This is a genomic window from Bacillus sp. FJAT-26390 (assembly GCF_001682865.1).
GTDB lineage: Bacteria > Bacillota > Bacilli > Paenibacillales > Paenibacillaceae > Pristimantibacillus.
In genome coordinates, this window is sequence record NZ_MAQX01000032.1 from 659572 (window position 1) to 717242 (window position 57671).

48 protein-coding genes and 1 riboswitch (1 of these 49 running past the window's edge) are annotated in these 57671 nt (G+C 49.3%); of the genes, 10 read left to right on the top strand and 38 right to left on the bottom strand.

The features are described 5' to 3' along the window. The 3 genes in view from A7975_RS23740 to A7975_RS23750 are tightly spaced (at most 24 nt apart) and all read right to left on the bottom strand, a layout consistent with a single transcriptional unit that may run on beyond the window. Positions 1 to 2429, bottom strand: the 5' portion of a protein-coding gene (locus A7975_RS23740; RefSeq protein WP_065386740.1) for a FecR family protein. It extends 73 nt beyond the left edge of the window; 2429 of the gene's 2502 nt are visible here — the first part of the coding sequence; it begins with the start codon at positions 2427 to 2429; its stop codon lies beyond the left edge, outside the window. Next, entirely contained in the window at positions 2426 to 4189 is a 1764-nt protein-coding gene (locus A7975_RS23745) for a CHASE2 domain-containing protein (protein WP_065386741.1), read from the bottom strand. The genes A7975_RS23740 and A7975_RS23745 overlap by 4 nt, the downstream gene beginning before the upstream one ends. Positions 4190 to 4213: 24 nt before the next feature. Then, positions 4214 to 6832: an SLC13 family permease gene (locus A7975_RS23750; protein ID WP_065386742.1), complete on the bottom strand. Its 2619-nt coding sequence runs from the start codon at positions 6830 to 6832 to the stop codon at positions 4214 to 4216. Positions 6833 to 7321: 489 nt separating this feature from the next. On the opposite strand from A7975_RS23750, the gene A7975_RS23755 reads away from it, so the two are divergent. Next, a complete protein-coding gene (locus tag A7975_RS23755) occupies positions 7322 to 7744 on the top strand; it encodes a DUF4395 domain-containing protein (RefSeq protein ID WP_065386743.1) in 423 nt (140 codons plus the stop codon). 67 nt (positions 7745 to 7811) lie between these two features. Here the strand turns inward: A7975_RS23755 and A7975_RS23760 are convergent, their stop codons facing one another. From A7975_RS23760 to A7975_RS23815, 12 genes are all read right to left on the bottom strand, one after another. Beyond that, on the bottom strand, positions 7812 to 8057 hold the full coding sequence (locus tag A7975_RS23760; protein ID WP_065386744.1) for a hypothetical protein: 246 nt from the start codon (positions 8055 to 8057) through the stop codon (positions 7812 to 7814). Positions 8058 to 8076: 19 nt separating this feature from the next. Next, positions 8077 to 9063: an oxidoreductase gene (locus A7975_RS23765; RefSeq protein ID WP_065386745.1), complete on the bottom strand. Its 987-nt coding sequence runs from the start codon at positions 9061 to 9063 to the stop codon at positions 8077 to 8079. 566 nt (positions 9064 to 9629) lie between these two features. Then, positions 9630 to 10928 carry a 6-phospho-beta-glucosidase gene (locus tag A7975_RS23770; RefSeq protein ID WP_065386746.1) on the bottom strand — a complete coding sequence of 433 codons (1299 nt, stop codon included), beginning with the start codon at positions 10926 to 10928 and terminating at the stop codon, positions 9630 to 9632. Further along, positions 10913 to 11908, bottom strand: a complete 996-nt coding sequence (locus A7975_RS23775) for an N-acetylglucosamine kinase (RefSeq protein WP_065386747.1) — start codon at positions 11906 to 11908, stop codon at positions 10913 to 10915. The genes A7975_RS23770 and A7975_RS23775 overlap by 16 nt, the downstream gene beginning before the upstream one ends. Before the next feature lie 123 nt (positions 11909 to 12031). Continuing rightward, a complete protein-coding gene (locus A7975_RS23780; protein WP_065386748.1) occupies positions 12032 to 13681 on the bottom strand; it encodes an extracellular solute-binding protein in 1650 nt (549 codons plus the stop codon). A 59-nt stretch (positions 13682 to 13740) separates the two neighbouring features. Then, positions 13741 to 14634 carry a carbohydrate ABC transporter permease gene (locus A7975_RS23785; RefSeq protein WP_053373089.1) on the bottom strand — a complete coding sequence of 298 codons (894 nt, stop codon included), beginning with the start codon at positions 14632 to 14634 and terminating at the stop codon, positions 13741 to 13743. Between the two features lie 21 nt (positions 14635 to 14655). Further along, entirely contained in the window at positions 14656 to 15609 is a 954-nt protein-coding gene (locus tag A7975_RS23790; protein ID WP_053373090.1) for an ABC transporter permease, read from the bottom strand. Between the two features lie 120 nt (positions 15610 to 15729). Next, positions 15730 to 16620: an AraC family transcriptional regulator gene (locus A7975_RS23795; RefSeq protein WP_065386749.1), complete on the bottom strand. Its 891-nt coding sequence runs from the start codon at positions 16618 to 16620 to the stop codon at positions 15730 to 15732. Positions 16621 to 16851: 231 nt separating this feature from the next. After that, positions 16852 to 19044: an MMPL family transporter gene (locus A7975_RS23800; RefSeq protein WP_065386750.1), complete on the bottom strand. Its 2193-nt coding sequence runs from the start codon at positions 19042 to 19044 to the stop codon at positions 16852 to 16854. A 71-nt stretch (positions 19045 to 19115) separates the two neighbouring features. Further along, positions 19116 to 20492, bottom strand: a complete 1377-nt coding sequence (locus A7975_RS23805) for a sensor histidine kinase (RefSeq protein WP_065386751.1) — start codon at positions 20490 to 20492, stop codon at positions 19116 to 19118. Further along, positions 20489 to 21169, bottom strand: coding sequence for a response regulator transcription factor (locus A7975_RS23810; RefSeq protein WP_065386752.1), 681 nt, complete (start codon positions 21167 to 21169; stop codon positions 20489 to 20491). Before A7975_RS23810 ends, A7975_RS23805 begins: the two co-directional genes overlap by 4 nt. A gap of 116 nt (positions 21170 to 21285) precedes the next feature. Beyond that, positions 21286 to 22104 (bottom strand): protein-glutamine gamma-glutamyltransferase, encoded by an 819-nt coding sequence (locus A7975_RS23815; RefSeq protein WP_065386753.1) that lies wholly within the window; start codon positions 22102 to 22104, stop codon positions 21286 to 21288. Between the two features lie 197 nt (positions 22105 to 22301). Between A7975_RS23815 and A7975_RS23820 the strand changes: the two genes are divergently transcribed. Then, a complete protein-coding gene (locus A7975_RS23820; protein ID WP_065386754.1) occupies positions 22302 to 24461 on the top strand; it encodes an ABC transporter transmembrane domain-containing protein in 2160 nt (719 codons plus the stop codon). Between the two features lie 283 nt (positions 24462 to 24744). On the opposite strand, the gene A7975_RS23825 is transcribed toward A7975_RS23820, so the two are convergent. The 7 genes from A7975_RS23825 to A7975_RS23855 all read right to left on the bottom strand — a co-directional run bounded on the left by A7975_RS23825 (position 24745) and on the right by A7975_RS23855 (position 32698). Beyond that, positions 24745 to 25128 carry a GNAT family N-acetyltransferase gene (locus tag A7975_RS23825; RefSeq protein ID WP_065386755.1) on the bottom strand — a complete coding sequence of 128 codons (384 nt, stop codon included), beginning with the start codon at positions 25126 to 25128 and terminating at the stop codon, positions 24745 to 24747. Between the two features lie 130 nt (positions 25129 to 25258). Beyond that, on the bottom strand, positions 25259 to 27007 hold the full coding sequence (locus tag A7975_RS23830) for a methyl-accepting chemotaxis protein (protein WP_065386756.1): 1749 nt from the start codon (positions 27005 to 27007) through the stop codon (positions 25259 to 25261). Beyond that, positions 26988 to 28676 carry a pyridoxal phosphate-dependent decarboxylase family protein gene (locus A7975_RS23835; protein ID WP_065386757.1) on the bottom strand — a complete coding sequence of 563 codons (1689 nt, stop codon included), beginning with the start codon at positions 28674 to 28676 and terminating at the stop codon, positions 26988 to 26990. Before A7975_RS23835 ends, A7975_RS23830 begins: the two co-directional genes overlap by 20 nt. A 117-nt stretch (positions 28677 to 28793) precedes the next feature. Further along, positions 28794 to 28880: riboswitch (cyclic di-GMP riboswitch) on the bottom strand. Between the two features lie 288 nt (positions 28881 to 29168). Then, positions 29169 to 30398, bottom strand: coding sequence for an ABC transporter permease (locus A7975_RS23840; protein ID WP_065386758.1), 1230 nt, complete (start codon positions 30396 to 30398; stop codon positions 29169 to 29171). 14 nt (positions 30399 to 30412) lie between these two features. After that, a complete protein-coding gene (locus A7975_RS23845) occupies positions 30413 to 31135 on the bottom strand; it encodes an ABC transporter ATP-binding protein (RefSeq protein ID WP_065386759.1) in 723 nt (240 codons plus the stop codon). A gap of 163 nt (positions 31136 to 31298) precedes the next feature. After that, positions 31299 to 32078 carry a Cof-type HAD-IIB family hydrolase gene (locus A7975_RS23850; RefSeq protein WP_065386760.1) on the bottom strand — a complete coding sequence of 260 codons (780 nt, stop codon included), beginning with the start codon at positions 32076 to 32078 and terminating at the stop codon, positions 31299 to 31301. Between the two features lie 170 nt (positions 32079 to 32248). Next, positions 32249 to 32698 (bottom strand): SRPBCC family protein, encoded by a 450-nt coding sequence (locus A7975_RS23855; RefSeq protein WP_065386761.1) that lies wholly within the window; start codon positions 32696 to 32698, stop codon positions 32249 to 32251. A 134-nt stretch (positions 32699 to 32832) separates the two neighbouring features. Here A7975_RS23855 and A7975_RS23860 point away from each other — a divergent pair, with 134 nt between their 5' ends. Further along, positions 32833 to 33639, top strand: a complete 807-nt coding sequence (locus tag A7975_RS23860) for a helix-turn-helix domain-containing protein (RefSeq protein ID WP_065386762.1) — start codon at positions 32833 to 32835, stop codon at positions 33637 to 33639. A 170-nt stretch (positions 33640 to 33809) separates the two neighbouring features. Continuing rightward, a complete protein-coding gene (locus A7975_RS23865) occupies positions 33810 to 34640 on the top strand; it encodes a hypothetical protein (protein WP_065386763.1) in 831 nt (276 codons plus the stop codon). A 56-nt stretch (positions 34641 to 34696) separates the two neighbouring features. Here the strand turns inward: A7975_RS23865 and A7975_RS23870 are convergent, their stop codons facing one another. The 4 genes from A7975_RS23870 to A7975_RS23885 form a co-directional block, all read right to left on the bottom strand. Beyond that, positions 34697 to 36277 (bottom strand): ATP-binding protein, encoded by a 1581-nt coding sequence (locus A7975_RS23870; protein ID WP_053373106.1) that lies wholly within the window; start codon positions 36275 to 36277, stop codon positions 34697 to 34699. 248 nt (positions 36278 to 36525) lie between these two features. After that, the gene (locus A7975_RS23875; protein ID WP_065386764.1) at positions 36526 to 37653 is read right to left on the bottom strand and encodes a copper amine oxidase N-terminal domain-containing protein; all 1128 of its coding nucleotides are present in this window, start codon (positions 37651 to 37653) and stop codon (positions 36526 to 36528) included. 111 nt (positions 37654 to 37764) lie between these two features. Then, entirely contained in the window at positions 37765 to 38901 is a 1137-nt protein-coding gene (locus tag A7975_RS23880; RefSeq protein ID WP_065386891.1) for a bifunctional cystathionine gamma-lyase/homocysteine desulfhydrase, read from the bottom strand. Between the two features lies 1 nt (position 38902). Further along, positions 38903 to 39823: a PLP-dependent cysteine synthase family protein gene (locus tag A7975_RS23885; RefSeq protein WP_065386765.1), complete on the bottom strand. Its 921-nt coding sequence runs from the start codon at positions 39821 to 39823 to the stop codon at positions 38903 to 38905. Positions 39824 to 40089: 266 nt separating this feature from the next. On the opposite strand from A7975_RS23885, the gene A7975_RS23890 reads away from it, so the two are divergent. After that, the gene (locus tag A7975_RS23890) at positions 40090 to 41550 is read left to right on the top strand and encodes a DHA2 family efflux MFS transporter permease subunit (protein WP_065386766.1); all 1461 of its coding nucleotides are present in this window, start codon (positions 40090 to 40092) and stop codon (positions 41548 to 41550) included. Between the two features lie 95 nt (positions 41551 to 41645). Here A7975_RS23890 and A7975_RS23895 read toward each other — a convergent pair whose 3' ends face one another. The 5 genes from A7975_RS23895 to A7975_RS23915 form a co-directional block, all read right to left on the bottom strand. Then, on the bottom strand, positions 41646 to 42320 hold the full coding sequence (locus A7975_RS23895) for a methionine ABC transporter permease (protein ID WP_065386767.1): 675 nt from the start codon (positions 42318 to 42320) through the stop codon (positions 41646 to 41648). Next, complete coding sequence (locus tag A7975_RS23900) at positions 42310 to 43338, bottom strand: methionine ABC transporter ATP-binding protein (protein ID WP_065386768.1); 1029 nt, start codon at positions 43336 to 43338, stop codon at positions 42310 to 42312. Before A7975_RS23900 ends, A7975_RS23895 begins: the two co-directional genes overlap by 11 nt. A 72-nt stretch (positions 43339 to 43410) precedes the next feature. Continuing rightward, positions 43411 to 44241, bottom strand: coding sequence for a MetQ/NlpA family ABC transporter substrate-binding protein (locus tag A7975_RS23905; protein WP_065386769.1), 831 nt, complete (start codon positions 44239 to 44241; stop codon positions 43411 to 43413). Positions 44242 to 45102: 861 nt separating this feature from the next. Next, positions 45103 to 47016 (bottom strand): threonine--tRNA ligase, encoded by a 1914-nt coding sequence (gene thrS, locus A7975_RS23910; protein ID WP_053373113.1) that lies wholly within the window; start codon positions 47014 to 47016, stop codon positions 45103 to 45105. A gap of 388 nt (positions 47017 to 47404) precedes the next feature. After that, positions 47405 to 48187, bottom strand: coding sequence for a helix-turn-helix domain-containing protein (locus A7975_RS23915; protein WP_053373114.1), 783 nt, complete (start codon positions 48185 to 48187; stop codon positions 47405 to 47407). A gap of 105 nt (positions 48188 to 48292) precedes the next feature. Here A7975_RS23915 and pyk point away from each other — a divergent pair, with 105 nt between their 5' ends. The 3 genes from pyk to A7975_RS23930 all read left to right on the top strand — a co-directional run bounded on the left by pyk (position 48293) and on the right by A7975_RS23930 (position 50794). Then, a complete protein-coding gene (gene pyk / locus A7975_RS23920; protein ID WP_065386770.1) occupies positions 48293 to 49708 on the top strand; it encodes a pyruvate kinase in 1416 nt (471 codons plus the stop codon). Between the two features lie 161 nt (positions 49709 to 49869). Next, positions 49870 to 50166 (top strand): hypothetical protein, encoded by a 297-nt coding sequence (locus A7975_RS23925; protein ID WP_065386771.1) that lies wholly within the window; start codon positions 49870 to 49872, stop codon positions 50164 to 50166. Positions 50167 to 50419: 253 nt separating this feature from the next. Further along, positions 50420 to 50794, top strand: a complete 375-nt coding sequence (locus tag A7975_RS23930) for a hypothetical protein (RefSeq protein ID WP_141680394.1) — start codon at positions 50420 to 50422, stop codon at positions 50792 to 50794. A gap of 48 nt (positions 50795 to 50842) precedes the next feature. Here A7975_RS23930 and A7975_RS23935 read toward each other — a convergent pair whose 3' ends face one another. The 5 genes from A7975_RS23935 to A7975_RS23955 form a co-directional block, all read right to left on the bottom strand. Next, positions 50843 to 52261: a DHA2 family efflux MFS transporter permease subunit gene (locus tag A7975_RS23935; protein WP_483295928.1), complete on the bottom strand. Its 1419-nt coding sequence runs from the start codon at positions 52259 to 52261 to the stop codon at positions 50843 to 50845. A 10-nt stretch (positions 52262 to 52271) separates the two neighbouring features. Further along, the gene (locus tag A7975_RS23940) at positions 52272 to 52697 is read right to left on the bottom strand and encodes a MerR family transcriptional regulator (RefSeq protein WP_065386772.1); all 426 of its coding nucleotides are present in this window, start codon (positions 52695 to 52697) and stop codon (positions 52272 to 52274) included. 117 nt (positions 52698 to 52814) lie between these two features. Beyond that, positions 52815 to 53282 (bottom strand): CcdC family protein, encoded by a 468-nt coding sequence (locus tag A7975_RS23945; RefSeq protein ID WP_053373120.1) that lies wholly within the window; start codon positions 53280 to 53282, stop codon positions 52815 to 52817. Between the two features lie 110 nt (positions 53283 to 53392). Next, the gene (locus A7975_RS23950; RefSeq protein ID WP_065386773.1) at positions 53393 to 53782 is read right to left on the bottom strand and encodes a hypothetical protein; all 390 of its coding nucleotides are present in this window, start codon (positions 53780 to 53782) and stop codon (positions 53393 to 53395) included. A 128-nt stretch (positions 53783 to 53910) separates the two neighbouring features. Then, the gene (locus A7975_RS23955) at positions 53911 to 54210 is read right to left on the bottom strand and encodes a hypothetical protein (protein ID WP_053373122.1); all 300 of its coding nucleotides are present in this window, start codon (positions 54208 to 54210) and stop codon (positions 53911 to 53913) included. A 230-nt stretch (positions 54211 to 54440) separates the two neighbouring features. Here A7975_RS23955 and A7975_RS23960 point away from each other — a divergent pair, with 230 nt between their 5' ends. Both A7975_RS23960 and A7975_RS23965 read left to right on the top strand, forming a co-directional pair. After that, positions 54441 to 55418, top strand: coding sequence for a phosphodiester glycosidase family protein (locus tag A7975_RS23960; protein ID WP_255314488.1), 978 nt, complete (start codon positions 54441 to 54443; stop codon positions 55416 to 55418). 30 nt (positions 55419 to 55448) lie between these two features. After that, the gene (locus A7975_RS23965; protein ID WP_053373123.1) at positions 55449 to 56459 is read left to right on the top strand and encodes a bifunctional glycosyltransferase family 2/GtrA family protein; all 1011 of its coding nucleotides are present in this window, start codon (positions 55449 to 55451) and stop codon (positions 56457 to 56459) included. 45 nt (positions 56460 to 56504) lie between these two features. On the opposite strand, the gene A7975_RS23970 is transcribed toward A7975_RS23965, so the two are convergent. Both A7975_RS23970 and A7975_RS23975 read right to left on the bottom strand, forming a co-directional pair. Continuing rightward, entirely contained in the window at positions 56505 to 57161 is a 657-nt protein-coding gene (locus tag A7975_RS23970) for a polysaccharide deacetylase family protein (RefSeq protein WP_065386774.1), read from the bottom strand. Positions 57162 to 57336: 175 nt separating this feature from the next. Next, positions 57337 to 57477, bottom strand: a complete 141-nt coding sequence (locus A7975_RS23975; RefSeq protein WP_255314489.1) for a hypothetical protein — start codon at positions 57475 to 57477, stop codon at positions 57337 to 57339. Positions 57478 to 57671: the final 194 nt, after the last annotated feature.

The following is a 57671-nucleotide window of genomic DNA, read 5'->3' on the forward strand; positions in this document are numbered from 1 at the left end:
TCGTACATTCCCATTGGCACGTCTTTGAAATAGTTCGCCTTAAGGACGAGAGTCCGGTTAATGCCGGTCCCCGTCAGCTCGTAAGCTTGCCCTTCCATTTTATAAGGGGCTTTGAATCCATTACAGCCCTCATCATTCTCGCCGCAAAACTTAGAGAGGCTTAACCGCCCAACGTCAAATCCAGACGCATTCAATGTCAGCGCCACGTCAGCCATTTCTTCGTCCGTTTTTTTAAATACGACGAAATGGTCTGATATTTGAGCCAGATAGGAATAGAAAACAACTTGCGCCCTGTCCTGCACCACGTGGGTTTCTGCGTTTTCCCAGCTGTTCGGTTGAACAATGACACCTACTGTAGAGCCGTATGGAACAGCATCCAACAGCGTAACGATTAGCTCCTTCGGATGACCCTCATCAATGACCACGCTCGCTACTCTCGCGATGTTAAGCGGCGGCAAACTCGTCTCTCCGCCTTCTCCGACTATCGGATTATACGGCCCCTCAGATTCGCCGGGATAAACGCTGACCACCATGGTGTCGACTGGATCGGTATAGTTAGAAGTCATTTGAAGACTGCTGCTAAAAGGCAAGATTAATGTATAAGCATCTGTCATATATGTTTGGTCGCTAAGAATTATTGGTGCCGTTGATTCCGCTACATTCACATAAATGTCAGCATGGACTTCTTCATCATCTGTAAATGTGATTCGTAATTGGTACATGCCCGGATCTACATAATCCGCGTTAAAATACGATGCTTTCAGCGTAACGGACACGATGCCATTATCGACTCTCATGTGGATGACATCATTCAAATTATATTCAAGGAACGGGTTGCATTCAGGCCTTTCATCCAAACCAAACGGCAACCCTTCCTCATCCCCATTGCCCGGACAAACGCTTCTTAATGTAATGTCAAGGTCTTCGGCTGAATAGTAACCGAGCGCAGAAAACGTCACGATTCGGCTAGGTTCTTCCGAAGCCGCCGCGTGCCTGTAAATAATCGGCTCACTTACATCCTCAAGTTTGAAAACAAACCCTTGTCCAGGCTCCCTATCCGTTATTTGTTCATCCGATTGGATATCACCGGTTTCTGCGTTTTTCAGCTGGTCTTCCAGTACCGAGATTCGAATTTCAGAACCATATGGAATAGGCTCGGATAAGGCAACAATCAATCGATTGGAATGTACCGGATCGATGCGGACTGATTCAACGGCATCTATCATTTCACTTAATTCCGTTTCCGTTTCCGTTTCAAATCGTTCGATTTTCACGACGCCTGATCCTTTTGCAGGGAACTCCGAATGAGGACCGTTATAGGCCAGTGCTGTCGTAAACGGCAAAATAAACGTTTTATTATCTATCATGTAGGAGTAAAGATCACTGTAAAAAGCATTCGTATCGAATACCGGCGGTTCTGGAACAGGCGTCGGTGACGCGGTTGGCGTCGGTGACGCGGTTGGCGCCGGTGACGCGGTTGGCGTCGGTGACGCGGTTGGCGTCGGCGACGCGGTTGGCGCCGGTGACGCGGTTGGCGTCGGTGACGCGGTCGACGTCGGTGACGCGGTCGGCGTCGGTGACGCGGTTGGCGTCGGTGACGCGGTTGGCGTCACTCCACCCCCGCCACCACCGCTCGATTGTCCCGACTTATCCTCGTAGACAATCGTACTGTTGGATGAAGCGCCTCCAGCAGGCTTGGAGGCCTCGGCTGCTTCCTCCTGCTTCTTCACAGCCATCCATTGCTTTACTTCATTAATCAATGTTTTATCCGCTTTAGCGTCCTTCTCAAGCAGCTGAAGGTAATGCTCCAAGCCCACTAACGGAAGATCGCGATAATCCAGCTTCTCTTTTTCTCCTGCGCCCTCTCCGTCTAGCGGCAGCTGCTCATTCGGATTAACGATTGTCTCATCCTTAAGCGCATCGCCATGCCTCGTTTTTACTGCGCCCTCGAATACGCCGACGTAGCTTGCGTCATCCTCGTATTCAACCGTAAACTGCGTGCCCATTACGCCCATAATCGCGGTAGGCGTCTCGATCTCGAACCTGGAGTCTCCTTCAAGCTTCTTCTTAATCGAAACAAGCACCTTTCCCTTCAGCAGGCTGAGGCTTGTCTTGCCGCCCAGCGCCTTGGCGCTCTTAACCAGCTCACTGATAACCAGTGTTGTATTGGTGCCGATCGTTACCACTTTATCGCTATCCAAATCCATCGTCACTTTGCCGTCACTGCCGGTCGTAATGGTGTCGCCTTTCGTTATGGCCATCCCCTTAAAAGCATTAAACTTTTTGGAGCCGCCGCCCTTTTTCACTTCCGCTTTGCCGTCGACAAGCGTAATTTTGCCCGCCTTATCCGTATCCTTCGCAAAGACGGAAGCCGGCAAAATAAGACCCATGACGAGCAAGGTCACGACAAACAGCTTGAAAGTCTTCATTTTAACCCCTCCAATTCATAGATTAATATACCTTGCTCTTTCCCTTTGACCTTGATTTCGCCAAGCGACCGAGCCTCCGCCCGATCCTTAACGGCCTGATATACCGCATCGCTCAAAATAATCTGCCCAGGCTTTGCGTTGCTCTCCAGCCTTGCCGCCGTATTGACGGTGTCGCCTATTGCGGTATAGTCCATCCGGCTCCTCGAGCCAATGTTGCCAAAGACGGCTGGGCCCGTATGAATGCCAAGGCCAAACTTAACGCCAAACCCAAACCGTTCGACCAGCTTGCGCTCTAGCTCAGCCGAGCCTTCCTTCATCGCCCAGGCCGCTTCCACAGCCCGCATCGGATGATCCTCCAGGAGCAGCGGCGCGTTAAAAATAGCCATCGCCGCGTCCCCAATAAATTTGTCCAGCGTACCGTCAAACTTAAAGATGCAGTTAGCCGCAAGATCGAGATACTCATTTAAAATTTCAACGATTTCCTCCGGCTCCGCCTTCTCCGAGAGAGGCGTAAAGCCGCGGATATCAACGAATAGCACGGTCAGCTCACGGCGCGTCCCGCCCAGCTTCAAGCCTTCCTCGCCGTTTTTCAAAATCTGGTTCACAACCTCCGGCGCAACATATCTGCCAAATATATCAGTCACTCTGCGCCGCTCCAGCAGCTCCTCCACATAGTGGAAGCCTACGACGACAATGCAGCTTATAATGAGCAGCGGCACGACGTAACCAATCGAAACGATATAACCTTGGGCGTATAAATAGCTGCTCCCGATAACGAACAACGCAATAATAGCTGTAACGGACAAAAAGGAAATCGCCATATTCCATTTTCGAAACAGGAAGTAAGCGAGCGCGGCGGCAATCAGCAGGATAAGCGCATTCCATTTCCAATCCAGCTCCTGCTTGAGATCACCCTCGAGCAGCGCCTGAATAATATTCGCGTGTATCTCCACCCCATACATAAGACTCTTTACCTGCAGCGGAGTAGGGTAATCATCCTTAAACCCCGTCGCGTAGGGACCAATCAACACGATGCGGTCCTTAAAATAATCCGCAGGCACCTCGCCGCCAAGAACGGCTGAATAAGGAATCGCTTCATACTGCCCCGGCCGTCCCGTATACGGAATATGGAACTGTCCGAACGCATCGAGCGGGAGCATATCCGCATTCACTCGCTTGCCTGAGCGCTCCATAAACATTTTGTAAATCGTCCAGGAAAAGCTTTCGACATCCTCTCCGTTGTTCGCAAAGCTATATAACGATTTGCGCACGACTCGGTCGCGATCCGGAATCGTATTGATATGTCCAACCGCTGCGGCCGCCTCCTTAAGCGCCGGAAACGGCTCCGATATGCTCAGCGCCGCAATAGTCCCCTGCTTAGCGGATGAAGCAAAGGTGCCGATGACAGGCATGACCACGTTGCCCGCATTCGACACTGCTGCTATGAGCGCCTCATCAGAGGAAGGATCGTCAGCTGACGACGCCGGAAAAGTGACGTCAAAAGCAATGACCGCAGGCTCTCCTTCCTCGAGCGTATCAACCAGCTGTGCGTGCACGCTGCGATTCCACGGCCAGCTTCCAAAATCGTTAACGCTCTCGTCGTCAATGGCGATAATCGCAATCCGGGTATCGGCTGCGCTCTCCTTCTGCATAAATCGATCCTGGAAAAAATAATCCATCGTATCGAGCGTTCCCCTATACATGAGGAATACCGCCAGCGCTGTCAGCAGCGCTATCATATGTACGAGCTTTATTTTCACAATATCCCCCCTTCACGTATGTCCTTAAGAAATGAGATGAAGCCACTTCCAATACGGTACGCAGAGAATGGCTACGAGCAAAACGGCGAGACCGTAGCCCAAAGCAACCTTTTGCGCTTGCCGATGGGTGAATGCTTTGCCTTCTGTGCTGTAATAGGCAGTTAAATAGGTAGGCGATTGATAAGCAAAGAAGAATGGGTCGGTGGCTAGCAATATAATAAAGACAAGCACCCACGGATGAATGCCTATCGCTTCTCCTAGAGGAACAATGGCGGTTACTAGCAAAATAACAGCCGGGTCATCGCGAATGACGAGCGTCACCACGAACGAAACCACGATTACTGCGGCAAGAAACAAGGATGGCGAGGCAATGAAGAACGACATATGCTCTCCGAGCAAAGAGGATAGCAGCTCCGCTATGCCGAGTTGTTCGGCAACACCCGCAAAGCTGAATGCCGCTCCAAGAAACAGCAGGAAGGTCCAGTCGATTCCAGTCGAAACCGTCTGCTTATCGAGCACCCCGCTAACGACTAATGCGGCAAAGCCGAGAAGCATAATCCAAGTGCTTTCGATGCCGTGCAGCGGCTGGAGTATCATGAGCCCTATGCAGCAAATGATCGTCCATAGCGATACCCGCTCATCCTTCGTAAACGGTCCAAGCAGCCGGAGCTGCTCATCCAGCACTTCTCCCGTTACGATTTTGGCAGGCTCAACTCTACGGAACATAAAGAAAAGAATGGCAAGCAGCGCGCCGCCAAAAATAACGAACGCCGGCAGCGCGTACAAAAACCATTGCAGCCATGACACCGATCGCTGCGCCGAGGCAAGCCCATAAGCCATCACGTTGGTATAGGAGCCGGTCATGACAAACGGAGCGGTAAATCCGAAGAAAATCATGGCGACTAGTCCAAGTCCGGCAGAGCCTTTGCTTTTCTCCCCGAAGCCAAGCGACTCAGCCAGCGTTTGCGCCATTGGAACGCCCAGCGAAACCTTTGCCGAGGAGGAGGGGAGCAGCGGATTAAGCAGCGCCCCTCCCGCCACAATACCCCAAAGCTGGCCGCGGTAATGGGCGGGGAAACGCCTCAGCGCATGAAGGGCAAAGCGGTACGAAATCCCGGATTTCGTAATGACCGCGCTTATGGCCATAATGCAAATCATAAATAACCAAGAAGAGGAAGCAAAGCCCGACAATGCCGTCTCCGGCGATGCAACGCCGCCAAGCACCCAAAGCATAATCATGCCAAGCGCAACGACATAGTCCGGCAAAATCGGCACGATCCACATCATAACGGCAGCAACAGCAATGCCGATAAAGCGCATGCCTGCCTCCGACAGCCCCCCAATCGGGTCCATTACGAATGACAGCAAGATGCAAAGCAAGGCAGCAATGACCGCCGTCACTTCGGCAGCTCGATTTCCCTTCAACAATCTTCCCGCACCCTGAACGAGCAGCTCGCTTCGTTTTCTGGCAAGCTTTTGCTTGGCTAAATCATAAGCGCGGTCGTCGCTCATTGCGTCGCCAATCCGATTGGACAGCGTGCTTGCCAAAGCATCCGCTTGCTTCAAATATTCAAGCGCCTGGCTCTTCTTGCCGGCGAGCCGGCAAAGCTCCGTCGCACGCTCATACAAAAACAATAGCTCGCTCGGCCGGAAAGCCTTCGTATGGTTTAAGGCTGCTTCCACGACAGCAAGCCCGATCTCAGGCGCATTTTTCTCGCAATAAGGCAAATAAGTTTTCAAAGCAGGGTAGTTGTAAGCAAGCTGCTCTATGGGACAGCGGTTAATCGTTCGAAAAAGCTCCGCACGCAGCCGGTCTGACACCGTTCCCTCTACGCGGGCGTAAGTATCGAGCGCTATTGGCCAGTTCCCTTTTTCCCCTTGGATAATAATAAAAGCGACCCATTTGCCCCGTGACGCATACCAAGCTATCGCCTTCTCGATCCAAAGTCCCATTTCCTCATAGCCGTGTCGTTCCTTGCTTATGTCATTTAGTACTGGTTTCAGTCCGTTTACTAGGGTCAGCCATTCGGAAGCAAGAGGGTTTTCTTGAAAGCATGAAGCGAGGAAAGGGGAAGCAGCCAGCTCTTTGTCCAGCGAAAATTGAAAAGCGTGCTCCGCCAGCTCCTTGCTAACTAAAGGAACATGCGCGCACCACAACAAAAATCGGGCCGCCGTCTCGCCCAGCTGCGCCAGCTCGTCAGCGATACGCTCCGACTCTGTTTTTTTGGCAGCCTGAAGCCGGCCGTTCGTCGCAATTAACCGTTGCGATAACAGCTTGATGAAATAAGCCGAGAATATAGCATTTTCCGCAACAAGGCGGTCGAAGGTCTTGCCGTCGATGACATATAACACCGCGTCCTCCGCAGCAACCGCTTCCGCAGACCTTGTCTCGCCAGTAAGCAGCGCCATTTCTCCAAAGACCTCGCCTGCTCCAAGCTCGGCAAGCGACCGTCTGGCGCTATTATCCGCACTAGAAAAAAGCTCAATCGAGCCGCGTTCAATAATATACATTTGATCGCCGAGATCACCCTGCCGGAACAACCTCGTTCCGGCAGCTATTTCCCGCTTCTCCAGCATGCCAAGCAGCTTTGCGAGCTCTATATTGGAGAGCCCCTTAAACATCTCTATGCCCGTCAGGTTCACTGATTAATCTACCTCTTACTTAAGGAAAATTAGTTCTAAAGTTATATGAATCTATTATATATGAAGATTGAAAATAATAGATAGTTGTCGAAAGTTATCTAATTATATTTTTTTGCTTATCTGGCAGAAAGATAGACAACAAAAAAAGACGCCTCACAAAGAGACGCCTCTGATTCCAAGATTACAAATATACTTCTTCCCCTGTCTCCGCCGACTGATAGATAGGCTCTAAAATTTGCGCAACAACAATTGCCTGCTCGGGCAGAACAAGCGGCCTGCTGGATACGTCATTAGTATTTAATCAAATAAAAGCTTAACGTCATTACAGTCACTTATGTAAGCGCTAACGAAATATTTGTTGATGAGCCAGGTTATCCTATAATCGCAAGGAGACAACCTCAGCTCTTCGCATATTGTCTATTGCCAAACAGCCTTAGATTCACTACTATTAAATTAAATAAATCCAATAAGGAAAGTTGGTTTTGATAAATGAAGGAGATTCCGATTCCGTACGTTCGCAGCAATCAAGCCGGTATCGTCGCCGTACTCCTGATCGCGATTGCCCTGCAATTGCCTTGGCTCATCGCCGCGCTTTGGGTTGTTCAGGTCGCTGGTTTGATTTATGGGCCAAAAGCAAACTTGTTTATTATTGTCGCCCGTCCTTTTCTTGGCGGACGAATGGCAAACGCACAAACAGAAGCAGCCGAGCTGCAGCGCTTTAACAACTCACTCGGCGTAGGGTTTCTCACCTTGTCGCTGCTTAGCTTTGCGCTCGGCTGGTCCGTAGCCGGTTATATCTTTGCTGGCATGATGGGAGCCGCCGCGCTTGCCGCTATCCTCGGTTTTTGCATCGGCTGCACCATCTATTTTCAGTTCAAGCAATTCCGCGCACGCCGATTAAGAAGAAGCTAGCTATTCCGCTTCTTCTAATGCCGATTATCCGCTCCAGCATAATTACAGCCGAAAGCGAAGAGGCCCGTCAGCCTCTTCGCCGTACTCCGCCTCTCTCGTCTTCGGCACCTCGATGCTGTACATGCTCCGGAGAGGATGACACGCGTAGCCCTGCGAGCAGACGACCGCGTCCCCCCTCCGTCTTCACCGTAATGTGACCGCGCCTAACGATAAGAAGCGCATGCTCATCCGCCTTAAGCACAAGCTGCTGCGAGACATGATGGACATGAAGTTCCAGCCAAGCTATAAGCATAATGAGCTGTTGAAAATCCATGTTCGTCTAACCCGTTCTTTTAGAGCCTAACAATCGTTCTGCCTTTAGACTGCCCTTTTAAAAGAATGCCCGCCTGCCCGATTACCTGCTCCAGCCCAATTTCCTCGCACAGCTCATCCAGCATAGGCGGCTTATAGTCTCCGGCCAGCAGCTCCCACGCCTTGCTCCGCTTCTCCATGCCTGCCATAACCGAGTCAATGCCGATCAATCTGATACCTCTTATGATAAAAGGAAATACCGTCATCGAGAGCTCCGAACCGCCTGTTAAACCGCTCGCGGCAACGACGCCGCCGTATTGGATCTGAGGCAGGAGCGAAGACAGCGTCTTGCCGCCGACACAATCGATCGCGCCTGCCCACAGCTGCTTATCCAGCGCACGCTGCGAATCAACCGCAAGCTCTTCCCTTGCGAGAATGCGCTTCACGCCAAGCCCGCGCAAATATTCATGCTTGTCCGCTTTTCCGGTACTCGCCGCCACCTCGTAGCCGAGCTTTGCCGCTATCGCAGCAGCCACGCTGCCTACGCCTCCCGTAGCTCCCGTAACCAGAATCGGCCCATCCTCTGGACGAACGCCATTTTGCTGAAGCTCGTACACAGATAAAGCGGCAGTAAAGCCCGCTGTCCCAATAATCATCGCTTCTTTCATCGACAAGCCGCTCGGCAGCTTAAGCGCCCACGCTGCTGGCACCCGTGCGTATTCGCTAAATCCGCCGTAGTGGCTAACACCAAGACCGTATCCCGTTACCACGATTTGGTCCCCTGCTTGAAATCGCTCATTTTCGCTTGCGATGACCGTACCCGCCAAATCAATCCCCGGAACAATCGGATAGCTCTTTACGACGCCTCCATTCGCACTGCAAGCCAAAGCATCCTTATAATTAACGCTGGAATACGCGACCCGAATGAGCAGCTCGCCCTCCGGCAAATCATCGATCTCCAGTTGCTTCGTTTCCGCAACAATCTCGTTATCCCTTTTATCGATTACAAGCGCTCTGAAAGTTGACATTCAAGCACCTCCATTAGGATTTAATGATATCAAAAAATCTGTGGGCCATATAGCAGCCGCCTTCTGAAATAAGCTCACTTTTCATTTTTCGTTAACGATTGATCTATGCCTTCAACTCGTTCGGATCAGGTAGTCTTGTGACGATTCTCTACCGCCGCAAATCGAATCGGGAAAGTCAGTAACACCAAGTAATACTAAATGACACCATTCGACAGCATGAGCCCGAGCACGCTTTCTTAAGCGTCATGGTTCCCCTTCAAGCTTCTATGCCGTATAGCAATGGCTCGTTCGAATTCAATCCATTACGAGCAAAGCCGCCACCTAAATGCACTACTCAAATTCAGCTGACTCTTGTCATTATAAACCAACAGAGTCCACTCTAGCAGCCTCCTGCCAAGGCTAGCTTGCACCCGATTACGGCAAACGCAAAGGATTGAAATAAGCTGCGTTTTTTCTCTTCTTACCCTCTACAGTAACAGTTATTGCCGAGGATTGCGACATCGCTATTTGAGCGCAAAAAAGGACGTCCCGGCAGCTCAGCAGCTACGGTACGTCCTCCTACTTCTTTAGTAAAACTGCGGCAGATAAGCCTTGTTCCGCTCAAGCATTTCATCCAGCATGCGCTGTGCGTCATTCGTTGAATCCACGAGCGGATGATGCGCCAGCGCCAGCAGCGCAGTGTCCCTATTGCCGGTAACCGCCGCCTCAATCGCCAGCTGCTCATATACCTTCACGGCATGAATGAGCCCTTTGGCAGCTGCAGGCACGATGGCGACCGGCTGAGCAATGGGCCCCTCCTTCGTGACGATGCAGTTTACTTCAATGCATGCATCATCCGGCAGGAAGTCCAGCACCCCCTGGTTAGGCACGTTCAAGGTTTGGATATCTCCGATGTCGTTATACAGCGAGTTCATCAACTTCACAGCCGCCTCCGAGTAGTAGGCACCGCCGCGCTGCTCTAGCTGCTTCGGCTTCTCTGATAAATTCGGGTCTTTATAGATTTCAAACAGCTCATCCTCAAGCCGCTTCACCGTCTCGGCCCGCGTCTCTCCACGTGCAGCAGCCGTCTGCTGCTCAGCCAAAATCTCACGCTGCAAATAAAAATATTTTAAATAATAGGATGGAATGGCTCCCAAGGAGCGAAGCAAGCTGCCGTTCCATGCATATTGCGGGACATTCTTGGCAGAGTAGCCGTCTTGATCGTTCAGCAGCTCTTCAAGCTTGGATTCACCGTTAACGGTAATCGTGCTGATCCAGTGCAAGTGATTCAAGCCCGCAAATTCGCAATAGATGCTTTCAACAGGCACTTGGTACAAGGCTGTTAACCATTTGTACGCCGCTATGGGTGAATTGCACAAACCAATCGATTTAATGCTCGAGTATTTATTGATCGCTTCGGTAACCATGCCCGCAGGGTTCGTGAAATTAAGCAGCCAAGCATCCGGGCAAAGCTCCTCCATATCCTTGCAAATATCCAGCAGTACAGGTATTGTGCGCAAAGCCTTCATCATGCCGCCAGCGCCGGTCGTTTCCTGCCCGATCATGTTGTATTTCAGCGGAATAGACTCATCCCAGCCGCGGGCTTCCAACCGTCCGACACGCATTTGCGTCGTTACAAAATCAGCGCCCGCAAGCTCGGAGCGTCTATCCAGCGTTAAGCGCAGCGCAATCGGCAAGCCTGATTTTTCGATCATGCGGATCGCCAATTGACCCACGATAGCCAGCTTATGGCGTCCTGCCGGAATGTCCACCAAGACAATTTCCGTTACAGGAAAAGTTGAATAATTCAGAATAAAGCCTTCAATTAACTCAGGCGTATAGGATGATCCACCGCCAATAACGACTACTTTTAATCGAGCGCCCATTCTACGGGAGCCTCCTTCACCGATAAGCATTCATGCAAGCAAGCATACACAGACTCTTCAATTGTCATTTCAGTTTTATCCATAGCGAGTAAAATAGCGCCTGCCACAGGCTCCATCGCCAGTACGGTTAAGCTGCAGCCAGCGGCTTCCTTCTGGACCTGCCGCTCGATAAAAGGTGCGATGTATCTGCTATCTCCACGGGTCAGCACGCTTCCAACCATGACGAGGTCAAACACATCGGATTGCATCGACAGTTTCCGAATAATCGCACTTGCCGCCTTGCCAAGCTCTTCACCCTGCCGCTGCAAAATACCCTTCGCAACTACGTCCCCGCCCCCTGCCGCTTCAAAAAGCAGCTTCGCGAGCAAATGCGGAATCGTTTTGCCATGATCCAAATAATCGTTGTACATCGGCTCAACCGAATCATAACCCAGCATCTGGAGAGTTAAGCCCGTAAGCAAAGTCTCTTGCTCACGGCCCTCCCATGAACGAATGACCGATCTAAACACCTCGACCGCCAGCCCGCTCCCTCCGCCAAAATCGCCAAAAGCATAGCCAAATCCGCCGCATTGCACGCTCTCGCCTTGCCGATTAACGCCAAAGCTGTTCGTCCCGCTGCCGCAAATGACCACGACTCCATCCGATTGTTTCGTGCCTGCACGCAAACCGATTACCGTATCGCATACAATGTCATGGTTTTCAAAGCCCAGCTTCGCGATCATCGGCCGCAAAACTTGAAAGTCTGCCTCGCGGTCAGCGCCAGCCAGTCCAAATACCGCATACGCGATATCTTCCTTATTTACCTCTGCTTGTCTCAAAGCTTGAATGACGGCGCTCTGAATATTGCCTCTCGCCAGCTCCACGCCGATTTGATGATTGCCGCAGCCGCTTTCGCCAACGCCGATAACGCGTCCCGCTTCATCGGATACTACAGCTATCGTCTTGCTGCCTCCGCCATCGACTCCCAAATAATAGGTCAAATAATATCGCTCCCATGTAGACGCTTGGTTTTGAAGGCCGCCCCACTTCCCAATAGAAACGACACGGCCTCCCAACCGCTGCTGCAAAATGTGACTATCGTACCCGATAAATCTCCAGCCGCTTTATTTCAGCTTGCTTACATTTTCTTGCCATTTAGCCGTTTTGTATTGCAACAGCTTCTCGTAACCGACTTTCATCGCATTTTCCTCAGCCTTGTCCAAAATGCTATTTACTTCCTCGTCCGATTTTGCGTTCATAATAGCCGCAGCTCTTGCCTTCTCGTAAATATCGAGCACGCTTTGGGCTGCAATGCCCTCATCCGTATCGCCTGCAGGGTCTAAGTTAACGAACTCAGTCGTATCGTACTGCGTTTTCCATGTGATCTCGGATTGCCAGTACGTCTCCCAGCTGCGTTTTTCCGCTGGAAGCGTCGATTCAAATTTTATTTTCGATTTATCCACATAAACCGTATTTCCGTTCCACTGGAAGTTGACCGTAGATGCCATCAAAGCCTCGCGGCCTTCAACATCGCCCGTAAATTTATCCGTGAACAACGGCGCTTCATCGCTATCCGTGCCATCCCAATACAAACCTTCAGGCCCCCACATAATCGTACGCTGTCCTTCCGGACCAGTGAACCAATCCAGGAATGCGAAGATCGCTTCCGGATCTTTGGCCGCTTTTGTAATTACGCTCACGTTCCAGCCTAGCTGCTTGTAATCGCCAGGGAATATTTTCGTTTTGTCGAGGCCCGCTTTATGAACCGGCCACACCATAATGTAGCCCGCATTAGGGTCCTTCGCTTTTAGCAGCGCATTGCCCTTCGCCCCAAATTCCGTCGGGCTGGAAGCAGCATATACCGCTATATTTCCTGTAATCACCTTTTGCTCCACTTGCTCCAGCTTTTGCGTGAAAGAATCCTGAGAAATCAGCTTCTCCCGGTAAAGCTTGCTTGCGTATTGAATCGACTCACGGTACACAGGATCAGTAAAGATCGAGACGAGCTTGTCGCCCGACGGTACAGCCATCATCGCATTGTACGTATAAGGACGATTTTCCGCGAAAGCCGATACCAGAATATCAATACCCGCTGCGGTTTGCCCTACTTCCAGAGGAACAACGTTCGGATATTTCTCCTTCACTTGCAACAAATAGGCAAACAAGTCATCCGTCGTTTCAAGACTCGGGGAGCCAAGCTCCTCATAGATTTTTTTATTTACCAAGTAACCCGCATTGCCGTTAGGCTGCGTCGTATACCAGTTCGGGAACTGATAGAGCTTGCCGTCAGGCGAGCGAAGCATGTCCAGCGTAGCATCGCCGGCCCATTTTTTGAGATTCGGGTATTTATCCAAATAATCGTCGAAGGGAACGAGCATGCCTTCCGAGCGCAGCTTCTCCACGTCCGCGTCACGCTCCATCCAAATGACATCCGGAAGCTCCTGCGAGACAATCATCGTATTCAGCTTTTGCTTAGCAGCGCCTCCAGAGCTGATTGGCACTACGTTCACTTTCTTATTGTCCTTAATCCACTTGGTCGCTAGATCCTCGCCCCATGCCGGCATCGTATACCAGTCATAATGTCCGTAGAACGAAAATTCGAGCGGTTTTTCCCCCAGAACATAAGGCGTAGCACTCGCCTCTTGCTTGCCATTTGCAGCTTCCTCCGTTCCGGTATTTTCCCCCTTGTTGTTGCTTGAACAACCCGTCAATACCAATAGGACGACAAGTGTGACTGACAATGCTGTTTGAAAAGCTTTATTGAATGTAGTCATCGCCAAAACTCCCTTCCGCATGTTTATCTATGGTTAAAGCTAACGCCTTGAACCCTTCGTTATTCCTTCAATGAACCAATAAGCACGCCTTTGACGAAATACTTTTGCACAAAAGGATACACGCACAAAATCGGAACGGTCGCCACCATCATCGTTGCCATGGATAACGACTTGGTCGTTACCTGCCTCATTGCATTCATGCGGCCCTGTGCCGCCGAATCCATTTGCGACATCTGCTCAAGCATGATATTAGAGTTCAATATTTGCTGCAGCTTCGTTTGAATAGGCAGCAAATCAAGGTTGGAAATATAAAGGCTCGGAGCAAACCAGTCATTCCAGTGATAAACGGCAGTGAACAACGACAGCGTTGCAATGACCGGTCCTGAGAGCGGAAGCACGATGCGGAATAAAATGCCCCAGTTGCTGGAGCCGTCAATTTGCGCCGATTCCTCCAGCCCGCTCGGTATGCCCATAAAGAACGTCCGGAAAATAATCATGTTCCACACGCTGATCATGCCGGGAATAACCATAACCCAGAACGTATTCATCAGATGCAGCTCGCGAATGAGCAGGTAGCTCGGAATTAATCCGCCGCTAAAATACATCGTCAGCACGCAAAAGATCATATAAAACTTGCGTCCTACCAAATTGCGCCTAGTCATGCCGTATGCGAAGATCGCCGTTGCGGCAATCGAGGACACCGTTCCTGCTACGGTTCGAAGAACGGAAATGATAAAGCCGTCGATCAACCGCTTATCCTTGAACACCACCTCATAATTCTCAAAGGAGAATACGCGCGGCCAAAACGTAATTCCGCCCTGCATCGTATCGGTACCCGCATTAAACGAGATAACCGCGGCATTCCAAAAAGGATAGAAGGCAGTGAAACCAAGCACAAACAATAAAAAATAGATGACTGTCATAAACGTTTTGTCGCTAAAGGATAGTTTCATCGTGTCGCCCCCTCTTTTTCTTTACCACAGGCTGTTGCCTGACCGGCGAGCCAAATAGTTAGCTCCTGCTAGCAAACCAATACTTATAACTGCTTTAAAGAGGCCGGCAGCCGTAGCGTAAGAGAATCGGGAATTTTGAATGCCCACCCTATACACATAAGTGTCGATAACATCGCTCACGTCGCGCAGCACCGGATTTCCAGCCAGCAGCAAAATATCCTCGAAGCCGGCATTGAGCAAGTCGCCGATAGCTAGTATGGAGAACACGACTATAACGGGCATGATCGATGGAATGGTAATCGAAGCGATCTGTCTCACCCTGCTCGCTCCGTCGATAGAAGCCGCCTCGTACAAATGAGGATTGATGCCCGCGATAGCGGCCAAATAAACGATGGAAGCAAAACCAATTTCCTTCCACACGCCCGTCGTAACGAGAATCGCCCAGAAATATTCCGGCATGGACAAGAAGTTAAGCGGCTCTTTGATGAGATGCAGCTTCTCGAGCAGGATGTTCAAGCTGCCATTGTCTGTCGAGAGCAAGGAAACAACGAAGCCCGACACGATAACCCAAGATAGGAAATGCGGCAAATAGCTGATCGTTTGAATGATGCGTTTGAACATGCGGTTATTGATTTCGTTCAGCATCAATGCGAGTACGATCGGCGCAGGAAAACCTACGCCGAGCTTAAGCAGGCTAATAATCAAAGTGTTTCGCATGACGGTCCAAAACTCCGGCGCGTTAAAAAACATTTCAAAATGTTTAAAGCCGACCCAAGGGCTGTCAAAAAAACCTTTGAAAATGCTGTAGTCCTGAAAAGCCATCAGAACCCCGTACATGGGAAGGTAGCTGAATACAAAAATGAAGAGCATCGCCGGTATAACCATGAGTTGAACATCCCATTGTTTTATGAATCGTCTAATGCTTCCCGTCTGCTTGTACACATTTTGCTCTGTACGGATATCGGTTTGCAGCATGGTTCCCTCTCCTTTTTTTGCATGTTAGATTCATTAACTTATCGTGTTACATATTTACTATTTCTTTATTTTAGCCTCCTGAAAACACTCATTCACCGCTAAAATGATTGATTACTGGCACTATCTTACTGTTTCTCGACCTGTGCGGCTTCTTGATATTTTAGGAGAGGTGCCGATATGCTTCTTAAATAGGCGATTAAAATTAGAAAGGCTGCGAAAACCGCACTCGAGCGCGATATCCGTTATTTTCATATCGCTGCACTCGAGCAGCTTGACCGCATGGACCAACCGAATGTGAATCAAATAGAGCAAAGGAGGCGTCCCTACAGCTTGCCGAAAGAGATCGCTGAACCTCGAAGGACTTAAATAGACAAGCCCCGCAAGCTCCTCGAGCGTCCATGGATTAGCGAAATTTTGTTCCATGTCGAAAATGACTTTCCGCATTTTGTCGAGCTGCGCGGCACTGATGCCGTCCTTCCCTCTCCCTACGCCCTCCCTGCGGAAATAGCGGTTTACGTAGGCGAGAAAGCGGAGCATATTGGAATAAACCAATGAGCCGTAGGAGCCGCCGCCCCTGTCATGCTCCTCCTGAAGCTCAAGCAGCAGTCCTCTAAGGTGCTCCATATGCGGCTCATCCCGATCAAGCAGATTTGTAAAATGCACGCCCATTTCCTTGAACGGGCTCAAAACTTCCGGATCGTATCTTTGGCTGCTTACAAACCAAGAGGCATCAAACGATATGACCTGCATGACCAAATCCTTCGTCTCGTAAGCACAGTGCAAATCATTGGAGTTTATGAGAAGGATGTCGCCTTGCCGGAACTCAAACGTCTTCCCATTAATGATGTAGTAGCCCGTCCCCGATTTAATGAAGTTAATTTCCAGCACATCATGCCAATGAAGCTTCTGATAGTAGGCGGTAACGCCTATCGTATCCACCACCTGAATAGGATAATGTCTCGCTAATTCCAGCTTTTCCCTCGGGATATGACCGCTTCTCAACATGGACATGTCAACCTCTCCTTTTGATTAAACAGTGCTGATTCTCTTGATTACTTCACGCAAATCTACCATCATTTCCATTCCAAAAAATCGTTTTTTCTATTTTACAGCATTTTATGTTAAATAACCTTACATAAAAATCAGGTATCAGCAAAAAAAGTCGCGTTTTCTTAACGCAAAAAAGAGCCTTAGAATCGACTCTAAGGCTCTTTGTCTATTTACTTATTTAGTGAAATAAAGTTAGGAGACGACGTTATTTTTCTTTTTGTGCAATAAAGTCATCAAAGCCGGCAGCAGCATGCCTCTAACGAGGAATGTATCGATAAGGATGCCTAGCGCCATCATGAAGCCGAAGAGAAATAGCTCCTGAAGCGGCTGAGTCATTAGCACCGCGAACGTCGCAGCGAGAATAATGCCTGCTGACGAGATCACCCCGCCGGTTGATGCGACCGCAAGCTGCACGGCCTTCCGCCATGGATGACGGGCTGCCTCCTCCTGCACTCTTGATACGAGCATGATGTTGTAATCGACGCCAAGCGCAACCATAAATACAAAGCTGTACATCGGCAATCGGTAGCTGATCGTCTCATAGCCAAGCAAGGTGTGGAACACGCCCCAGCTTAAGCCAAGCGTTGCCGCATAGGATAATAAAATCGTGATCATCATAGATAAAGCTAGCTTGATCGAGCCCGTCTGCCAAGCAAGCATAATTAAAATAAGAAGCGTAATGAGTCCGAAAACAACGAGCGTATCCTGCTTGTTCATCGCCCTGACGTCTACCTGCTCAGCCGTTTGGCCGGCGAATTGCAGCGACTGCTGCGCCGGATCGAAGCCGCTGGCACGAAGCAAGGATTCGCTCTCCTTTTGCCAGTGCTCCACAACATCCAATGCTTCTTGATCATAGGGATTTGTTTTCAAAATTAACTGCAGCCGCACCGAATGCTTATCTACCGACAATGCATCGGAAGGAACAGCATCAACCTTGGTCATATCCGGGCTTACGGATGCGACATCGCCTTGCTTTAGCATTTCCTCGGTTAACGAGCGCAGCTTATTGCCAAATGAAGCATCCGATTCAATATCCTTCGCGTTGTTCACCAGCAGCGTGACGGGAGCAAGCTCGCCTGGCGGATAGTGCTGCTCCAGCAGCTCGAATCCTTGGCGGGAGCCCAGCTTCTCCGGAAATGATTTCATCAGATTAAAGGAGAAGCTAACTCCAACGCTGTTGATTGCAGCAAGCAGCAGCAGAACAAGCAAAATGCCCGCAACACGCTTTGGCTTGGTCGTAACGAAATCGCCGATTTTTGTCCACAGGCGGTTGCGTTTGTGCTTGCTAGCTGGCAGCGGCTGCGCTTTCGGCACGAACGGCCAAAATGCCTTGCGGCCTAGCAGCGCGAACACCGCAGGGACAAGCGTTAGTCCCGCCAGCAAAATAACGGCAACTGCCATCGCAAACACCGGCGCAAACCCGCGGTACGGCTGGAACGTAGCGGCGAACAACGCCAGCATCGCAAGCAGCACCGTTCCTCCGCTGAAGAGGATCGGCTCGGAGACATGCTTCATCGCGGATTCCATCGCCGTATATTTGCTCTGCGTCCCCAACAGCTCCTCGCGATAACGAGAAAATACGAATAAACAATAATCGGTAATAACGGCGAATAATAAAATCATCATAATCGATAGCGATTGCTTATCAATGAGGAACAAGCCTGCTTTGCCCGCAAGCCCAATCAAGCGGTCTACGACGGCATATACAAGTCCTGCCGCCGCAAGCGGAATAATGGCAAGCAGCGGCGACCGGTAGATCGCAACGAGCAAAATAAGAATAAGCACGACCGTAGCAAGCATTAATACGATGTCGGCATTGCGAAAGAGCGTGAGCGTATCAGCGGAGATCGCCGCTGGACCCGTTAGCTCAAGCTGGACATCCGCAGCGCCGGTAAGCTTCCATTTGTCTCTGATCGCATCGAGATCAGCCAGCACTTGATCCGATTCCGTATGCTCCTTAAGCGTAACAGGAAGCAGCAGCGTCGTATGATCTTCGGATAGCAGCTTCTCCTGCGCAGGGGCAGGCATTTTATGAAATGGCATCGCTTTGTCTATATTAGCCGGCTTCGAATCCGAAGAAAGCCATTCGCTAAGCCCCGATATGCTACTCAGCTGCTCGGCTGTTAGCGTCTGTTTATTATGGAAAACGAGCAGCGCCGGCAGCCCTTCCGCTGAAGGGAATTGCTCATCCACGAGGCGCTGCGCCTGCTGTGCCGGATTATTGCCGCTGGCACTGCCCTCGCCTGCGCTCACTCCGTATTCCTTCGCACCTGGAGCGGCAAAGCTAAGCGCTACAGCAAGCAGCACCCAGCACAACAAGCTTATTTTGGCCCCCCGCGGGCTGCACACGTATTGAATCACCTTTTGCAATGGCCTAATGTTCATGTTCATGTCCTCCTATTCTGTCCTTCTCCTGCATTATCGAATAGGAACATGAACGAATGATGAACGGAACATTACAAACGCGGAAGCGTGACCGTAACAGTCGTGCCGGCAGCAGGCTGGCTTTGGACGTGAATCGCGCCTTGATGAAGGGCAACTAATTTATGAACGATGGAGAGCCCAAGGCCGCTGCCTGCCGAAGAACGGCCGCGGGCCTTGTCCGCTTTATAGAAGCGGTCAAATATATGCGGGAGGTCCTCCTCCGCTATTCCAATGCCCGAATCGCGTATCTCGACCGTAATCGCATCCGAATCCGTTAAAGTAATGCCAATCGATTGTCCCGGCTTGGAAAATTTGATGCTATTTACGATCAGGTTCAGCCATACCTCGTGGAGGAGCTGATGATCGGCATGTATAGTCGTGTCAGGCAAGTCAAGCTCCCATTGCAGCTCCTTCTCCATCCACTGCCATTCGAGCGTAATTAAAATATGGCGAATCTGCTCATCCAACCGAAAGGTCGTCTTATTCAGCGGCTTATTTTCCTTATCCAGCGCGGCTAACGTTAGAAGCTGCTTGCTCATAGCCGATAGACGCTTGCTTTCTTTCTCGATGATCGTCAAATAACTCTCCGTCTGCTCCGCCGTCGTCTCCTTATCAAGCACCGCCCGAGCCAGCCCCTGAATCGAGGTAAGCGGCGTTTGGAACTCATGCGAGACGTTGGAGACAAACTCCTGCCGCATCTGGTCAAGCTGCTTGATCTCACGTGTCATGACCGAGAAGTTGCGCGCTAATTCGCCGATTTCATCCTTTCGGGACAGCTGAAGCCCCGCGTCAAAATCACCGGCTACGATTTGTTTTGTCGCTTTCGTCAGATCATTTACCGGCCTCACGATGAGCCGCGACAATATAACGATAAGCACCAAGCTGATCATGAAGGTGAGGCCGATTAATATCGCGGCAATAATGCGAATTTCCCCAATCTGCTGCTGCAGGTCAGGCCGGATAAACAACGCTGCCATGCCCTCCTTCGTCTCGATGGGCAGGCCTGCCGTGTTCAGCAAACTATTTTTAAAATAAGAGAACAGCTGCAGCCGGTCCTTCCGCTCCTCCATGCCGCGGTAAATAGCGCCGCCTATTACAGCTTGGATTTGCTGCTCCGTCAGCTTCCCATGCTTAAAGGGCGAGCCGTATGCTTGTCCCTGATTATCCGCGCGAGCCAAATAGATTTGAAAGCCAAGCGCCGCGATATGCGTCAAATAAGCGTTCAGATCCATTTGCGGATTTTGCTCATACTGGACCTTAATATTTTGCGCGATATCGATCATTTTTTGTTCGTTGCTGCTTTGCTGGTTATTTTGATAATACAGTCCGGTTAACATCAGCCCCAGAATGCCGCTGATCATAGCGACCATGACAAACGTGAACACAATTCGCACATATAAGGATTTCATCCCTCGCGCACCTCCAGCTTATAGCCAAGCCCGCGAATAGTCGTTATTGAAAAATCTTCCTGGTTATCCGCGAAGCGCTCACGCAGCCGTTTGATATGCACATCGACTGTCCGGCTATCGCCCTTGAAGTCCGCGCTCCAAATGAGCTGAATCAGCTGCTCTCTCGTATAAATGCGCCCCGGATGGCTCGCGAGCTGCGACAGCAGCTCAAATTCCCGCAGCGGCAGCGTAATCAACTCATCGCCTACTTTGATTTCATAGCCTTTGCGGTCGATCGATACATGTCCAAGCCGAATGACCTCAGACGACACAAGGCGATAACGGCGCAGCAAAGCCTTCATTCGGAACAACAGCTCCTTCGGATCAAACGGCTTCGTCAAATAATCGTCGGTCCCGGAATCAAAGCCCTGCTCCTTATCCTCCATCTCCGCTTTTGCCGTGAGCATAATGACCGGGATGTCATAATGCTCTCTTATTTCGCGGCATAGCTCAAATCCGTTCATGCCCGGCATCATAATATCCACGACAGCAAGATGAACCTGCTCATTCTCAAGCAGACGGGAGGCAGCTTGTCCATTTTCAGCCTCAAGCACGACATACCCGTCCTTCCCCAATACAAATCGAAGCAGTTCTCGAATCGATGGATCGTCATCAACAATTAATACATGCATTCTCATTGGATGGCTCCAGTCCTGTTATTGATAAAAGAAACACCGGTAAGCGCAAGCGGATACGCTCTCGTTACGGGTGCTTCTGCGCTGATGCTTATTATTAAAGCATAATCTTTATTTATTTATAAATAAAGGTAGCCGCCGCCGACAGTCCCAACGATCGGGTATTCCCGTTCCTCTCCAGCCGCGTCCCACCAAGCATCCCTCACGGAAAGGCCGCGCAAATACTCGAAATCCGGCGTAACGACCAAATCCTGCAAATAGGCCGATATCGTGCTGCCATCCTTACGCATACGATTCAGGGAAGCTATAATATCCTGTCCCGATTCAATGCCAATGCCATGCCCAAAATACAAATTGTCATCCAGCATGACGACGTTCTCGCCTTGCCATTCCGGCGTTTCCGGGTCATGCTCCGGATTTTTGAAATAAAGCACATCGCCGGGATAAGCTTCATTTTTATTATAAGTAGTAACTAATCGCAAATCGCGGTCATACTGCCAATCCCGAAGAAACAGGTTTTGAAAATACGTATTAAACACCGCTTCGCCGACGGTATCGAGCACCGCCTTGTACAATATAATGATGATTGCGCCCGCGCATTCAAATCCGTATAGATGCCCATTTTCGAAAATATCGTTTATTCCCACCGAAGGCAGTACGCCTCCATTAAGCTGAAAGCCGCCGTTTTCCGTCCGCGTCCAGTACTGTTCATTGCACTTAGAGCCTGCAAAAGTCGCAAAGTTCGCTCCGCCTGCATAGAGCGCTTTGGCCGCTTCTACGATGTGGGTGCGCATTTTCAGCTCAAACTCCAATGCATCGACAGACGGATAGCGATAAACGACCTGACTTTTCTGCTTGGCTTGCAGTATTCTTCTCTCCAGCTCTGTCAGCGTAAGCGGATTAAGTGAAAACGTAGGACTGCCCGAAACAAGTATCACTGTCGTTCTCCTCCCATTATTCGATATTCCATTAGGTTATTGTACGTACGAAAAATTTTTTTGTGAGCAGTGATTGGGCAAAAGCCTGTCCTTTTGCAGCACGCCGCCTTATCTGCAAACCATCTTCTGTTCATGGTCCTGCCATGGTATAATTTGTCGATATCCCCCATAATTGCTCAGAAGGAGCCCATAACGATATGGTTTTTACCGTCTTGAAGCATTTAATCGGCTATTTGCGCGCTTATAAGCCGCTGGCTGCCTTTTTCCTACTCATGCTGGCTCTTGATCTCGCTTTTATATCATTAGCTCCGCTCAGCTTTAAACTGCTCATCGACAAAGCCATCGTGCCTGAGGATATGGACGCCTTTTTCCTTATCTTAATCGTCCTCGCCGTAAGCGGCGTAATTTGCCTTAGCGCCGGCGTATTGAGCGACTATGCGCTCGCCAAGCTGACTGCGCGCGTGCAAAGGGATCTGCGGATGAGGTTGTTCGAGCATATGCAGCAGGTCAATATCGGCTTCTTCCAGCAAACGCGCTCAAGCGAGCTTCTCTCCTATTTCTCCGTTGATCTCCCTGCTATCGAAAGAGCAATGAATGTCCTTTTGACTATTGGTCTCCAATCGTTAGCCGTTGTCACGATCAGTACCGCCGTCTTAATCTATTTGCAGTGGAGCATGGCGCTTGCCATTTTGCTTGGCGCCGTCGTTATTTTTGCCGGACCTTATTTGCTGGGCAGCCGAGCGCAGGCGATCAACGCCAGCCACAAGGAACAGTTGGACCATATGACCGGCGATGTGCAGGAAAATATTAAAGCGCAAAAGGTCATCAAAGGCTATAACCTGCAGCAAGCGATGAAAGATAAATTTGCCGACAGGATGCAAGCGATGTTTCTCATTCATTACCGTAAAAATGTAATAAACGCGCAGCTGGAGAGAATTCCGATGGTCAGCCTGCTGCTCGTCAACCTGTCGATTATCGCATTCGGCTCTTATCTGGCGCTTCGCGGATATATTTCACTGGGCTCTTTGGTTGCCTTCTTCACCATGTATACTTCAATGGGCAATTCGGTCTTCAACCTTACCTTTACGATACCGACCCTAACCGACGCTTCGGTCAGCATTGAGAGAATGGACAAGCTGCTGCTGGCGCCCAAAGAAGCGACAGGAAACATGCCTTTGACAAGCGAGCAGAACAAGCAGCCGGGCATCAGGTTCTCTGGCGTGTCGTTCCGCTATAACGAGGAGCAGGAAGCTTTGAAAAACATCGATCTTCATATCGCGCCCTGCACCACCGCCGCATTCGTAGGCTCCAGCGGCTCCGGCAAAAGCACGCTCGTCCAGCTTGTGTTAGGCTTCTACGAGCCGACGGCCGGCCAATTGGAAATCAACGGCCATCCGATGCAGGACATTAGCCGCAGCTCCTTCCGTGAGCGGCTTGGCGTCGTCTTTCAGGAAAACTTCCTCTTTCGCGGAACGATTCTTGAGAACATTCGCTTCAGCAAGCCGGAAGCAACCAAGGAAGAAGTGATGGAGGCCGCCAAGAAAGCGGAAATTCATGTTTTCATCATGACTCTCCCAAGCGGCTATGACACCGAGGTATTGGACGAAGGCTCAAACTTTTCCGGCGGGCAGCGGCAGCGGTTAGCAATCGCACGCGCCATCCTTAAAAATCCGCAAATCTTATTGCTCGACGAAGCAACCTCTGCCCTTGATCCAATATCCGAGGCATCCATTAATCGTACGTTTAAGGAGCTTTCTCGCAATCGGACGGTCATTACGGTTACTCATCGCTTGTCCTCCATTACCGGAGCGGATCGTATTTTTGTATTTGATAAGGGCGAGCTTGTCGATAGCGGCACTCATCAGCGTATGCTTGAGAGCGGCGGCTATTATAAGGAGCTATGGGATAAACAAAACGGCATGCAGGTATCGGGTAGCGGACAGGAAGCGGATATTGACGAGGAAAGGCTTGCGAAGCTTCCGTTCTTTCAAGGGGTGGATACTGGCATTCTGGAGGAGATTCGCAGCCTGTTTAATACGGAAACGTTTGCCGCTGGCCAGCCCATTATTCATGCGGGCGAACAAGGGGAGAAATTTTATTTAATTGCTCGCGGCCGAGTGGAGGTATCGCGCCGGAATGCCCAGGCTGAGGACGGCAAGCAGCGGCTTGCTATTTTGGAGGACGGCGATCATTTTGGGGAAATCGCGCTGCTTAACAACGTCCCTCGTACCGCCGATGTAACGGCTATTACATCTTGCGTCTTTCTTACCCTGCAGCGGAAAGGGCTGCATTACGTCCTCTCTAAGCATCCAGAAATGAATGTGCGCGTAAGACAAACGCTGAAAGAACGTAAATAGAAGAACTCATTCCTACACAACTACATGGGGGGGCTGTCTCTTTGGTCGTTTCTGACCTTATGAGACAGCCCCTTTCTAGCGGCACAAGTATATGGACTATGCTTCGTTTAAGCGGAATAGAGCTGCTTTCTAGCTCTATTCTCAGCCGGTGGCGGCTTGGGAGCTCATTTGGCGGGAGAACACAGACACTGTTTCACGCATCCTCTAAAAACAAAAAAGAACGCTCCCAAAAGGTCCATCCAGACCTTTCGAGAGCGTTCCTTCTTTGCGTCTAGCGATGAATTTAATTAGGCAATTTCCCTCCGGATGCCCCGGCGCTTCCTGAGCTGTATGAGTCCGAGTATTCATTGCTCGTCTTCTCCCATACATCCGCATATTCGGGATGCCGCTTGAACTGCGCTAACGCGTAAGTGCACGAAGGGATAATCCGTCTGCCTTTTTCCCTAGCCTCTTCGACAACAAAATCTAACAATTGCCGTCCCAAATCGCGGCCGCGATACGCGCCGTCAACGAACGTATGGTCAATAACCCACGTATCCACGTCAACCATCGAGTACGTGATCTCTCCGATTGTTCCCTTTGCAGTCGTCAGCAAATAGCTGTTGCCCTGCTTTTTGGCCAAAATTTCCTCTTCTACTGCCCCATACATGTCCTTGTCTGTACTCATTGTCGGTCGCACCTCCTAGAGCGGTGTAGTCGAAGCCCTCATTGGGCTTAACCTGCTTTCTACTAGTCCTTACCCTAATAGACTTGCGATGAACCGCCTGTCCATAAGCGTTTCTAATCCATCTAGGAAATTACACCGCAATTTGACCTTGTTTATCAAGCTTAAAATGCTTAACCGATTCCTTAAGATCAACAGAGAGCGTGGATAGCTGTGCAATGGACGCAGAAATTTCCTGCATGGACGCGCTTTGCTGCTGAGCGGCTGCCGCAACCTCTTCCGTACCTGCAGCCTGCTCCTGCGTAATTCCCGAAATTTGCTGCATAGCGCCAGAAATCTGTCCGAAAGAATCGTCCACCTTATCCAGCGCGTGCAGCAGATGATCCGTATGCTCGTAGAAGTGCGAGACGCCGCTGTGAATGTCTTTAAAGTTGTCGTATGTGCCCGTAATCCACGATAAGCCCTGATCGGCCGCGTTGCTGCCTTCTGATATGCGTTCTATGACTAGCCTGCTGTTAGCCTGCGTGCTGGAAATGAGCTCTGTTATGGATAGCGCAGCCTCGGCGGATTGAGCGGCCAGCTTCTTCACTTCACCCGCTACAACCGCAAACCCACGCCCGACTTCTCCTGCGCGGGCCGCCTCAATCGAAGCATTTAAAGCCAGCAGATTTGTCTGAGAGGAAATGTCGGAAATGATCGTAATAATCTCGCTTATTTCCTTGGAGCGCTCATCAAGCATTGCTGCCGCTTCTTGCGAATGGGTCATCGCAACCTTAATAAGATTCATTTGCTTTAACGTATGCTCGACTAAATTTTGCCCTTGCTCCGATTGCTCTTGCACCTGGGCCGCAATGCTTTGCATATCCTTCATGCCGCCCGATACGCTTTTGATTTCGGAATCGATATCGAGAATGGTCATATTGCTGTTGGACACACTGATGACAATATGGTTGATGCCGTCGCTCATTCGGTTCGTAGAATCCGCTACCTGCGCTGCACTGTTCGTCGATTCACCCGCAGACTGGTGCAGATGCTGGCTGGTATCTGCTATTAGAGTGGAGGATGAAGTCACCTGATGAATAAGACCCTTTAGGCTTGTAATCATGGAGTCAAAGGAACCCGCCAGCTTCCCGATTTCATCTCGGCTAGCGACAGAGATCGTCGTCTGCAAATCGCCTTTAGCGATTTTTTCCGTAGCAACCATCAGTTTACGTAATGGGTTCGTTATAATTTTGCTGATTACGATGGCCAAGACACTGCCCACAACAAACATCATTATCGTTATGATGAGGGAGGTAACCTTTGCTGAGGAAGTCGTTTTCGGAACGATTGAGGCATCCAAGTCAATCCCAAGAATTCCGTAAGCCTCGCTCTTCTGGTTAGTGAGCGGAACAAAAATCGATTTGTGCGTGCCGTACTCGTCCTTATAGATCGGGCTAATGACAGGCTGATTTGCACTTACGGCTTCTTTCATCTCATTCGTAAAAGGATAAGGCGTTCCAAAATCATCAGGTAAGCCAGATAAAATCAGAATACGTTCCTTTTGCTGACTATTTGACAAGACATAAATATTTTCCAAACTATGCTCTACTTTTAAATTTTCAAATGCCGCTTTGACTTTCGTGTAGTTAGGATCCTCTGCACTCGCTATCTCCATATCCGTGCCGGGTATGGCTGCAAAAGCATCCGAGGCGATTTGAATGTCGGTCTGGAGGCGTTTATCGAATTGGTCGACTAAGCTTTCCGTGAGATTCTGGTTTACGACATAACCCGAAAAAGCAAAGGCAATGCATGTAATAAGCTGCAAAATAAAAATATTGAATGCGATTTTAACAGAGAGATGCTCTTTAAGCCATGCAAAATTAATGATAGATTTCTTCATGGACAATACCCCCAGGATGTATGCGACGATATGCTGTGTATGTTTCTTGCACTTTCTGCTTTAAATAGCTAACGATTTCTTCGACATGCTCTTTTTGCGTATAAGGAGAGATGACAAATAGCTTGGATGCGAACAGGGCGAGACGTTTTCCGTCCGACGTTGGGACATAGAGATGTTTCTTCGTATCGCCAAAAAACATTTTCCCTCTCTCTTTTCCCAATATTTCAAAAAGGATTTCGTTCAGCTCATTGGTGTGGGCAATTTGTTCATAGGACTGCTGCCCGCTTAGCTCGCTTTTATAGCCATTGGAACCGTCGCTATAGATTCGGAACAGAGTGATAATACCCGGATTGTCCGCATTAACGATAACGGCTTCAGGAATTTCGCGAGCCAAAGCAAGGCGGAACGTATGGTTGACCTCGACAAATTGAGCCAAAAGCCGTTGATACCCTTCGACGCCAAACGCTAGCAAGGCGCTGTATATGCTAATGGAGCTGCCCATTCTTGAGCATTCGAGCGTATAGCTGGTATGGTACTGGCCATATCCGCGATGCCCCACGTACGGAGTCTCGTCCGGGTCCAAATCCACAAGCTTCAAATCGGCAGCATTTTTCACCAAAAACAAGCTTGTCGAATAAGGCGTCTGCCCCAGCTTCTGAAAGTCAAAGCAAAGTGAATCGGCTAGATGCAGATGCTTCATTCGGCTTTGGATGTCTTGCAGACTAGTTAACACTCCCTGAGAGAAAGAGAGCGGATTGCCAATAAAATCATAATCGTTAAAAAAGGCAAAAAATCCGCCAAGAGCAGAATCGGCATGAATATGCGGACGTGGAACATCATATTCGTTAGCAAGCTGTTCAGCCGCTCCGGCAATTTCATCAAGGTTGTCTATGCCCATTGCATCGGTTGTTCCCGTAGTTGCGACTATAAAGATAGGAATGCCTCCGGATTGAATAACCTTCTCCATTTTTTCCTTTAAATCGGCGACATTCATCGAGCTGTCCTCATTCGTTTTTACTTTAATGAGGTTGTCGCTGCCAAGACCGGTCGCTTCCATCGATTTATATAAACTGTAGTGTGCCGCTTCGGAACAAAACGAATATAAATGCTTAGGCACTCCGCTCTTGGAAGCGGCAGCAGAGTTCTTGTTGATAGCTAGCCGCAGCGCGGTGAATATAGCCCCTTGTCCGCCCCAGGTCGTATATCCTCCGCTTACGGAAGCGTTATATCCAACAAGCTTAGACATCATCGTAACAACCTTGACCTCAGCCTCAGCGCCAGCTGGCCCGTATACATCCCAAAGATTGTTGCCGTTTACCAAAAATGCGGCGATCATGCCAAGCACGCCAGGTATGCTTGCCATCGGTAAAATGTTCGTAAGAAAATACTTCGTATGATAAGGGTGAGCGTAAAGAAGTTTCAGAAGCTCTTTGTTCACGTCTTGAAGCGGTTGGCCCGTACGGGGAATGCGACTTTCGTTTACCAAATCACTGTAAAAAGAAGGTCCTCTTTCTTTTTGACCTTTCAGATAAACCGATTCTGGATCTTTTAACTCATCTACACCTGTTACAAGCTGAGTAAATAGTTCCAGCAACTTATTACGTTGCTCCAAGTTGCCATCATCACTAGGGAAAAGATTGCGAATATCAGATCCAATGCTTTTATCCATGAACGATCCCTCTTCTCTCTCCTATCTCTAAAATCTCTCCATAGATACACTCTACGGAAAAATAGGCATAGAAAAAAAAGATACCGGCTATATAGTCATAGCTATACCGTTTGCTTCGGTTGCAACTGGCTGACATTTCTCGGTTAAGAAGTAGTCCCTATAGCTTTGCGTCACCACTTTTCAGAGGTTTTGCCTGATATTCTATTTTTATAATGCATATTTATTCCATAGATAATACTGGCAATCACTGGATTGATTTAGAAACATTCTACTATTTTCCATTTATAAGATCAACACCTTTATCTTAATCTTCATCATAAATCATCACGATTCGACACAAAAAAATCTATTATTTCGTTGCACCCATCGTTAACTGTCGATAAATGAAATAAATATTGGATAATATTTAGTTAAAGCGGTTACATTTATATTGAAAAAAAAGGCCATGATCAGTGACTGGCCATGGCCCCTTACCCTGTTTCTTAACGCTGTTTAATCAGCTGACTTGCGCAGTGTAAATAGGCTGATACAGCCCCATAGGATAAAGCAAAGCAATGCTGCCATGATAGCAGCTTGTACGCCAAGCAGCTTATATCCGGCAATGGCGGACCACAGGAGCATAGGGAGCAGCAGCAGCCAAAAGCGTGAAATGACCGCCCCTCTCCTAGCGCTTCCAGATGTCCATGGGAACTGTACGATAAACGCTTCCGCGAACCACTGCTTCCATTGGAGCTGAAGCCACGCCGCGCCAAGCAGCGATAACGCTGCCACAAGAAACAGCGCAACCGGTCCCGGCACTAGCGAGACGGCCACTGTTGATGCGGATATAAAACTAAGCCAGACCCTGAGGTTGGTCATACCTCGCAAAAACGCCTTTAATCTCAGCTCTGCGAGGACAGTTCCTGAGTCCGATTTGCGGAACAAGCGCTGGGACCTGCGGAAGAGAAACGGACTTTTCAGGCGCACGAGCGGCTTCGCTTCAATGACCTGGCTCATGAGCAGTTCCGTGCTGCGCAGGCGCGTCTCGCTCTCCTGCTTCACCTCTGCTTCAAAGTTAATGGGCGACCGCAAGCCAAATCGCGTCATAACGAGTAACGCAACAATGCCAGCGCCAAGGGATATGCCGAGCAGCTTTGTATCGTATGTCCATGCCAGCATCGGAGTGAGGTAGAAGGCTATAAAAAGAAGCAAGGCCATCAATTGAGCCGACCGCTTGCGCCAACCGACCAGCTTGCCTTGGAGCATATGAATGCCAATAGCCAGTATCATGCCGGTTACGATGGTATAGCCATAAGCTAGAACAAGCTGCAGTCCCGTTAATCCTTCTGCCTTTAACAAAAATGGCAGCAAGAGAAGAAACGGCAATCCGATTACAACGAACTTAACCGCCAGCGTATATCCGAATCCGCATCGTTTTAGCGTCCGAAGCCATTCCGGCCGCTGCAGCAAAAACAATCGGTCGGCACTCTCAACGAATATGCGGATCTGCCCGGAGAGCAACAGAAGAAGAAGCAAAATAGGATAAAACTTTGCCCATGGCAGGCTCAATGCCCATTCCGGCATTTCCAGCAAAATCTCCCTATACAATCCTCCGCCAATGAACAAGCCCGGTATAACCAAATAGAGCCAAACCGACCAGTCGAGCACGCTATTCCAAACCCGGAGCTGCTCTTTCCCATTCTTTTTCAAGCGAATCCAGAAGAGCTGCCTTGGTGTAAGCATTACATTCAGCCCCCTTAAGTCAATGCGTGAAAGCACTCAAACAAAGTCGCATCCGCTGCGCATCCCGCGTCTTGCCTAACCTGTCCAAGCGTACCCCGTGCAACGACAGATCCTTTGTTAATGAGGACAAACGCATTACAAATCCGCTCTGCGGCGTCAAGGACATGAGTCGACATGAGCACGCCTGCACCGCGCGCCCGTTCGCCATCAAGCAGCGTTAAAAAATCCGTCGTAGCTCTCGGGTCAAGGCCGACAAACGGTTCATCGACGATATAAATGTCCGGTTCAAGCAGAAAAGCGATGATGAGCATCAGCTTTTGCTGCATTCCCTTGGAGAAATGCGTCGGATAATGATGCTTCTCCCCAGTCAAACGGAATTGCTCCAGCAGCTCCTCCGCTTTGGCAGCAAACGCCTTCTCCTCTATTCCGAACGCCGATGCTGCCAAATGCAAATGCTCCCACAGCGTAAAATATTCATAAAACACCGGCTGCTCCGGCACATAGGCGTACCGTTTATTTTGACCGCCGATCTCGATTTCGCCCCTTACGTATGCCATTAAACCAAGAATCGTCTTGATCGTCGTACTTTTGCCAGCTCCGTTAGGCCCAATTAAGCCCACCAGCTCGCCTGGCGCTACTTCGAGCTTAATGCTGCGTATAGTGGGCTTGCCTTCCTCATAGCCCGCTTCCGAAATAGCGACGCGCAGCGCATAATCAGGTTTTCCCGAACTATCCATATGTAAACAACCGCCTCTCCTGACGCACTCTATAGATCATCTACGAATAGTGTTCCCAGAAAGTTCCATTCATGACCATGAAGTGCAAACAGCCCCGTCTCAAGAAGAGGCAGGGCCGCATTGCTGCTTATATGAACCGGCTAATTGCCCGGCATGAATGGATCTATTTTTGCAATAAGCCCGCTTCAATTAAACCGTTCCGAATACCCTGCTCATCCACGTGCGTCGTCACAAAATCAGCAAATGGAAGCAGCTCCGGGTGAGAGTTGCCCATCGCGATGCCGAAACCAACCGTCTCCAGCATCTCTTTGTCGTTCAGCCCATCGCCAAATGCGACCGCATCAGCCCTAGTAAGGCCAAGCTTATCCAGCAGCGCTTCGATGCCTTGCGCCTTCGATCCGCCTGCCGGCAGAACATCAATAGCTTGCGGGTGCCAGCGAATAAGCTTTAATTCCGAATGCAGCCCGTCGTACAAATGCTCCTCATGGCTCTCGCAGTGGAGAAATACTTGATAAATGCCATCCGTCTTCCAAAATTCAGGATTATAGCCCGGCAGATCAACCTTTAGCGAATTAACCGATTCGATAATAAAAGGATGATCCTCTTTGTCCGCGAAATAGTTATGCTCGCCTTCAAAAACGAGTCCGTGATTATGCTCTGCTGCTACCTTAACGAGCGCCTCCAAGCGGCTTTTCTCAATTTCACGCCTGTATAGCGGGGTTCCTTTATATACAACATAACCGCCATTTAGGCAAACGAACGATTCAATTCCCAGTTGTTCAGCGAGCGGCTTAATAAAGTATGGCGCTCTTCCTGTAGCGATAACCGGCTCAACGCCGCTTTCCTTCAGCTCTGCAATTGCCTTGATCGTATCTGCCGGTATTTCCTTATGCTCATTGATCAACGTTCCATCGATGTCAAAAAAAACGATTTTATAGCTCATTCTGTCTTCTCTCCTATCCGATGTCGCAGACGTATGCCGCCTGTCCTTTTTATACAGTATAAAGAATCAGGGGCTTAAAAGGAATCATTCCTCATCGAACGAGCGAAAAAAAGGACCGTCCCTCAAGGTCATCGCCTCTTGGAACAGCCCTATTATGGTTATCCTTATGCTTACCAGCCAAAATCCAAGTTTTTGCCTGTCTCGATAAAGGTTTTCAAATTGTTTAGAATCATCCACCACTGGCTATCGACTGTCTCCAGCCCCGGATGGTTTTCTGTAAATGCATGATTGATTACCGTAAGTCTCGTTGTTGCCCCGACCTCTTCTAGCTTGAAGGTGATCGTAGATTCCAGCTCCGCATGGTTCTCCCTGTAAGAAGGCCCCGGATGCTCCAAATAGCTCAGTATTTTATTCGGCTCATATGCTAAAATAGTACCGTAGATGTGAACGGTCTCGTCACCATCAGCACCCGGGCCAACATACCGGTAGGAAGATCCTACTTCAAAGGTAGAATCGATGACGCAGCCAAAAAAAGTTTGGCGCGTTCCTTCCGGCGATACAAATGCACTCCATACCTTCTCCGGTGATGCTCCGATATAAAACTCATATTTAAACTCCATGACATACACTCCTTTTCTGAATCCATATAGGGTTTGCTTTGTGCTCAATAGGCGCTTCCATACGTAGTATAACGCCATTCGAATAGCTAGTATTGTAAAAACGCGACAAAATGACCAATAGGAGTGATTCATTGATGAACGCAACGGACCAAAAGCGCAGCATGGGTATTTTGCAGATGAACGAGGGCGAGAAAAAATTTCAGCTTTCCCGTTATACTCCCTCTGAGCCTCTTCGCCGCTTCATTAAACACTATTGGGTCGTGAGCTGGAATTTGGAAGGCGAGCCGCCTTATTTGCAGGATGTTGTTCCGAACCCATGCGTCAATATGGTTATGGAGGATCATAGAAGCGGCATCTATGGCGTAGCCAGCCGGATGTATACGAAGAAAATTGAAGGCAAGGGACAAGTATTCGGCGTTAAATTCCAACCCGGCGGCTTCTATCCCTTTGTTCTATCGCCGCTCTCCAGCCTTACGGATCAGGCTCTTTCCGTTGAAGCTGTATTTGGCACCGACGCTGCCCGCTACGAGCAGGAGCTCCATTCCACGACCGATATAGCCCGCAAAATCGCGCTTACGGAAGCCCTGTTCCTAAGTTGCCTTCCTAAGAATGATGATGCAATTACGCATATCAACCAAATCATAACGCGCATCCAGGAGGATCGCGAGTTAACTAAAGTAGAGCAAATATGCGAATTGTTCGCCATAAACAAAAGAAAGCTTCAGCGCTTATTTAATCAGTACGTCGGGATAAGCCCCAAATGGGTCATCAAGCTGTACCGATTACAAAACGCCGCTGAAGCTATAGATTCAGGCAGCCACCACGATCCGCTTAAGCTGTCTGCCGATCTCGGGTATTACGATCAATCGCATTTCATAAAAGATTTCAAATCCATTATCGGCAAAACGCCGGACGTGTATGCGAAACCCGCGGCTTTATAGCAAACCAATCGCTTCTTGACGACAGACGGAAGCATCCTGTATATTGATAGAAATCAGTTAAATAAGTACGGCTTACGATGGAAGCACCCGTAAGAGATGGCGTATGACGCCTATCTTGCAGGTGCTTTTTTTGCGTTGTTTGCCTATAAAAAAAGGAGGCTTCACTCATTATGCGCTTTAGTTCAAGGTTTGCCGCATTATCGATTGCCCTCACGCTTCTGCTCTCGCTTGTTCATCCTTCCGTCTATGCTGCCGCTTCATTCGAGTTTAGCGTTACCGTCAAAACCGCCTTTGACAAAATGAAAGGAGCTTCGGACAAAACGACCGCAGCCAAGCTGACGACACAGTACGCAGAATTGCAAACCACACAGAAGCTGGCGTTGGATTGGGACTCTAAAATAAGCAAGCTGCGTTTTCAAAACGAAGAGGCTATCCTTGCAACGCGCAAAAGAATAAAAGAAGTAGACGCGGATAAGCTGCTGAAGCTTGAGGCTGCCGTCACACAGGTAAAAAAGAAATATGAGCCTTTATTTAGAATGTATGACTCATTAAATCAGCAGCTAAGCATCGCCAAATCATTTAAGGATAAGACCATTGTTAATGTGCTCAAGCCACAGGTCGAAACGACCAAAGCAGCCGTTCAGCTTGCCAAGCTCGATATCCGCAGCAAGGAAGCCGCGCTTAAGAACGGGAAAGCAAGCACGGCTAACACGATAAAAAAGCTGCGCGAGCAACTCAGCCATATCGACCCCATCAAGATAAAGATTAAAGCTTCCAACAGCTCCGTTAGCCACACAAAAAAACAGTTCGCCGCGGAAGCATCTATTTTAAAGCAAGTAGTCAGAAAGGGTGACGCGACAGCGACGCAAAGCTCCTTCATACGAATGCTCGCCTATATGCAGCAAATCATCGGCTTTAAACAAAATACGTACGCGTATGAACAGCAGGCGATGGCCATCATTGCCAAGGTCGATGCGCAAATCGCCTCCTCCTTGAAATAAACACGGCAAAAAAAGCGCGTCTCGGCAACCGAACGCGCTTCTGCATAACCTTAGTCTTATATGCTAGGGAACCACACCTCAACCGTTGTCCCTACTCCAAGCTCGCTTGACAGCACAAGACGGCCATTATGGGAGGAAATAATTTTGTCCACGATCATCATGCCAAGACCATTGCCGTCACGCCTTGTCGTATGAAAGGGCTGTCCAATACGCTGCAGAACCTCGTCCGTCATGCCAACGCCATTATCGGCAAAACGCAGCCGCTGATACCCATCGACGATATCCAGCCGAATGTTAATCTCCCCTCCATAGGGAAGAGCTTCCATCGCATTTTTCAAGATGTTCAAAATGACCTGCTTCACTTGATCGCGATCGCAACGTATCGTCTTCTGCTCTTTAATATCGCTTTGTATTTGAATGCCGTTCATTGCAAATTGCATTTCAAATACCGACAGCACCTCTAGCAAAATATTGCCGCACAGCTCTTCTTTGTACTGGACCGCCTGCGGTCTCCCTAATATTAAGAACTCGCCTACGATAGCATTCATACGCTCCAGCTCAGACATCATCATGTTATAATAATGAGGGTTGGTCGTTTTACTGGACAGCTGCAGCATCCCCTTAACCGTAGTCATCGGGTTGCGGATTTCGTGTGCAATGCTGACTGCGATCTGGCCTGCAAACAAGAGCTTCTCCGTATTCCGCAGCAGCTCCTCTGTCATCTTCATCTCTGTAATATCCCGCAAGCTGCCAACTACTCTTGTAAGCTTGTTATCATTATCATAGATAGGCACTACATCAAGCATATAATGGTGCTGCATCGTACCAACCTGCAACGATACCTCTATCCCTACGCATGACTCCCTGCAGTTAATAACCTGCTCGAAATAAGGGCCAATCAAGCTCCTTTCAAAAACGCTTGTACCTAAGCAGCCGCGATCGCCGTCTAACCCATTGCTGAGAATGGATTCGCTAATATCGTTTGTATCTATAATTGTTCCCAGCGCGTCTGTAATGACCACACCATAATAGTTGGTCTCCAGCAGCACCTGATTTAGGATTTGCAGCTGGGTATTGTTTTTTCGCAATAGCAGCTCGCGTTCAATAGAATCGACGATCGTACATAGAAGCGCAAGCATGTGAGGATGGGTGAATTGCACACTGGTCATCAATGAGAGGGTTCCGAGCAGCTGTCCGTTACCCTGATTGTGGAAAGGCGTCGTATAACAAGCAAGCTCATGCAGCACCTCGTGATAATGGTCCTTACCGATAAGCTGAATAGGCTCATTGTGGCATATGCTCAAATGGACCGCATTCGTACCCAGCTCTTCCGTGAACCGAACGCCCTCCATAATGCCTAGCTGCCGAACCGTAGCGATGATGGACGGGTCGCCTTTAAATTCAAGAATATGGCCTTCATGATCTGAAATCGCAATAAAAAAAGGATCTCCTGATACAGAGGATAAAAATTTATCCACAAAAAAACCGATGACCTCAATAATCTCTTTATATTGGCTGCGCTGCTCATCAAGCTCAGCGGCAGTATAGCATTCAAGGAAAATAGGTAGTTCTTTTGAATCAAGGCCTAGCCGCACGCATTGCTTATGTGACTCTATGAGTCTATCGTTATTTATCATGTTGTTACCTTTCCAGGAGGGCGAGCTTCCATTTTGTTGGACATTACCCAATTATTCTAGCTATACTGCTCACAATCCTTCCCAATTTTATTAAAATTCGTTTATAAATATTGAGATTCCCCAAAAATAGAAAAGTACCAAAAGAAAATCAACATTTGATCGGGTATTTTCATAATGTTTCCAAATAAAAAAAGCGGTCCTACAACGGCATAGAGCCATAGCAGAGCCGCTTTTTTTTTGCTGAAACATTACCCTTGGGGCAGGAGCGTAACCTTCATATTATCTAGGTAAAAAGTAGTAAGGCCTTCATATCCGGAATCGCTGCCCACGATCACGTAAATTTCGCCTTTATCGTTAGCGGTAAGGGTGGCTGCATGCTGCATGGCCACCGGTTGGAAACCTTTCAGCGCATCATTAGGCTGCACCATGTTGCCAACGATTTTCATATCAGCACCCTCTGTCTTCTGATTGCCTTTGTCGATATTCATACGGAAATGAGGTTGGCCTTCCGCATTCGACTCGGTCGCTGCCGGCTCTCTGTTCACGAAGCCGGCTTTAATGCTGACCGCTTCCCCAGGCGCTCCGCCAACGCCCATCATTCCGCCGGATTGGTCGGTATACAGCTGGAAGGAGAGCGATGCTTGATAGGTTTTGCCCGGCTCCAAGCCTTCGATTTTTTTGGTCACATACATAAACAAATCATCGCTTCGATTCATTCCGTTTAACATCAAACCATAATTGGTTTTATTATTAGCTGCTGGCAGCAGCTCTCTGCCGTATTTCAGCTCATAAATGGCCGGATCATAATCAACGGGCAGGTCAGCGAAAGCTCCCTTCCAGCCATCTTCGCCTTGATCAAACGTATAGTGATACGATATCGCGGCCTCGCTTGTTTGAATCGATATTTTTTTCTGCTTCGCATCCCAAGTTGTCTTAGCGCCAAGCAATTGCGCCACGCTTTTGGCTGGGACGAAAATATTTCCTTTTACAACCGTCACTTTAGCAGGCAGCTTTACGTTTTTAATAAACGTGCCAACTACCGCATCGCTGTTTTGCGTCAGCTGCACGGTAAGCCCATCGCGAGTCAGCGTGATTCCCTTCGTTTTACCGTCCCAAACGAGCTTGGCCTGCAATCCCTCCGCCAATGCTCTCACTGGCACCATCGAGATTCCGTTTATGACGTATGGGGCTGCGGCAAGCGTATGCTCGCCGCGGTAATCGATGGATTTGCTGCTGCCTATTTGAAATTGAAGTGGGACAGACGGTTTAGCTGAAGCGCTATATGAAGTTCCTCCAGGTACCGCTGCACTTAGAAGTACGGCTGTCGCAATAGAAGCAACCAAAAGATTTCGGTTTAACCTTGATTTAATCGCCATTTGTCTACCATCCTTTGTCGTTAGTCGTTTTTTGTGGGGTACCCTACTAACGTGACTAGGATGGAATAAGTTGCGGGTTCGATCAATCTTGCCGCTCTAACAAATGTTGGATCAGCCTTTCAAGCTCTGCTCCAGATCAGCAATCAGATCCTCGTTATCCTCAATCCCTACCGATACGCGTATTAAACCGTCGGTAATGCCCAGCTGCTCTCGCCGCTCGCGCGGGATCGAGGCATGCGTCATTTTTGCAGGCACAGAGATGAGGCTTTCAACGGCTCCCAGGCTCTCGGCTAGCGTAAAATATTTCAGCTTGCGGATAACCTCCGATGCCCGCTCCGCACTGCCTACGTCAAAGGAGATAATGCCGCCGAAGCCGCGTGCCTGCCGAATCGCCAGCTCATGCTGGGGATGGCTCTTCAGTCCGGGGTAATGGATGCTCTTAATGGAGTCCAATCCCGTCAAATAGGCCACGATTGCCTGTGCATTCTCCTCATGGGCCTCCATGCGAAGGCCAAGCGTCTTCAAACCGCGGATGAGCAGCCATGAATCCTGAGGACCAAGCACGCCGCCCGTAGCATTTTGCACAAAATGAAGCTCCTCGCCGAGCTTCTCGCTATTCACGACAGCAAGGCCCGCCACTACATCGCTGTGTCCGCCAATGTATTTCGTAGCCGAATGAACGACAATATCCGCTCCAAGCGCAATCGGCGTCTGCCAATAAGGCGTGCTGAACGTATTATCGACGATAAATAGCAATTGGTTAACCTTGGCATAATCTGCAACCTTCGCAATATCTGTCACTTTAAGCAGCGGATTCGTTGGCGTCTCCACGAATAGCGCTTTCGTATTCGGCCGGACCGCTTCATCGATTTCCTCCAGCCTCGTCGTATCGACGAAGGTCGCTTCAATGCCTAGCCGGCTGAGCACCTTCGTAACGATTCGATAGGTTCCTCCGTACACATCATCGGTCAAAATAATATGGTCCCCCGCGCTCAGCAGCGAAAAAACAGCGTTGATCGCAGCCATTCCCGAGCTGAAGGCAAACCCTCTTGCACCTTCCTCCAAATCGGCAATATACTGCTCGAGCGCATGACGTGTCGGATTGCCGGTACGCGAATATTCGTACCCCTTATGCACGCCGATATCGTCCTGCTTATAGGTGCTGACTTGATAGATCGGAACGCTAACCGCGCCGGTATGCGGATCAAATGGAATGCCTCCATGAATCAGCTTCGTTTTACGCTTCAGCTCAAGCACCTCCATAAATATGTTTGCTTAAATACCGTTCGCTGCTGTCGGGAAAAATCGTAACGATCCGGCTGCCCGGCGGCGCGATCGCCGCCTCTAGCAAGGCGGCATGCAGCGCAGCGCCTGACGAGCTGCCGACAAGCAGTCCCTCAAGCTGCGCAATCTCCTTCACCCTTGCAAAAGCATGCTCATCCGAAATCGTATGAATCGCATCAAAATACGAGCTGTCCATGAACGGGGCCAGCTTCTCGACACCGATTCCCTCCGTCCTGTGCGGACCTGGCGCTCCGCCGCCAAGAACCGAGCCCTCAGGCTCCACAATCACCGTCTTCACATTGGGGTTTTGCTCTTTCAAATAGCGGGCTGTTCCCATGAAGGTGCCTCCCGAGCCCGCGCCGGCGACAAATACGTCAAGCTCGCAGCCCAGATCGCGCCACAACTCCGGCGCGAGCGTTTTATAATAGGTTTCCGGGTTAGCCGCATTGGAGAACTGTCTGGGCGAATAGGCGCCTGGAATTTCTTCGACCAGCTCTTCCGCCTTCTGCACCGCTCCTAATATGCCAAGCTCCGTTGGTGTATTTATAATTTGCGCGCCAAGCGCTCTCATTAGCTGCTGCTTCTCGGTACTAAACTTGTCTGGCACAACAAAGATCGTTGATATGCCGCGTCCGATTGCAGCCAGCGCGAGCCCTATTCCCGTATTGCCGGCCGTCGCCTCGATAACGGTGCCGCCGGGCAGCAATTGCCCGTTTGCGAACGCCTCGTTCAACAGTTGGATGCCAAGCCGATCCTTGACGCTTCCTCCCGGATTTAAGCATTCAAGCTTCGCATAAAGACGTATGCCGCTTGGCAGCCCATACCCCTTAAGCTCAACCAGTGGCGTGTTGCCAATAAGCTCGTGGACATTTTGATACATAGCCATCCGCAGTCCCTCCCACGATAATCCGTTTCATCGTACGCTCATCCGTTGATTGGTCTACACCCTCCATCATATGAAGCTGCTTCTCTTTGTGTTATGCCCGCTGCCCCTCTTTAGCCGTCTCTGCAACGCCATTCGTAAGCAATAAGCCACAAATAGTTCTATCGCTTTATACAAATATTCAATAATAGCTCACTATTCCAATGTGCTATACTGCCTTTATGCTTCCGAGCCATTCGTTTTTTTCCAATAAAATAGGAGGTGAAGGGTTGTCTGCCGGACTAACCGAAAAGTTAAATAAGCCTCTTTCTGCAAACCAGTCATTTTGGCCAGCTCTTGCGACCCTCTTTTTCGGCTCATTCGTCGGCATGTATCATGTCGTTTCGCTTAATGTCTCCTTGCCCGGCTTCATTGGCATTTTTCAAACCGATTTAGGAAAAGTGCAGTGGATTGTAACAGGGTTTTCACTTGCGTGCGGCGTTATAGCGCCTGCCAGCGGCTACGCGGGGGATCGTTTTGGAGGAAAGCAGGTCTTTCTGTTTTGTCTATCCGGCATTACCGTTACGTCGGTGCTATGCGCCCTTTCATGGAATATCTACGCGTTAATTGCGTTTCGCATCCTGCAGGGCATTTTCTGCGGGCTTATTCAGCCGGTATCGCTGGCCATGATCTACCGTACCGTTCCGCCCGAAAAGCAGCCCATCGCGGTGAGCATTTGGTCGTTCTCCACCATTCTAGGAACGGCGCTTGCCCCATCGGTCAGCGGCTGGCTGCAAGGCTATGACTGGCATCTCATCTTCCTCGTGACCGTGCCTATCGGCATTCTCGCGCTCATGATCGGCATCCGGATTCTCCCTTCCAATCCGGTTAACAGGGAAACCAAGCTGGATCGCACGGGCCTTGCGCTTGCAGCCCTTGGCAGCCTCTCGTTATTGCTGCTATTCGGCAATATTTACGCTTGGGGCTGGCGGTCGGCCGCGTTTTGGATCTGCCTCATCGTTGGCCTCGGTAGTGCGGCATGGTTTGTCATTCACCAGCTTCGCACGCCGGCGCCCTTGCTTCAGCTTCGTTTATTCCGCAACAAAACGTTTACGGTAAGCTTGATTATTTCGCTTATCCTTTCTGTTGCGCTGTATTCGGGCATTTATTTTGTTCCGCTTTACCTGAGCCAAATTCATCATCTCAGCTCGTTTCATATCGGGCTTCTGTTTTTGCCGGGCGCGGCATGCTTAACCTGCGCCACCTTCTTCTCGGGCAGGTATTACAACAAATTCGGCCCTGCTGTGCTTGCGATAGTAGGCTCCACTATACTCATTCTCACAACATATATGTTCAGCCGGCTTCAGCTCACTACGAGCTTGCTGACGATTATGATCATCATCGCGATACGCAATACTGGAACCGGACTGGCGCTTACGCCTGTAACCAATGCCGGCATGATGGCCATTCCGAAGGAGCTGTCCGGCCACGCATCGGCACTCATCAACTGGCTCAGGCAAGTATTTAGCGCAATGGCGCTCGGTATGTTCACCTCGTTGTTCTATGCGCGGTTGGCTATTCACCAAGCACGTTCCTCAGGCACGGGCAGCGAGCCTGTTGAACCACACGCTTATACGATGAGCATCAATGACGCCTTTCTCTTATCGGCTGTCATAATTGTAGCGGCGCTGCCGCTAGCCCTGCTGCTTCGCAAGCGGCGGCGTACCAGCAGCAGCAGCAAGCAGGCTTAGCGGAAAAACCTAAATAGGACTGTTTTGACGGATGGATGAACGATAACCACGTCAGAACAGCCCTATTTTTATAATCGACGTTGGTGCGGGGTGAACTAATGCTTGCGCAGCCTCTTCGAAATGCGATTGCCTATTGATTGCATTAGCTGCACCAGCAGGATAAGGATAATGACGCACACGTACATTACATCAGGCTCCCAGCGCTGATACCCATAACGGATCGCCACGTCGCCGAGGCCGCCAGCGCCCATCACCCCTGCCATCGCTGTCGCCCCAATTAGACCAATTGTCGCAATGGTCAACCCAAGGACAATACCCGGTCTCGCTTCCTTCAAAATCACCTTCCAAATAATTTGCCGCCGCGAGGCGCCCATCGCTTGAAAAGCCTCGATTACGCCGGGATTAACCTCAAGCAGCGCTGATTCAATAAGCCTTGCAATATAAGGCGCCGTATAGAAAACTAGCGGGACGATAGCTCCCTTCACCCCAATTGTCGTGTGTACAATAAATTTCGTAATCGGAATGATCGCGATCAATATGATAATAAAGGGAACGGAGCGGACGATGTTAATAGCCGTATTCAAAAGATAATAAAATGTTTTGTTCGCATAAATATGGCTCGGTCGCAGCACGACAAGGCAAACGCCTAGAAATAGGCCGATTATGGTTGAGAAGAACAAGGAATAGCCGACCATTGCCGCTGTTTCGCCTATCGCTTCTGTATATAGATCCTGATTTTCAATGAGACTTTGGAAAAAGCTACCCAGCATGCTCAAGCACCTCCACCTGCATGCCATGCGAAGCCATATACGCAATGCCTTCCCGTATGGCAGGAGGGTCGCCAGGCAAGCTTATGATGAGGCAGCCGAACACCGTGTCTTTGATTTTAGTAATATTGCCATACAAAATGCTCGGCCGAAGCTGATAGCGCACCGTCAAATCCGCTAAAATCGGCTCGCTCACCGTTTCTCCAACGAATGAAATGCGCAGCAGCTGTCCCGAATGGGGTCGGCGCCATACACTTTGCAGCAGCTCCTGCGGCAAATCAACATCAAATACGCTTTTGGTAAATTTTTTGGTCGTATCCGTCTTTGGGCTTGTGAACAGCTCTAGAACGGTTCCTTGCTCCACAATGAGACCATCTTCCATTACCGCTACTCGGTCGCATATTTTCTTAACGACATACATCTCATGGGTAATGAGCACGATCGTGATTCCGTAGGCTCGATGGATATCCTGCAGCAGATTGAGAATCGAATCCGTCGTTTGCGGATCAAGCGCCGAGGTTGCCTCATCGCATAACAAAATTTCCGGTTCATTGGCAAGCGCTCTTGCAATGGCTACGCGCTGCTTCTGGCCTCCCGACAGCTGGGCGGGAAACGCCCCTTTCTTGTCCTCCAGCCCGACGAGCGACAGCAGCTCGCTTACTCTCGTTTCGACCTGCTTCTTCGGCATGCCAGCGAGCACGAGCGGCGCGGCTATATTTTGATAAACGGTGCTCGACATCAGTAAATTAAAATTTTGAAAAATCATGCCGATCTTGCGCCGCATCATGCGCAGCTGCTGCTCATTTAGCTTCGCCAGCTCCGTCCCATTGACGCGAACCACGCCGACAGTAGGCCTCTCCAAATAGTTGATGCAGCGCAGAAGCGAGCTTTTGCCTGCCCCGCTGTAGCCGATAATGCCAAATATCTCGCCTTTGCGAATATGAAGATTGGCATCCTTGACCGCGTGGACGGCTTGATTGCCTTGCTGATACGTCTTGCTTACATTCTCGATCCAGATCACGGTATGAACGCTCCTCTGCTAAAATGTTAAAAAAGGCCTCTTCCCTTAAGAAGAGACCTGCCCTTTACCTAGTTACCAAGACGCTACGATATAAGTGCCGTATTTTTCTTCTACAAACTTTTTCACTTGATCGGAATGATACGCTTTAATGAGTCTTTGGAATACGGGCTTATCCTTGTCTTCGGTTCTTACCGCAATAATATTGACCCACGGCGAGTCCTTAGGCTCGATGAAGATTGCATCCTTCGTTGGTACAAAGCCCGCTTCCACCGCATAGTTCGTGTTAATAACCGCCGCAGTCAAATCGCCTAGCGCCTTCGGTATGAACGCAGCATCCAGCTCTTCGAATTTCAGGTTCAGCTTGTTTTCTGCGATATCGCGCACAGTCGCTTTAATGCCAACGCCTTCCTTCAGCTTAATAAGGCCGGCATTCTCGAATAGGATTAACGCTCTAGCGCCGTTCGTTGGATCATTCGGCAATCCGATGACGTCGCCTTCTTTGATCTCCGATACCGCTTTGATCTTCTCGGAATAGAAACCGATAGGGAAATTAAGCGTATTGGCGATCTTTACAAGATCAAGATTGTTGTCCTTCTTGAATTGGTCCAAATAGGGCTCATGCTGGAACGCATTGGCATCAAGCTCGCCCTCTGCCAGCACTTTGTTAGGCTGCACGTAGTCATTGAATACAACGAGCTCGATATCCAGGTTATCCTTGGCGGCAACCTCTTTCACCTGTGCCCAGATCTCTTCCTCGACGCCTGCCGATATGCCTACCTTTAACGTTGCTTTTTCGCCATCGCCGGCACCTGCTCCCTCATTTGTGTCCGATTTGCCGCTGCAAGCTGCAAGTGTGAACGTCAACACCAACGTCAGCACGATAAACACCATTTTTTGCTTCATTTCAAAGTCCCCCTGCTTCATAATGTTGAGGCTCATTAAGCGTCTAGACAAACAAAAAAGCTCTTATTAAACAGAACCCGGCCCGCATGGCCTTTCTGTCAAATAAGAGCTTTTAGTCGTCTAATCAGCTCAATTTCTTATTATTCCGATGTAGTTACTATAGATTAAAGCGGAGCTTTCTGTCAACGATTTATTTATCATATAGATGCTAGCGCTTCCAAAATAGGGTAAATAAAAGAAGCGTCGCCCATTAGAGCAGTGGAATTATGATAATCTTCTTCGTCCACGTACGCTAGCCTCCTCCGCCCGTTGCAGTTGGACAGGCATAAGAGAGACATGGTCAATCGGGGTTCCTATTCGATCCCCTAATGCTATGCCAACTCATAGGAGCTTTACTCATCTGACTTCATCTTCGAACCGTTGCGTGTGAACAGAATTAGCAGGAAAATCTCCCTCTAAATTTTCAATATGGAGGCGAAAAGACAATTTAGCTGGAAAATCTCCCGTTAAAAGGAGCGCTTGCACCCGAAGTTAGCCGAAATGCAGAAAATTAACGGGAGAAAATCCTTCTAATACTCCATTTGGCGTGAAATCTCTTGAAATAACAGGAGTTTTTCCTGTTAAGTTGTTGGCGGGTGGGTTGGGGGTTGGCGGGGTAGACAGACAAGCCTTCCAACCATCAGCGCCGCTACTGTTGCTTTTAGTACGCGTGCACGGCAACAAGTGGCTGAAAAAGAAAAACGAGCCCGTAGAATCACTTCTACGGCTCGTTCGTTTAAGCTGCGGGAACCCTATTCAAATCCCCTAATCGCTTCTCTTTCGTGCGTGAGCTGCTTTTTCAAACACCGGCTTAGCCATCAACTATGACTTAACCCGGATTTCTTCCTTTATACGCAGCACGATCTCGCTGACGGATTCCGTCCCGAGGTCTCCCTCGCCGCGTTTTCGAATTGCCGCCGTGCCTGCATTTTTCTCATTCTCGCCCAGAACGAGCGTGTAAGGAACCTTTGCAAGCCCTGCCTCGCGGATCTTATAGCCCAGCTTCTCGTTTCGAATATCCACCTGTGTCCGGATACCCGCTTCCGTCAGCGCCTGCTTCACTTGAAGCGCATAATCGATATACTTCTCCGAGACAGGCAGCAGCTTCACCTGCACAGGAGCCAGCCATAACGGGAACGCGCCTGCGTAATGCTCAGTCAGCATGCCGATAAAGCGGTCAACCGATCCATATACGGCACGGTGAATGACGACGGGACGGTGCTTCTGGTTATCCTCGCCGATGTAAGTCAAATCGAATTTCTCCGGCATTTGAAAATCAAGCTGTATCGTGCCGCACTGCCAGCTGCGCTTTAGCGCATCCATTATGTGAAAATCGATCTTCGGCCCATAAAACGCGCCGTCGCCTTCATTCACCCTATACGGAATGCCGCTGCGATCCAGCACGCTCTTCAGCGATTGCTCCGCCTGATCCCACAGCTCATCTGAGCCCATGTAGTCCTCCGGCCTTGTCGAGAGCTCGATCTTGTATTCGAAGCCGAATACGCCATACACGTGATCAATCAAAGCAATCACGCGGCTAATTTCCTCTTGAATCTGGTCCGGCCTAGCAAAGATATGGGCATCGTCCTGGCAAAATGTCCGCACGCGCATCATCCCATTCAACGCGCCTGAATACTCATGCCGATGAACCTGGCCGAATTCCGAAACGCGAATCGGCAGCTCCCTGTAGGAATGCAGGCTATTTTTGAAAATAAGCATATGCCCTGGGCAGTTCATCGGTTTCAGCGCGTAACTCGTATCGTCAACATCCGTGAAATACATATTGTCTTTGTAGTGGTCCCAGTGTCCCGACTGCTCCCACATCCGCCTGTTCATCATAAACGGCGTCCGTACTTCCTCGTAATCCCGCTGCCGCTGCAGCTCCCGGATAAAATCCTCCAGCTCCGTACGGATCGTCATGCCATTAGCAAGGTAAAAAGGCATGCCCGGCGCTTCCTCGGAGAACATGAATAGCTCAAGCTCCTTGCCAAGCTTGCGGTGATCGCGTTTCTTCGCTTCCTCAAGCAGATGCAAATGCTCATCCAGCTGTGCTTTCTTAGGGAAAGAGGTGCCATATATCCGCTGCAGCATTTTATTGTCTGAATTGCCGCGCCAGTAAGCTCCGGCAACGTTAAGCAGCTTGAACGCCTTGATCCGCCCAGTGGACGGCAAATGCGGCCCTCGGCATAGATCAACAAATTCGCCTTGTTCGTACATCGTAATGACAGACGCCTCCGGCAGATCGCGGATCAGCTCCAGCTTGAGCGGCTCTTCCAGCTTGGCAAAAAACGCCGTTGCTTCCTCGCGGCTTACTTCCCGCCTTGTAATGGGCAGATCTTCTTGAACGATTCTGCTCATTTCCGCTTCAATCGCTGTAAGATCATCAGTCGATAGCGGCTTCTCGATGTCGATATCATAGTAGAAGCCGTCTTCGATGACAGGTCCTATTCCCAGCTTCACAGCCTTCTCCCCATAAATACGCTTAATGGCTTGCGCCATAACATGAGCTGTACTATGGCGGTATAGCTCAAGCCCGTCTGCCCCATCGAGCGTTACGATCTCAACATGACTGCTTGCGTCAATAGGCTGGCTCAAATCGACAAGCTTGCCGTTCACTTTGCCCGCTACCGCGTTTTTTCTAAGCCCAATGCTGATGGACTCGGCAACTTGCAAGACGGTCGTCCCTTGCCCATACTCCTTAACTGTTCCATCCGGTAATGTAATTGCAATACTCATCATGCAGCCTCCGATCGAATTAGTAGAACGCAAAAAAAACACATCTCTCCGCAAAGGGACGAGTGCGTTCAGCTCGTGGTTCCACCCTCATTCGATCTGCTGCCTTATGTAACTGGCTAATCGCCAGGCATTCAGCTGAAGCAAGATCCTTATTGAGCATCCGATAACGGGGATGAAACGGTGTTATTTACAACCGCCAGCTAGAGCAGCGGGTTCCATAACACGGCTGCAAAGGGGTAATTACACAATCGGTTGCTGGAGAAGCTCTCAGCCTTAGCCTCTCTCTCTGGACAGCTCGTATAGGTAATCATGTCTTTGGTCGAAGCCTATTTATGGCTAAATTTTAATCCGAACAAACTGATATGTCAACCGCGGCGGATACCCATTTTTATTCGGTAGAGGATCGCTCATGCAGGAAGTCGGACGGCGAGCTTCCCGTGCTTCGCTTAAAAATGCGGTAGAAATAGGAGACATCGTTATAGCCTAAGTAATCAGCGATTTCGCTGATCATAAGCTGCGACTCGGTCAGCATGTAGATCGCCGTTTTCATCCGTTGATTGTGCACATATTCGCTAATCGTCTGATTGGTGACCGACTTGAACAAGGTTGCGGCGTAATTTGGCGTCGTGTTGATGACATCGCCCAGCTCTTCCTTGGTCACCTTCTCACGGTAATGGGTGGAAATGTACTGCTTCATGCTGTCTACGCGCCGGTGCTTCTCGGAGGAGATCATGCCGCGATCCTTCTCCTGATTCAAAAAGATCAGCGCTTCAATCAGCAGCGCCTCCGCCATCAGCTCAAAGTAGGCGGGCCTTTCTTTATGCTGCGTCAAAATGCCCCGAAGGCGCTCCTGCACAACCTCAAAGCAACCGAGCCTTTGCTTATATGGCTCTTGGAGCTGAAGCAGCGTTAATCCGCACTCTGCCGTATTTCTTCTAAAGTTGATCACGTACTTCGTGTGCACAACCGTAGGGATGCTTTTGCCATAGAACGGAATGTGGTCCGGAATGAGGAGCACATCCCCTTTCTCCACAATAACCTTCTCCTCGTTCACCCAATATACACATTTCCCATACGTCACAAGCGAGAGGTGAAAGGCGTGCTCACGCCCCCCTCCTTCCTCGTACCAAGCCGCCCCATTGTCCTGATGAGCATCCGAAATGGCTATCATGATACACCCTCCCCGAAACTGTACTATAGTACATTCATTGTACTATAGTTCTCATTGCCTTTCGAGCATTAGCGTTACAATGAAAAAAACGAGGAGGCCTACAACATGCTAAAAACAAAAATTATTTGTACAATGGGTCCCGCTTGCGACTCCGTTTCGACGATCAAAGAAATGATCCAAGCAGGGATGACCGTTGGTAGACTGAATATGGCTCACGGCGAATTAGAAGATCATGTCATGCGAATGAATAATATACGGCAAGCCGCGCGGGAGCTTAACACTTTCGTGCCGATTATGATGGACATTAAAGGACCTGAGGTGCGGATCGGCAAGCTGAAAGAGGCTTCATGCGAGCTGGTTATCGGCGAAGAGCTGATTCTAACGACGGAGGATGTGCTGGGCGATGCGACTCGCCTGCCCGTTAACTATTCCGAGCTGCCGCTTGTCGTAAAGGCGAGTGACCGGATTTTGATTGATGATGGATTGGTTGACCTTACCGTGCTTTCCGTAGACGGAACTGAAATCCGCTGCAAAATCGTTAGCGGCGGCACTTTGAAACCGCGCAAAGGCGTCAACCTGCCAGGTATCAAAACGACGCTGCCAGGCGTAACCGAACGCGACGTTGTGCATATCCATTTTGGCCTCAAACATAATGTTGAGATCATTGCCGCTTCGTTCGTTAGAAAAGCAGAGGATATTTTGGAAATCCGCAACATTCTTGAGGAAGCGAATGCGGGACATGTGCAAATCATTTCCAAAATCGAAAATGAAGAGGGCATGCTCAACCTTGATGCGATCATCGAAGCTTCCGACGGCATTATGGTCGCGCGCGGAGATCTTGGCGTAGAGGTGCCGATTGAAGATGTGCCGATGATGCAGCGTGAAATGATCAACAAATGCAACCTCGTAGGCAAGCCGGTTATCGTTGCTACACATATGCTTGAATCGATGCAGGTTAACCCGCGTCCAACAAGAGCGGAAGTCAGCGACGTAGCCAATGCGGTCATCCAAGGCGCAGACGTTGTCATGCTCTCAGGCGAGACAGCTGCCGGCAAATATCCGATTCCGTCTGTTAGGACGATGGCTTCCATCGCGAAAAAAGCCGAATCCATGATCGACTACAAAGAGCAGTTCGACAAAAAAAGAGCACAGCAAAGCACGAACATTACCGAGGTTATCAGCCAAGGCGTCGTAAGCTCCTCGCTTGAACTGAGCGCAAAAGCGATTCTTACGTCGACAGAAAGCGGCTTTACTGCGCGCATGGTATCCAAATACCGTCCGATGGCGCCGATTATTGCGATCACGCAGCATGACCATGTGCTTCCAAAGATTTGTCTGCTCTCCGGCGTCATTCCGGTTAAGGGCGACGCAGTAACAACAACGGACGAAATGTTCGAATCCGCGACCCGCAATGCCAAGCTGACTGGCCTGATTGAAGAAGGCGATATCATCGTTCTCTCCGCAGGCGTTCCAATTGGCCAAGCCGGAGCTACCAACTTGATTAAAGTAGCACAGGTATAGCAACTTAATGAATAAAAGCTGCGTTGTCCGAGGACTTCGCAGCTTTGTTTGATTTCAAGCGACATTCAAGAAGCTTTCACAATATGCATACTTCCGAGCGGCTTGTAGAGCTTAATATAATAATAACAATACTTTCGTTATGAAGCTAAGGAGGAATAGGTGTGAAAAAGGAACATACCGTCTATTTCAAGATTATCCATGGCACGGAAACTAAGATGCTTACCGGACTTATTTACTTAGAGGAAAATACGCAGCCCACCGTTCAGGATTATGAGGAATGCCTGAAGCAGTGCGGCCACGATGTGCGTATCGAGAACAAAGAGCAATTTATTTTCCGCTCCAACAACCCTGCGGACGATTATCTCATTGATGTACTGGAAAACTACAAGAAAAATAATAAAGACTTGCATGCCGACCATCTCGCTCAAAGCTTCGTAAAAAAGACGACATTCCTTTAGCATCATGCAAAAACATAGGTACATCAATTATTAAGAAGGCTGTTCCGGGTCAAACGACCTTATAGGACAGTCTTCTTGTCTTGTATAGAATAGACTTATTACCGTTTTCACAGTTGCTAAAGTACCTATTCTTTTATAAGACCTTGGAAATATTTCCAAATGGCATTTGTTATGCTATGCTTCTCATAGAATTAGATATACTGCAAAAAAGCAAGAAGCTAAGCCCATCATGGTCCATGAAAGTTGGTGCTACATGAGTACTGGTGAAAGCATATCGTTGGTTGTTGTCATCCTGATTTCTTTGCCGCTTTGCCTGCTCGCCTTCATGGTCATCAGGCAGTCATTCCAAGATAACCTTGAAGTCAAACATATTTTGAAAAATGGCGTTCCATTCGACGCTACCGTAAGCTCCATTCGGCAAACCAATACGGAGATCAACGGTTATCCCGAGGTTTTTATCGGATTAACGATTCCAAGAGAGCATGCCGAGCCTTACCGGGCAATCGTAAAAACGGTCATCGATATGGTTAACAATCCGCAATACCAGCCTGGCCGCAAAGTAAAGGTGAAGGTGCTGGAGACAAACGGACGAATAAAAGTCGCCTTGGAAGGCGGACAAGCGCTATAAACAAGCGATACCACGATAAAGAAGAGCGCCGCAACCGGCGCTCTTTTCTTATTGCATCGCAGCTGTTTGTGGTTTTGGCTTCCGCAGCAGCAAAGTCAGCGGCAAGGACACAATAATAATAATAGTGCCCAGATGGAACACATCTTGGACGCTCAAAGAGAGCGCGACGGTTTTGGACACATTCCCCGCTCCCAAGTGAGCGATCGTCTGCGCTGATAATATCGAGCTGAACAAGCTGATTGAAAGCGCCGATGTCCCTTGTCTGATCCAGTTCATGACCGCGGACGCATGGCCCGAGTTGACGCTAGGCACAGCAGACATTGCCGCATTCGTCACCGGCATATTGCTGAAGCCAATCCCCATATACCGAATGGCAACCCATACCGTAATAAACAATGCGCTTGTAGCCACATTCGCATGGCTGAGCTCCCAAGTCGCTATGCCCATAAGAATAAGACCGACGAGAATGAGACGCGACGGGCCCACCTTGCTGTAAAGCTTGCCAGCCGCAAGCGAGATTAACACCATGGCAAGCGTGCCCGGCAGCATGGCCATCCCCGTCGTAAAGCTGGACTCGCCTTTAATATTTTGCATAAAGATGGGAACGAGCAGCGTGCCGGCATAAAGCGATATCGTAATGCAGCAGTTCAGAATCAAACCGTACGTAAACCGCGGAATCTTCAATACACGCAAATTCAATAAAGGATTGCTGACGCGCAGCGTCCTTCGAACAAAAAACACAAGGACGAGAATACCCGCTGCGATCATGCCTAACGTCTGCCAGCCCGCCCAGCCCCAATTGTGGGCTTCGCTAAATGCCACGAGCAGCGCGCTGGTTCCGACCAGCACCGCTCCAAATCCGATCCAATCGAGCTTGATGCCGGTGCTTAAGCGATAATTCGGAATATACCTAGCGGCGACGATCACAGCGATAATGCCGATTGGGATGTTCATGATGAACAAAGACTTCCAGCCGTAAATCTCAGCGAGCCAGCCGCCAATGGTCGGTCCAAGCGCTGGGGCAAGCATCGCCGATACGCTCCAAAAGCTGACCGCAACCGCCTGCTTCGACTTCGTTATCGTCTGGTAAATGATTGTCATCGTTGTGGGCATAATAATACCGCTGAAGAGACCTTGCAAAATTCTAAATGCAATAAGCGATTCGATGCTCCAAGCGAAGGTGCAAAGCAGGGAGGCTAAAGTAAAGCCTGACAATGCGATCACATACAGCTTTTTATAGCTCCATTTGTCACCCATAAAACCGATAACCGGAGCAATAATGCCCGTCGCCATCATAAAGCCGGATAACATCCATTGGACGGTATTCAAGCTGGCGCCAAAGTCATCCATAAATATAGGCAATGCGACGTTTATCGTAGTCGTGCTTAAAGAAGCCATGAAGTTGCCGAAAAAAACGGCAACCAAAATGGTCCAAAACGTTGATTCTGCTTTTTGTGAGGGTTCCACAATCATGCTCCTATTCTTTTAATTGATCTATTGCCGTCAAAACACGTTTTTCGTATCCTAATAGCTCCTCTTTGAATTGCTCCATTCGCAAAAGCTTAGTATCGATCATCGTCTTCTCTTTCTGCAGCACACTCAGCATCTCAATGAGCTTCAGCTTGCGCGCTTCGCGATCCTCTGTCGTACGATATTCGCTCTTTTGCTGCTCGATGATCGTCTGAAATTCCAGGTACTGCTGAAGCTCTGCCAGCGAGAAACCCAGTACTTCCTTAACCAGCAAAATTTTATTAATCTTCTCAATATCGCTTTCGGAATACAACCGTATACCGCCTTGTGTACGCTCAGGCGCAGAGATCAAACCAAAATCCTCATAATAACGAATGGCCCGCTTCGTTAAACCTGTACGCTTCGCCACTTCTTCGATTTTCAACAAATCCAATGCGCCGCACCTCCGTAGTCTATGTTACTAGCATACGCTTAATGACAGTTAACGTCAACGTTAACTTTATGCCAAAAAAATAGAGCACATCGGTTGTACTCCATCGCAAATACCATTTTAAACAGAACGCTGCTTTGCGACTTTACGAAACTTCATGTAGGATACAATGCGCCAAGGCAGGATGTAAAAGATAGCGACAAGCATAAAGAGAGCACCAAGCGTCTCCGGTTCAACCATGCTCAAATAGTTGCGCAAGGCAAAGCGGATGGCGACCACTGCCACAAATGCAAAAATAAAACCCATGTTTTTTTTCGCATAGATCTGATTATCCTCGCGCACCTCGTAATTCGTCGTCCAGATAAGCGGTATCGATAATAAGAGTCCAAGTACAGCGGCGATAAACCATTCGTAGAGCGGTGCATGAACATTCGGGTTCAGGATAAGAAAAAGACCCGGTACCATGAATAGCAACGGAAACAAAATTCTTCTGCCGTCTCCGCGAATCGGCTTGTAAAAGCTTCGCGTCCTCCTCCATAGCACAAATGCCACGATTAAAACAATGGTCACATAATACGATTCATTCATGTACGCACCACTTTCCTTATTATCCTTTTTTCCCCTTTTTCCAGTATACAGCCTCCTCTCTTTAACGTGAATACAATAAAGCCGACCTCTTTGAGATCGGCTCTTATGCTCTATTTTCTTGCCATTCTCCGGATGAGAAAGACTCCTTCAATAATCAAGCCAAGAATAAATCCTGCAGCCACCGCTTCAAGGAACACAAGGAAGCTGACCAAATCCTCCCAGCCCGTCATATCCCGGGAGTATACTGCCATTAATAGTAGTCCAAGCGCCAAGCCAAGGTTAGCGAACAGCCACAGCCATTTCGCCCCAAGCCAGCCGGCAAAGCTGAATAAAAAGGATAAGAGGATGGCGAGCACCATAAAGCGGAAAGCATGCATCCCCGTAAATGGCTGGCCTAATAGTAGAAAACGAATGACCCAGAGCAAAATGCTGACTAGCAAGGAGGATGCTCCGGCTAACAGCCACCACCCACTGCTTCTTTCTGCGGGAATCCAGCTCATCTGTGAAAACCCCTCTCTTATACAAAAACGTTCTTGCTTATTAAACGTATGAAGCGCTTACTTTGTTTCGGCTCAAAGCAAAGAAGAGAGCACCCGCCCGGATGCTCTCTTCTGCTAAGAAGCGCTTATTATTCAACGCCATCCTTGAAGTTTTTATCGTAGTTTTTATCGCCCTTGTGCTCAAGGTCGCTCAGCGTCTTCTCCAGTGTAGCCACGATTTGCTCCTTCACTTCCGACAGCGTGTCATAAAACAACGCCTCTTCTCCGCCAACAATTTTCACTCCGCTAATCGCTTGTATAGATTGATACCGCCGGTGCTGTTCCGCAAGATCATCGATCGCCTGAAGCGTATGCTGTGTTTGAAGAAACAAGTCTTTGTGGTCCTGGTTGGCAAGCCGATCCTCAAGCTGCTTCATTCGTGAATTCATAGGCACTATTCCCTTCGTATATGGAATTTATGAGGCGCATGCAAGAAGTTTCTTCCATCCCATTGTACAATGATTTCCGCCGCAAAAACAAATCCCGCGATGCTTCACTCTGCCCCCATGGCACCTATGCCAAGCTTTCAGTAAACGTTCAGTCCGGCTTCATATGCGATTAACGTTCCGATACGACAATAACCCTATTCGGATGAGCTTATTTCAAGCGATCGCAAGCCTTGCTCTCGGTTCTTATTTCCTGTCAGGAGTTGATCGTCATTAAAAATTTAACCAAAAGGAAAAAAGCAGCACTTTTTCTTACCTTCATTGTTCTTGCAATCGGCATTGTGCTCTACGTGCTTGCCGACCGTTATCTTATCGAGCATGTTGAGGTCAATGTAGCCGCTAAGACGCCAGCCGCAGCCGCTCCTGCCGCCAATCCAGCAGACGGCACGGAAACGTTACAGCAGGATGATTGGAATTACAGCAGTGCCGATACGCAAATTCATATTAAGAAAGTCGAATCCGGCTCGGGCAGCGATAAAATCACTTATTTTGTCGCTGATGTCCAGCTTACGGATGCCAGCGTATTGCAGTCCGCCTTCGCCAAAAACGCGTTTGGCCGCAACATTACGGAAGACACGTCCGCGATCGCGGCGGAGAACGGTGCCGTTTTTGCAATCAACGGCGATTATTACGGGTTCCGGAATGACGGTGTCATCGTTCGCGGCGGCACCCTGTATCGGGACGAGCCAACACGCGACGCCATGGCATTGCTCTCGAACGGCACGATGAAAGCCTACAACGAGGAACAGCTCTCCTCCGCAGAGCTGCTTGCTGAGGGCGTCACGGATACGTATTCATTCGGCCCCATTCTCGTGAACGACGGCGCTATAGCGGGCGACTTCGATAAAGTAGCCATCGACACTAATTTCGGCAATCGTTCGATTCAAGGATCGAATCCGAGGACGGGTATTGGCATGATCGCGCCGAACCACTACGTATTCGTCGTTGTGGACGGACGCAAGGACAACTACAGCAAAGGAATGACCTTAACTGAATTTGCGAATGTGTTTACGGAGCTTGGCGCATCGGTTGCTTATAACCTTGACGGAGGCGGCTCGTCCACGATGTACTTCATGGGCAGAGTCGTCAACAATCCGCTAGGCAAACAGCAGGAGCGCGGCGTCAGCGACATCCTTTATATCGCAAAATAACTAGCCATAAAGAAGAGGAGGCCTACCGCCATGAATATTCTCATTCCCTCCTATGAGCCCGACGAGAGGCTCGTATCCCTTATCGAGCAGCTAAGGGAGATCGGCTCGTTCCCAATCGTCGTCGTTGATGACGGGAGCGGCATAGCGTACAGGGAGCTTTTCCGCTCCGTAAGAGAGCTGGGCTGCACAGTCATTACCCATAGTGCCAATAAAGGCAAAGGCCATGCGCTTAAGAGCGGCTTTCACTATTTCCAGCGAAAAGGGATAACAGACGGCATCGTCTGCGCAGACAGCGACGGCCAGCATCTGCCGCAGGACATTATGAAGATTGCGAACAGCATTGCGTCATACAATCGGCATATTATTCTCGGTAGCAGACGCTTCACCGGCAAAGTGCCCCTTCGCAGCCGCTTCGGGAACGCCGCTACCCGGCTCGTCTATTCGTTCGCCTCAGGCAAGCGCCTGTATGATACGCAGACTGGGCTGCGCGGCTATTCGGCCGATATGCTGGACTGGTTATGCCGCATACCCGGAGAGCGCTTCGAATATGAGATGAATGTGCTGCTTGAAGCGCCCGCCGCCGGCTTTTCCTTTCATGAGGTTCCGATAGACACGGTCTATCTCAACCAAAATGAATCGTCCCATTTTAGGCCGATTGCCGATTCCGCCAGAATATATGCTCCTTTTATCACCTTCAGCGCCAGCTCCTTATTGTCTGCGGTTATCGATTTTCTATTGCTGGCGCTAATCCATGCATTTAGCTCCAATCTGCTGCTCGCCGTGCTTGGAGCAAGGGGTGCAAGCTCTGTTTTCAACTACATGATGAATAAGCAGTATGTATTTGCTAAAGGCAAGCGCGCCGCGATCAAAACCTCGATGCCTAAATATTTTGCACTCGTCGCAGTCATCTTTTCGTTAAATTACGGCCTAATGTTTCTCTTTAATGAACGCCTCGGCATTCCTTTAATGATTGCCAAGCTGTTCACCGAAGCTTCGTTATTTCTATTCAGCTACTACGCGCAGCGCAGGTTTGTATATTAAAAAAAGCCAGGTGCAGCATGCACCTGGCTTCACTATTTTGATAACCTAGACCAATTGTATAGGAAGGTCCGTTTCCTTCGGAAGCTTGAAGGCTACGCCCTTCGCAATCAGCTTGTCCACGAGCGCCTTAAAAGGATCTAACGAGATCCAATCATGGATCTGTATGATCTCATTCCCATAATTCGCTGCGCCAAGCATCCCATCCGCTCCCAAATCGAAGGTATCCTGCGTGCACGACACATGAATGCCCTGCCCCAGGCTTGCTCCACTTGGCTCAACTGCTCGAATATTTTCAAAGGATGGCTGCCGGTAACCGAGCCCCTCCAACAGATGCTGTATCGCTGTGAAATGCGCTCCATCCGTCTCGTCTTGGACATAAGGGTAACGAAATACTTTTGACGGCCTTGCCGTCTCTGCATCAGCATAAAGCTTATCAATGATCCTATCGGATCGCTCCAGCTGCAATCTCACATCCGCTAGGCTCATAGCTGAGAAGTCCGCATTATCGTAGCTGCGATTGCCAATGACATGTCCTGTCTTAATCGCATGCATAGCCTCTTCCGCAAACCGCTCCAACGCTTCACCTAGGCAAAACCAAATCGCCCGAATTCCTTTTGCGTTTAAATAATCAACCTTATCCAAAAAATCATCCGCAGGACCATCATCAATCGTGAGGTACGCCGCTCTTTCAACCGCCAGCATAAGCAAGAAACCTCCAATTTGTATTACTGCCCAAAAACATCATCTATGTATTATACCTTATATGGAGCGGAAAGTTCGTTTTGCTTGCGATCCATATTAAAGAAAAAAAGCTGTTTCGCAAGGCAATCGCCTCGCAAAACAACTCTTCTTTGTTTCCTTCATTTCTTCTTATTCTTCACGGGTGCTTTCGAACCGCGTTCAATTCGCTCTCGTTCTGATGCCATTCTTTGATCATGCTGTGATAAAAGTTGCTTTCCTGCGCGCTTAATCCCTGCTTGTTGTCTTTAATGACTAGATTACCAATATTACGCTTCAAAATAATGCTCCGACGTCCCAACATATCCATGTAAGTCAAGTAAAATCACCCTCCAGCTGATGTTTTCCAATCGGTCTATATAAGTATATCGAATGCTAAACCTATTGAAAAACTGCATCAGGCTGCGATATATCTAATAATCCCGACTAAGGAGGAATGAACGGAAGCTGATGCCCGCCATTCGAAAACATCCT

Excerpts from the sequence above, each read along its gene's own strand:
- A7975_RS23755 (WP_065386743.1), top strand. The coding sequence starts at position 7,322 with ATGAAGGAGATTCCGATTCCGTACGTTCGCAGCAATCAAGCCGGTATC.
- A7975_RS23760 (WP_065386744.1), bottom strand. The coding sequence starts at position 8,057 with ATGGATTTTCAACAGCTCATTATGCTTATAGCTTGGCTGGAACTTCAT.
- A7975_RS23765 (WP_065386745.1), bottom strand. The coding sequence starts at position 9,063 with ATGTCAACTTTCAGAGCGCTTGTAATCGATAAAAGGGATAACGAGATT.
- A7975_RS23770 (WP_065386746.1), bottom strand. The coding sequence starts at position 10,928 with ATGGGCGCTCGATTAAAAGTAGTCGTTATTGGCGGTGGATCATCCTAT.
- A7975_RS23780 (WP_065386748.1), bottom strand. The coding sequence starts at position 13,681 with ATGACTACATTCAATAAAGCTTTTCAAACAGCATTGTCAGTCACACTT.
- A7975_RS23785 (WP_053373089.1), bottom strand. The coding sequence starts at position 14,634 with ATGAAACTATCCTTTAGCGACAAAACGTTTATGACAGTCATCTATTTT.
- A7975_RS23790 (WP_053373090.1), bottom strand. The coding sequence starts at position 15,609 with ATGCTGCAAACCGATATCCGTACAGAGCAAAATGTGTACAAGCAGACG.
- A7975_RS23795 (WP_065386749.1), bottom strand. The coding sequence starts at position 16,620 with ATGTCCATGTTGAGAAGCGGTCATATCCCGAGGGAAAAGCTGGAATTA.
- A7975_RS23800 (WP_065386750.1), bottom strand. The coding sequence starts at position 19,044 with ATGAACATTAGGCCATTGCAAAAGGTGATTCAATACGTGTGCAGCCCG.
- A7975_RS23805 (WP_065386751.1), bottom strand. The coding sequence starts at position 20,492 with ATGAAATCCTTATATGTGCGAATTGTGTTCACGTTTGTCATGGTCGCT.
- A7975_RS23810 (WP_065386752.1), bottom strand. The coding sequence starts at position 21,169 with ATGAGAATGCATGTATTAATTGTTGATGACGATCCATCGATTCGAGAA.
- A7975_RS23820 (WP_065386754.1), top strand. The coding sequence starts at position 22,302 with ATGGTTTTTACCGTCTTGAAGCATTTAATCGGCTATTTGCGCGCTTAT.
- A7975_RS23825 (WP_065386755.1), bottom strand. The coding sequence starts at position 25,128 with ATGAGTACAGACAAGGACATGTATGGGGCAGTAGAAGAGGAAATTTTG.
- A7975_RS23830 (WP_065386756.1), bottom strand. The coding sequence starts at position 27,007 with ATGAAGAAATCTATCATTAATTTTGCATGGCTTAAAGAGCATCTCTCT.
- A7975_RS23835 (WP_065386757.1), bottom strand. The coding sequence starts at position 28,676 with ATGGATAAAAGCATTGGATCTGATATTCGCAATCTTTTCCCTAGTGAT.
- A7975_RS23840 (WP_065386758.1), bottom strand. The coding sequence starts at position 30,398 with ATGCTTACACCAAGGCAGCTCTTCTGGATTCGCTTGAAAAAGAATGGG.
- A7975_RS23845 (WP_065386759.1), bottom strand. The coding sequence starts at position 31,135 with ATGGATAGTTCGGGAAAACCTGATTATGCGCTGCGCGTCGCTATTTCG.
- A7975_RS23850 (WP_065386760.1), bottom strand. The coding sequence starts at position 32,078 with ATGAGCTATAAAATCGTTTTTTTTGACATCGATGGAACGTTGATCAAT.
- A7975_RS23855 (WP_065386761.1), bottom strand. The coding sequence starts at position 32,698 with ATGGAGTTTAAATATGAGTTTTATATCGGAGCATCACCGGAGAAGGTA.
- A7975_RS23860 (WP_065386762.1), top strand. The coding sequence starts at position 32,833 with ATGAACGCAACGGACCAAAAGCGCAGCATGGGTATTTTGCAGATGAAC.
- A7975_RS23865 (WP_065386763.1), top strand. The coding sequence starts at position 33,810 with ATGCGCTTTAGTTCAAGGTTTGCCGCATTATCGATTGCCCTCACGCTT.
- A7975_RS23870 (WP_053373106.1), bottom strand. The coding sequence starts at position 36,277 with ATGATAAATAACGATAGACTCATAGAGTCACATAAGCAATGCGTGCGG.
- A7975_RS23875 (WP_065386764.1), bottom strand. The coding sequence starts at position 37,653 with ATGGCGATTAAATCAAGGTTAAACCGAAATCTTTTGGTTGCTTCTATT.
- A7975_RS23885 (WP_065386765.1), bottom strand. The coding sequence starts at position 39,823 with ATGGCTATGTATCAAAATGTCCACGAGCTTATTGGCAACACGCCACTG.
- A7975_RS23895 (WP_065386767.1), bottom strand. The coding sequence starts at position 42,320 with ATGCTGGGTAGCTTTTTCCAAAGTCTCATTGAAAATCAGGATCTATAT.
- A7975_RS23905 (WP_065386769.1), bottom strand. The coding sequence starts at position 44,241 with ATGAAGCAAAAAATGGTGTTTATCGTGCTGACGTTGGTGTTGACGTTC.
- thrS (WP_053373113.1), bottom strand. The coding sequence starts at position 47,016 with ATGAGTATTGCAATTACATTACCGGATGGAACAGTTAAGGAGTATGGG.
- A7975_RS23915 (WP_053373114.1), bottom strand. The coding sequence starts at position 48,187 with ATGATAGCCATTTCGGATGCTCATCAGGACAATGGGGCGGCTTGGTAC.
- pyk (WP_065386770.1), top strand. The coding sequence starts at position 48,293 with ATGCTAAAAACAAAAATTATTTGTACAATGGGTCCCGCTTGCGACTCC.
- A7975_RS23930 (WP_141680394.1), top strand. The coding sequence starts at position 50,420 with ATGAGTACTGGTGAAAGCATATCGTTGGTTGTTGTCATCCTGATTTCT.
- A7975_RS23945 (WP_053373120.1), bottom strand. The coding sequence starts at position 53,282 with ATGAATGAATCGTATTATGTGACCATTGTTTTAATCGTGGCATTTGTG.
- A7975_RS23950 (WP_065386773.1), bottom strand. The coding sequence starts at position 53,782 with ATGAGCTGGATTCCCGCAGAAAGAAGCAGTGGGTGGTGGCTGTTAGCC.
- A7975_RS23955 (WP_053373122.1), bottom strand. The coding sequence starts at position 54,210 with ATGAATTCACGAATGAAGCAGCTTGAGGATCGGCTTGCCAACCAGGAC.
- A7975_RS23965 (WP_053373123.1), top strand. The coding sequence starts at position 55,449 with ATGAATATTCTCATTCCCTCCTATGAGCCCGACGAGAGGCTCGTATCC.
- A7975_RS23970 (WP_065386774.1), bottom strand. The coding sequence starts at position 57,161 with ATGCTGGCGGTTGAAAGAGCGGCGTACCTCACGATTGATGATGGTCCT.